This window comes from Stutzerimonas kunmingensis (genome assembly GCF_032106285.1).
GTDB lineage: Bacteria > Pseudomonadota > Gammaproteobacteria > Pseudomonadales > Pseudomonadaceae > Stutzerimonas > Stutzerimonas kunmingensis_B.
Genome location: NZ_DAMCPO010000006.1, coordinates 115,344 through 173,014 on the forward strand (window position 1 = coordinate 115,344; position 57,671 = coordinate 173,014).

A 57,671-nucleotide genomic window follows, 5' to 3' on the forward strand; every position below is an offset into this window, starting at 1 on the left:
TGGCGTTGCAGTGCGTCGAGCAGCGCAAGCGGCGGCCGCTCGTTGATGCCCATGGTGCGGTCGCCCTGTACGTTGCTGTGGCCGCGCACTGGGCAGGCGCCGGTACCGGGCTTGCCGATGTTGCCGCGCAACAGCAGCAGGTTGGCGATCTCCTGGATGGTCGCCACCGAGTGACGGTGCTGGGTGATACCCATCGCCCAGCAGACGATGGCCCTTTCGGCGTTGCGGTAGATCGCGGCGGCGTGGCGAATGGTTTCGCGGCCGAGCCCCGACTGCTGCTCGATCAGCGCCCAGGGCGTGGCTTCGACCTCGGCCAGATAGGCGTCCAGTCCGTGGCTGTGCTCAGCCAGAAACGCGTGATCGAACACCGCCGGCGCGCCGCTGCCCTGGGCTTCCTGCTCCCATTGCAGCAGGTACTTGGCGATGCCGCGCAGCACCGCGAGATCGCCACCGAGATTGGGCCGCAAGTAGGCGCTGTGAGTCGGCGCGTCCTGGTTGGCGAGCATCTCGATGGGCTTCTGCGGGTGCTGGAAGCGTTCCAGCCCGCGCTCGCGCAATGGATTGAAGCAGACCACCTGAGCGCCGCGCTCCACAGCCTGACGCAATGGTTCGAGCATGCGCGGATGGTTGGTGCCGGGGTTCTGGCCGAGGACGAAGATCGCATCGGCGTGATCGAAATCCTCCAGCGTCACCGTGCCCTTGCCGACGCCGATGGATTCGGTCAGGGCGACGCCGCTGGCCTCGTGGCACATGTTCGAGCAGTCGGGAAAATTGTTGGTGCCGAAGCTGCGACCGAACAGCTGGTAGAGATAGGCCGCTTCGTTGCTGGCCCGACCGGAAGTGTAGAAGGCTGCCTGGTGCGGGCTGTCCAGGCCGTTCAGGTGATGGGCGATCAGCGCAAAGGCATCGTCCCAGCTGATCGGCAGGTAGCGGTCGCTGGCGGCGTCGTAACGGACCGGTTCGCTCAGGCGGCCCTGGTATTCGAGCCAGTAATCACTCTGCTCGCGTAACTGGCTGACGCTGTGGCGGGCGAAGAAGGCGGCATCCACCAGACGCCGCGTCGCTTCCCAGTTCACTGCCTTGGCGCCGTTTTCGCAGAACTTCACCGCACCGGCCTCCGGCGAATCACCCCAGGCGCAGCCGGGGCAGTCGAAGCCGCCGTTCTGGTTGGTGCGCAGCATCGCGCGGATGTTCTTCAGCGCGTTGCCGCTGCCGAGCCAGGCGCTGGCCACGCTGCGCAGCGCGCCCCAGCCGCCTGCCGGGCCGGCGTAGGGCTGGAAACGGGTGGCGGGATGGAAGCGGGACGTGCGGCTCATGGTTGGCATCCGTTCTGTTCGGGCAGCGCAGGTGCCGGGCTGTAGACCCGTGGCGCGCTGTGGTGGGGCAGGTGAATGAGGTTGAGGTGATGCCGACGCGCCCACTCGACGGTCAGGTGGGTCGGCGCGGACAGACTGACCAGCGTGCCGATGCCGGCGCGCACGGCCTTGTGGATCAGCTCCAGGCTGCAGCGGCTGGTGACCACGACGAAGCCTTCGCTCGCGGTACGGCGCTGCAGCGTCAGCGCACCGATCAGCTTGTCCAGGGCGTTGTGCCGGCCGATGTCCTCGCGGCACAGGGCGATCTCTCCGTTGCCGTCGACATACAGTGCCGCGTGCAGTGCACCGCTGTCGCGAGCCAGCAGCTGGGCGTTGGCGATGCGCTGGCGCAGATCGTGGAAATGCCCTTCGGGCGGCAGATCGATTGGCGAAAGTGGTGCGAGCTGCGGCAATGCCTGCTCCAGCGCCTGCACACCGCACAGACCACAACCGCTGTGGCCGGCCAACTGCCGCCGTTGCTGCTTGATGTGCCAGAACGCCCGCGGGCTTACCTGCACTTCGGCATGCTGCGCACTGCCATCGCCCCGCAAACGCAAGTCGCGTAGATCATCGATGCGCTCGATCAAGCCGGCGCTCAGGCTGAAGCCGATAACGAAGTCTTCCAGATCCAGCGGCGTCACCATCATCACGGCCTGATTGAGGCCGTTGTAGCTGATGGCCAGGGCGCATTCGTCAGCCAAGGGCGCCGCGCCGAGATCCGGAGCGTTGGCGCTTGGGGCATTGAGGGTGGCGTATTGCATGGCGATGGCCTGTGACAGGTCGACGCAGGGAGCCTAGGAGCGCAGGGATGGATCGTCCAATCGCTATGTTCGATAGGGTGATCGAGCGTATCGATCGCCCGTCAGGTGATGTCGTTTTTTTGCCGCTGCAACAGTTCGCGGGCCTCGTTGAAACAGGCCTCGCCCAGTGCGGATCGCGGCGAGTCGCGCCGCAGGATCAGCCCCAGCGGCGCCAGAGTGCTGGCATTGTCGATAGGCGTCAGCGTCAGCCGGCTATCCAGTGCTTCGAGGCCGCTATCCAGCGGCATGATTGCGCAACACAGTCCGGCCCCTACGGCCTGCAGCAGATGGTGCACGGCATCCGTCTGCAGCCGCGGTGCCAGGCTCAGGCCACGGCTACGCAGTGCGTGGTCGATGGACTGGCGAAAGTGCATGCCGCCGGTCAAAAGACCTAGCGGAAGATCGGCGAGCGCTTCCCAGCGCAGCGATGGCGCGTCGAAGCGAAAATGGCGCTCGTCATGCAACAGCCCCATGCGGGTTCCGCCGAGCGGCAGGCTGGTGAAGTGCGCGTCATCCAGCCGCTCCAGATAGGACAGGCCCAGGTCCAGCAGATTGCGATTGAGCCGTTCGAGAATCTGATCGCTGCTCAACGCGAACAACTCGAAGCGCAGATTCGGGTGGCGCTCGCCGAAGGCCTGCACCAATTGCATCGGGTCGAAACCGGCCAGCGGCACCACGCCCAGGCGCAAGGTGCCGACCAGCTGGCCACGGCAGGAGGCGGCTTCGGCCAGCAGACCGTCCTGTGCGGCGAGCAGGCTGCGCGCCCAGGCCAGGATGCGTTCGCCTTCGGCGGTGAAGCCTTCGAAGCGCTGGCTGCGGATTACCAGTTGCAGGCCGAGTTCGTCTTCCAGGCCGCGCAGGCGCATCGACAGCGTCGGCTGGGTGACATGGCAGCGCGCCGCCGCCTGACCAAAATGACGTGTTTCATCCAGCGCCACGAGAAACTTCAGCTGCTTGATATCCATGCCCGCTCGCCTCGAAGGTAATGCGGACGGCACCTTAGCACGCCGTCAGGGGGCGTCGAACAGCGGCTGCAGCCCGCTGGGCACCACGCCGGTCCAGCGTTTGAAGGCGCGGCGGAAGTTGGTGGTGTCGTTGAAGCCGAGGTGCCGCGCCACGGCCTCATTGCCGAGGCCGCGGGCCTGATAGAGGTAGAGCGCGACGTGCGTGCGCACCAGATCGAGCTGTTCCTGAAAGTGCGTGCCGTGCTTGGCCAGCTTGCGCTTGAGCGTCGCCGGGCTCATGGCGAACGCCAGCGCGACGCGCTCCAGGTTCAGCGGCTCGCGGATGTTGTCATGCAGGTATTGGTAGAACGCATCGAGAAACGCACAGGGGCCTTCCAGCGCATCGATCTGCTGCTGGCTGGCCTGCTGCGCGACCTGGCCTACCGTGGCCGAAGCATCCGGCCAGGGCTGATGCAGGTACTCGCGAGGCAGGCTGAGCAGGGTCAGGTGGCGGTCGAACTGCAGCGCGTCACCCAGGTGCACCCAGTACTGCTCGACATGGCGCGGCTGCGGGTAGGCGAACTGGAAGCGCCACGGCAGGCGCAGACCGCTGCCGCGCTTGCACAGCGCGACGATGGCGGTCAGATGCGCCTCGATGAGAAACCGTTGGTGGCGGCCGGCGCTGCCGTTGTCCAGCCAGTAGATGTGCAGCTGCTGTTCATCCAGCAGCAGCCTTGGCGCCAGCAGCGGGCAGAGCAGGGCGCGGAACTGGCAAAGCCGCTCCAGCGCCTGTTCGAGGTTGCCGGCGTTGGCCAAGGCAAGGCTGGCATCGCCGTAGTGCCCGGGCAGCAAGCGCTGGCCGAACAGAAAGCTGCTGTCCGCAGCACCTAACAAGCGTTCGGTGTTGCCGATGAGCGTCAGCAGCTGCTCCGGGCTGACGCGGGCGCGGCCGCTGGCGACGTCCTCGTAGAACAGCCCGCTGCCGCGCAGCAGCGCATGGCTGTCGATACCGCGCGAGAGCGCCAGATCGAGCAACACCGCCGGCTGGTGGTGCGCGGCGATGAAGCGGGTGTCCCATTCGTACCAGCGTAGCGGGCTTTCCATGGTCGCCTCAGGCGCAGCGTGGCAGTGACTGCTTGGCCTTGGCCAAACCGAGGTTGAGGCGTTTGAGCAACTGCTCGGCATCGTCGTCGAAGGCCATTACCACTGCGGTACTGGCGCGCAGATGCAGGCGTTCGCCGTGCTGGCGCGTCTTGTGCGCGAGGCTGGCGACGGCGGTCTGCAACTCCTCGGCGAGCGGCCGCGCCTGTTGCTCGGCGGTATCGGGCAGCAGCACGACGAAGCGATCCCCGGCGAGGCGGCAGAGCAGGTCCTGATGGCGCAGGTTGAGCACCAGCAACTGCGCCACGGCCTGCAACACGAGGTCGCCTTCTTCCTGGCCGTAGCGCTGGTTGACCCGACTGAACTCGTCGAGATCCACCGCCAGCAGCGACAGCGGCCTTTGCCCGTCGGCGGCCTGGCGCAGGGCCGAGTCCAATTGCCGACGCAGGTACTCGGCAGTGCCAAGCGGGGTCAGGTTGTCGAACAGGCGATGCTCGCGAAACAGTCGCTCGCGCTTGTGCATCTGCGCGTTGATGGCGCGCTGTTCCTGGTTCAGGTGGTAGATGCCGAAGGTCAGCAGGATCAGGCCGACCGGCATGGGCGCGGTTTCCAGCCAATTGTCCCAGGCGATGTTGGCGGGGATCTGGATGAACTCATCGAGCAGGTCCATCCACCAGGAAAAGCAGATGCAGGCCAGCCCCAGCGCCAGCAACCGCGTCACCCGGCCGGCCGGGCGGCTGTGCAGCAGCATGATCAGCCAGGCGAGGGCGAGGGCGGCGCAACCGCCTTCGCCGACCACGTCCATCCAGTCGATCTCGCCCCAGGATTTGAGCTGGCCGACGGCGAGGAGCAGCTGCAGGCCGACGTTGGCGGCCAGGGCGAGGCCGAGGAGGGTGAGGGTGTGGAGTTTGAGGAGGGATTTCATCGGGTCTCCGTGGCGAGGATTCGCGCCAGTGCGTGAGGGCACGGAAACAGATGGATGTGACGGTTGGATGAATGGGGTGGGGGTTGAATTGGCTCAGGGGGTTTTTAATCTTTTGGGGCGTCAGACGAATTAGGGAGTTGCTTGATAGCTGGGTTTCGCCCTGCTGGGCGACCTACTTTTTCCAGTCGCGGAAAAAGTAGGCAAAAACGCTTGCCCCTGCATCCGGCCCCGGCTGCGCCGGGGTTCGTTCTCTACGCCGCCGTTCCGAGGGTCGCCGTACAAGGGCCATCCATGGCCCTTTACGGCTCTCGCGGCATCCATGCCGCTCGCCCTCTGCACGACGGCTCCGTTCACCCTTCTGAAGGGGCGATTGGATGTCGCCTGGGAGGCAGTGCAAGCAGAACAATGAGCGGTCCTACGAGCATAAGAGCCGTGCTTTGGAGCTCTGCGTTACGTAGGTGAAGCATTTCTAGGCGCTGTCCACCCCAAAGGGGGTAGCTCTGCATGTACTTGCACAGACCACCAGGCAATACCGAATGCCCCTTTCAGGAGGCCGAATGGAATCGTTGCGTAGGGGAGCGAGCGGCATGGATGCCGCGAGAGAACTAGGCGTCCCCCCGTAAAGGGCCATGGATGGCCCTTGCACGGTGACCCTCGGAGAAGCGGTGGAATGAGGGAAGTCTCGCGTAGCGAGACCCGGATGTAGGGGCAAGACTTTTTGGTTCCTTTTGGCGGGGCCGGCCATCCGGGCGACTGCCAAAAGGAACTCGCGCAGCAGCGCGAAACAGATGGATCGGACCTCCCGAAAAATGGGTTGGTCCCCACAACTTGATCCCAGCGTGTCTGAGATAGGCAACTCGTATCCATACCGCTAAAAACAGGTCATATCAGCTCAATCCCGCTCGCAAAATCCCCGAAAACCCCCTGTTCCAAGCCCTCCCCGAACCTCCTGTCACAGAACCGCCATATCCCCCACCTACCGTCCGCTGCAGTTCCGGGATGGACCCGGTAAACACCGTTCGGGGGATTGTTCATGAGCACATACCGCAGCGGCATCCGCCATGCAGGATTCCGCATCAGCCTGCTGGCCCTGGCCGTCAGCGCCGGTTCGGCGTGGGCCGAGGGGCCGCTTGTCATGGAGCACGTCGAAGTCATCGGCCAGGCGGTCAGCATCGACGAAGCACTGAAGGACCAGCGCAATTCCGACAGCGTGAAGAGCGTGGTGCATGCAGACGGCATCGGCCAGCTGCCGGACGACAACGCCGCCGAGGCGCTGCAGCGCATTCCGGGCATCTCGGTCGAGCGCGACCAAGGCGAAGGGCGTTTCGTCAGCGTGCGCGGCATCGCGCCGGATCTGAATAGCGTCACCATCAACGGCACCCTGGTCCCATCGCCGGAGAGCGATCGCCGTGCCGTGGCGCTCGACGTGCTGCCATCGGAGCTTGTGCAGTCGCTGTCGGTGGTCAAGACGCTGACGCCGGACATGGATGCCAATTCCCTGGGCGGCACCATCGAGGTACAGAGCCTGTCGGCCTTCGACCATGACGGGCTGTTCTACAGCCTCAGCGGCGAGGGCAGCTATGACGACAACGTCGACAAGACCAGCCCGAAATTCTCCGGCGCCATCAGCGACCGCTTCAGCCTGGGCGATGGCGTCGACAACTTCGGTGTCGCCGCAGCCGTCAGCTGGCAGGAGCGCGACTTCGGCTCGGACAACGTCGAGACCGGCGGCAAGTGGGACTTCGCCGACGACGGCGCGCGGCTGGAAGAACTCGAGCAGCGCGACTACGAGATCACCCGCGAGCGCACCGGCTTCGGGCTGAACTTCGACTACAAGCCGGACGATGTCAGCAGCTACTACCTGCGCACGCTATACAGCCGCTTCAAGGACACTGAAACGCGTAACGCCGCCGGTGTCGCCTTCGAGGATTCGCAGCTGCCGGGCGAGACCGGTGACGCCGAGGGCTGGCGCGAGCTGAAGTCCCGCGAGGACACCCAGACCGTGCAGTCCTACGTGTTCGGTGGTGAACGCATGATGGGCCTGTGGACCCTGAGCGGGCAGGCCGGTTACAGCCAGTCGCGCGAGCGCAATCCGGGCGGTATCGCCAGCGCGACCTTCGAGGGCGATTTCGCCGATGCCGGCTTTTCCAGCAGCCGCAAGCCGCGCCTGACGATCGATTCGTCCTTCTACGACCCGGCGTCCTTCGAGCTGGATGAAGTGGAGTGGGAGAAAAGCGACACCCGCGACCGCGAGAAGAACATCCGCGTGGACCTGGCGCGCGAGTACGACATCCAGGGTTACGCCGCGCAGGCCAAGTTCGGCGGCAAGCTCAGCCGCCGGCACAAGGACAACGATAACGAGGTCTGGAAATACGACGATTTCGACGACCTGACCCTGGCCGACTTCCAGGGCGGGAACGTCGACTATGCGCTCGGCCGCTTCGGCCCGGGCATCAGCGCCTCGGCCATCGAGGGCGCGATTGGCGGTCTGGATGCCAGCGAGTTCTACGATGAGGAGGAGTCGCGCATCAATGACTTCGACATGCACGAGGACATCAACGCCGCCTACCTGATGAACACCGTGGATATCGACCGCTGGCGCGTCATCGCCGGCCTGCGCTACGAGGACACGCGCTTCCGCGCCAAGGGCACCGGCCTGCGCGACGACCAATTCGAGTCCATCTCCAGCAGCAACGACTACCACCACTGGCTGCCCGGCCTGCACCTGCGCTACCAGCTGACCGACGACACGCTGATCCGCGCCGCCTGGACCAACAGCGTGGTGCGCCCGACCTTCGGCCAGCTGGCGCCCGGTTTCGTCATCGACGGCAACGACGCCGAGTTCGGCAACCCCGATCTCAAGCCGCTGGAATCGATCAACTACGACCTCGGCATCGAGCACTACATGGGCCGCGCCGGCGTGGTGTCCGCCTACCTGTTCTACAAGGACATCGACAACTTCATCTATAACACCGACCTGGCCGGCACCGGTCAGTGGGCAGGGTTCGACGAAGCGCTGAGCTTCCAGAACGGCAGCAGCGCGAAACTCTACGGCCTGGAGCTGGCCTACTCGCAGAAGCTCGACTGGCTGCCGGCGCCGTGGAACGGTCTGTTGCTGGGCGCCAACGCCACCTTCAGCCAGTCCGACGCGGACATCGAAGGGCAGGGCATGCAGCGCAGCATTGACCTGCCAAACCACTCCGACACGGTCGGCAACCTGATGCTCGGCTGGGAAAACGACCGGCTCAACCTGCGGCTGGCTGCGAACTACAAGTCGGACTACCTCTACGAGGTGGCCGGCATCGACGACGAGGCGCACGACCTGTACGTCGACGATCAGCTGTTCGTCGATTTCAAGGCGGGCTACTTCATCACGCCGAGCCTGCAGCTGACCTTCGAGGCGCTGAACCTGACGGACGAGTCCTACTACGTCTACAGCGGCCGCCGCGCCTACAACGCCCAGTACGAAGAGTACGGCCCGACCTACAAGCTCGGCCTGACCCTCACCCACTTCTGACCCCATGCCGCTCCGGTGCCCGCCGTTCCCCTTTACGGTCGGGCGCCGGCAGGCGGCAGCCTGAATGGATACACCATGAACGCATTACCCAAAACCATGCTGCTCGGCCTGTGCATCGCATTGGCGGCCTGCCAGTCCACGCAACCAGATACACCGGCGAAGTCGGCCCAGCTGAACATCAGCGAACCGCTGCTGGCCGGCCTCGAGTACGCCCAGCTGGTAAGCGGCGACACCCCCTGGGGCGGTGCCGACCGTGTGCAGGTCGATGACCAGGGCCTGCAGCTGCTGGATGCCGCCGGTAACAGCCTGGCGCGCCACGCCGGGCGCTTCGAAGGACTGGACCATCGCGTCGACCGCCAGGGCCTGCTGCTCGCCACGGTCGAGCGCAAGCGCCAGCAGGCGATGCTGATCGGCCTGAATGCCGCGCGTGCCTGGAGCCAGCCGCTGTACCTGCCACGCACCGCATTCGCCATCGAGGGGCTGTGCCTGTACCGCGACAGCGCGCACAACGACTTCGTGTTTCTGCTCGGTGAGGAGGGCGTCGGCGAGCAATGGCTGGTCGGCAGTCAGGGCCGCCTGCTCGGTGAGGCGCGGCGGGTGCGCGGGCTCAGCCTGCCGCCGCAAAGCGCCTTCTGCCAGACGGACGATGCCAGTGGGCAGCTCTATGTCAACGAGGAGTCCGTCGGCTTTTGGCGTTACCCGGCCGACGCCGAGGCGCCGTTGCAGCGCGAGCCGGTCGATTTGCGCCAGCCTTTCGGCAGCCTGGCCCATGCCGCAGCGGGCATGACGTTGGTGCCGGGCGGACTGCTGGCGCTCGATCCCGAAGCCTCGGTGCTGCATCTGTACCGGCAGAACGAAGCCGGCTGGCAAGCCGATGAGGTCATCGCACTGGACGGTTTCGACGAACCGGAACGCATCAGCGCGCGCCGCGGTGCCGAGGGCGTCGAGCTGCTGCTGGCGGACGAACGTGGCCTGCAGTCGGCCCGTCTGGACTGGCAGCCGACCGCGCTGTCGCAGCCCGAGCCGATCGTCAGCCTGCCGGCCGCAGTTGAGACCGGCCCGGTGCCGAGTCTGGGTGATGCCGCCGATGATCCGGCGATCTGGGTCCATCCGCGCGATCCGGCGCAGAGCCGCGTGCTTGGCACCGACAAGAAGGGCGGGCTGGTGGTGTACGACCTGGACGGCCGTCAGGTGCAGGACCTGCGCGCCGGCCGGCTGAACAACGTCGATGTGCGCAGCGGCTTCCGCCTCGGCAGCAAGCGCGTGGACCTGGCCGTGGCCAGCAATCGCGATCACAACAGCCTGCACCTGTTCGCCATCGACCGGGCGAGCGGGGTGCTCCGCGATGTCGGTGAGGTCGCCACGCCGCTGAGCGAAATCTATGGCCTGTGCATGTTTCAGGATCGCCAGGGCACTACCTACGCCATCGCCAACGACAAGGACGGCACCTTCCTGCAGTACCGCCTCGATGGAAGCTCCGGCCAGCCGCGTGGCGAGCTGGTGCGGCGCTTCAAGCTGGACAGTCAGCCCGAGGGCTGCGTGGCCGACGACCGCAGCGAGCGGCTGTTCGTCGGTGAGGAAGACGTCGCGGTGTGGGCGGTCGATGCCCGCGCCGAAGTGCCGGGAATGCCGGAACAGGTCATCGGTGTCGGCGGGCCGGTCTACGACGACATCGAAGGTCTGGCCATCTACCACGGCGAGCGCGGTGACTACCTGGTGATTTCCAGCCAGGGCAACGACAGCTACGTGGTGCTCGATGCCCAGGCCCCCTACGCCGTGCGCGGCGCCTTCCGCATCGGCCTGAACGCCGAGCGCGGCATCGACGGAGCGTCCGAGACCGATGGGCTGGAAGTCACCTCGGCCAACCTCGGCGGCATCTGGAACCGCGGAATGCTGGTGGTGCAGGACGGCCGCAAGCGCATGCCCGAGGGCACGCAGAACTACAAGTACCTGCCCTGGTCGGCGATCGCCGATGCGCTGGGGCTGGACTGACGTCATCGCCCGCTAACCGACCCGCCATCCAATAGCAGCTGCCCCAGTCGGGGCAGGAGGAAACGATTCATGCAAACGACTCTCGAGCACATGTCCATCTGGGGTTTGATCAGCGAAGCCAGCCTCGTGGTCCAGGCGGTGATGATGATTCTGGTCCTGGCCTCGGTTTCGAGCTGGTACCTGATCATCCGTCGCAGTGTGGCGTTGCGCAGCGCCGAACGCCTGCAGCGCGGCTTCCTGCAGCGCTTCCGGCAGGGCGGCGATCTTGCCCAGCTCTATCGCGAAGGCCAGGCGCAGCCGTTGCCGGACGAGGCCGCGCTGCAGCGCATCTTCCTCGCCGGTTACGGCGAGTTCGCCCAGCTGCAACGCCAGCCGGGGATCGCGCCGGATGTGGTGGCGCAGGGTGTCGAGCGCAGCCTGTACGTGGCTGTCGCCGAACAGGAGGAGCGTCTGGAGAAGGGCCTGCAGTTTCTCGCTACGGTCGGCTCGGTCAGCCCTTACATCGGCCTGTTCGGCACCGTGTGGGGAATCATGAATTCCTTCCTCGGCCTGTCGCAGGTGCAACAGGCGACGCTCTCGACCGTCGCGCCGGGCATCGCCGAAGCGCTGATCGCCACGGCCATCGGCCTGTTCGCGGCGATTCCCGCGGTGATGGCCTACAACCGCTTCGCTGCCCGTGGGCAGACGTTGGTCGGCCGTTACTACGCCTTCGGCAACGAGCTACGGGCGCGTCTGCATCGGCGCCTGCATGCGGCTTCGCCTAACGTCGCCGCAGCCGCCTGAGGAGGACAGCCATGCTAGTCAGGCCACAGCACAAACACGGGCCCAAGGCGGAAATGAACGTGGTGCCCTACATCGACGTGATGCTGGTGCTGCTGGTGATCTTCATGGTCACAGCGCCGATGCTGGTGCAGGGCGTCAAGATCGAGCTGCCGAAGGTCGCGGCCGAAGCGCTGCCGGTGGAGAACGAGCGGCAGATCCTTACGCTCTCGGTAAAGGCCGATGGCGGCTTCTACTGGAACCTGGGCAGCGAGCTGGACATCGACAACCAGACCGACAGCGCCGTCGACCTGGCCGAGCTGCAGGCCAAGGTCGGCGCGATCATCGCCGAGCGCGGTGACACCCAGGTCTATGTCCGTGCCGACGAGGCGGCGGACTACGGTCGCGTGGTCGCCGGTATCGCCGAGCTGCAGCGCGGCGGGGTGGTCAACCTGGGGCTGATCACCGAGGCGCCGGCCGGAGCCGGGCAGCCGTGATGATGACCTTCAGCACGCCCGCCGCGTATGGCAGCGAAGTTGTCCCGCGACAGTGGATCGGTCCGGCCGGGGCTGCATTGCTGACCCTCGGGATGCACGCCGGACTGTTCGCGCTGTTGCTCGGCAGCTGGTCGCCAGCGCTGGAAATGCCGGTCGCCACCCAGGTGATGCAGACCCAGTTGATCAGCCTGCCGCCGCCGGCGCCAACCGAGAGCGCAGTGCCGGTCGAACCGCCCGTCGAGCCCGCGGTCGAACCGCCGCCGCGCGAGCCACAGGTCGATACCCACGCCCAGCAGCGACTCGAGCAGGCCGAGCTGGCCTTCAAGCGCGCCGAAGAGGAGCGCAAGGCCGAGCAGCTGAAGCAGCAGCGCGAGCAGTTGGAACGCCAGCGCGAACAGCAGCGTCAGCGCGACGAGCAACGCCGCCAGGAACAGGCACAGGAGCGGGAACGGATGGCTCAGGAAGAGGCACGGTTGCAGGCGGCGCGCGAAGCCGAGGCAACGGCACGCGCGGAAGCGGCTGAGCGCGCGCGACAGGCTGCTGCGGCCGAAGCGGCCAGCCGGCAGTACCTGCCGATTGCCAAGAAGCCGCCGGTCTACCCGCAACGGGCGCTGGACTCCGGGCTTCAGGGTTCCTGCACGGTCAGCTACACGGTTGATGTGCAGGGTCGCGTGCGCTCGCCCGAAGTGGTCGGCGACTGCCATCCGCTGTTCATCCGCCCATCACTCACCGCCGCCAAGAGCTTTCGCTACCAGCCGCGCATCGTCGAAGGCCGCGCGGTTGCCGTGCCCGACGTAAAGAACACCTTCCATTACCGCATCGAATGATGCCGTTACGACTCAGGAACCGTTTTCGATGAAACAGGATTTCACCGATTTTCACGCGAGCGTGGGCGCTCATGACGACCAACCGGTCAATCCGAGCGGCAACGTGCCGCTGCAGCAGGCGATCGATCAGCGCCGGCGCGGGCTGCTCAAGGGTGGGCTCGGCCTGGCCGGCATCGCCTTTCTCGGCGGCGGGATGGCCGGCGCGCGAGCCGCAACCCGGGGCGATTCGCTGCTCGGCTTCGAAGGTATCCCGACCCAGCTCGACCCGCATTTCGACCGTGTCGAGGTGGCGCCGGGCTACAGCGCCCGGGTGTTCTTCTCCTGGGGCGATCCGGTGCATGCCGACGCACCCGAGTGGCAGTCGGATGCCAGCGACGATTGGCAAGCCCAGCTCAGGCAGGCCGGCGACAACCATGACGGCATGCATTTCTTCCCGTTCCCCGACGCGCCCGACAGCCGCGGCCTGCTGGCCATCAACCACGAGTACGTCAACCCGACGCTGCATCCAGAAGGCATCGCAGTGGTCGATGGCCGCCGCCCGCTGGAACAGGTGCGCAAGGAGCAGGCGGCCCATGGCCTGAGTGTCATCGAGGTGCGCAAGGATGCGCAGGGTGAATGGCAGCGGGTGATGGATTCACCCTACAACCGCCGCATTTCCGGCATGACGCCGATGGCCATTGCCGGGCCGCTGGCCGGCCATGCAGCGATGCAGACCATGGACGACCCGGAAGGAAACACGGTGCTCGGCACGCTGAACAACTGCTCCAGCGGCTTCACGCCCTGGGGCACCTATCTGGTCTGCGAGGAGAACTGGCACAACTACTTCGTCAACCACGACGCCGACGACCTTGCCGCGCGCGTCTCGCACAACCGCTACGGCATCGCCGGCAGCGGCATGAGCAAGCTCTACGGCTGGGGCACGGTCGATCCGCGTTTCGATGCCACGCCGCAGGCAGGCCAACCCCATGGCGGCTTCGTCAACGAGCCGCACCGGTTCGGCTGGGTGGTGGAGGTCGATCCGTTCGACCCGCAGAGCGCGCCGGTCAAGCGCACCGCCTTCGGCCGCTACTGCCGCGAGTGCTCGGTGCTGTCGCTGGGCGAGGACGGGCGCATGGCGTTCTACTCGGGCGACGACACCAAGGGCGAGTACGTCTACAAGTTCGTTCCCAGCGGCCGTTTCGTGCCCGGTGCGGACGCGGCCAACCGCCGCTTGCTGGATGAGGGCACCTTGTATGTCGCGCGTTTCGATGCCGACGGCAGTGGCCAGTGGCTGGCGCTGGTGCACGGCGAGCATGGCCTGACCGCGGAAAACGGCTTCCCCAGCCAGGCCGAGGTGCTGCTCAACGCCCGCGCCGCCGCCGACCGCGCCGGCGCGACGCCGATGGACCGGCCGGAGTGGGTCGCGGTGCATCCCGATACCCGCGAGGTCTACGTCACCCTGACCAACAATGACGCGCGCGGCACCAAGCAGCCGCTGGACAAGGCCAATCCGCGACCGAACAACCTGCACGGGCAGATCCTGCGCTGGCAGGAGGAGGGCGGCGACCCGACGGCGACCCGTTTCCTGTGGGAAGTCTTCCTGCTCGCCGGCGAGCGTCGCGGAGCGCGCGATGCCCAGGGCCAGCCGGTTGCCGCCAACCTGATCGGCACGATCGACGGCGACTGCTTTTCCTCGCCGGACGGGCTGGCCTTCGATCGTGACGGGCGCTTGTGGATCGAAACCGATTTCGACGATGACGAATCGGTGATGCAGGCCATGGGCACCAATCAGCTGCTCTGCGCCGACCCGAAAACGCGCGAGGTGCGGCGTTTCCTGGTCGGGCCACGGGGCTGCGAGATCACCGGTATCACCTGGAGCCCGGACTACCGTGCCATGTGGATCAACGTGCAGCACCCGGGGCTGAGCTTTCCGGCCAGCGACGGCCAGTCACGCCCGCGCTCGTCCACGGTGCTGATCACCAAGGACGACGGCGGTGTGATCGGCAGCTGACGATCGTGCCGGCGCCGTCTGGTCAGGGCGCCATCTGTTCAGGAGGTGCCACGCAGCTGCTCGATGGAATCGAGCAGTTGGTCCTGGGTGAAGGGCTTGGCCAGTCGCTGCAGCGGCAGGGCCGGAGTGGCCGATGGCAGTTCGGCATAGCCGGACACCAGCAGGATCGGCAGCTCCGGCCGGCTTGCCCGTACCTCGGCAGCCAGTTGCGCGCCGCTCATCAGCGGCATGGCGTGGTCGGTGACGAGCATGTCGATCTGTGCCACCTGCAGCAGCTCCAGCGCCTGCGCAGCGGAGCGGGCCGTCAAGACGTGGTGGCCGGCGGCTTCCAGCATGCCGGCGGTGCCGAACAGCACCAGCTCGTCATCATCCACGGCCAGCACGGACAGCGGACGCGTGGTCCTGCGCGGGAGGTCATGCGGTGACGGGCTGCGAGTCGGTTCCACGGCTGGCTCGTCCTCCAGTGCCGGCAGCCAGATCTGCGCGGTGGTGCCGGCGCCCGGGCTGCTGCGCAGCACCAGCCGCCCGCCGGACTGCTCGGCCAGGCCATGCACCATCGACAGACCGAGACCGGTGCCCTTGCCGACGCCCTTGGTGGTGAAGAACGGCTCGACCGCGCGCTTGAGCGTCGTTTCGTCCATGCCGGTGCCGCTGTCGCTGACATTCAGGCGAACGTAGCGCCCGGCTGCGAGGCCGTGCTGCTCGCCGTGCAGCGTCACCTGTTCGGCGACGATGAGGATGCGGCCCTCGCCAGCCATGGCGTCGCGCGCGTTGGCGGCAAGGTTGAGCAGGGCGGTTTCCAGCTGGTTGGGATCGGTCTTGACCCGCGCCAGTCGCTGCGGCAGCTCCACCTCCAGCTGGATGGTCGGACCGAGCGAGCTGAGCAGCAGTGCCTGCATACCTTCGATCAACTGGCGCAGATCGATCGGCGTCTTGTGCAGTTCCTGCTTGCGCGCGAACGAGAGCATGCGTGCCGTGAGCGAGGCGCCGCGTTCGGCACCAGCGCGAGCGTTGTCCACCAGGCGCAGCAGGACCGGATCGGCCGGCATGCGCCGACGCAGCAGCTCCAGGCTGCCGAGCACGGCCATGAGCAGATTGTTGAAGTCGTGGGCGATGCCGCCGGTGAGGTTGCCCAGCGCTTCCATCTTGTGCAGCTGTTGCAGCGTCTGCTCGGCGGCGACGCGCTCGCTGATATCCAGCGCCTCCGGGACCAGGGCGACGACAGTACCGTCGTCACCCAGCACCGGGCGCATGGAGAAGTCGAACGTGCGCGTGCCGCCCGGCATGTTCAGTGTCATGGTGCCGTGCTCGGTGGCGCCGGCAGCGACGCGCAGGGTCATTGCCTTCATCGCTTCCTGCATGCCGGGGGTGGCACTGAACCAGGGCGAGTCCCAGAACGGCGTGCCCGCCAGCTGATGGAAGCGTGCGTCGATGCCGGCCAGTGCCGTGGCGTTGACGTAGAGAATCGAGCCGTCCGGTGCGAGCATCGCCTTGTACAGGTGCGAGGTTTCCAGCACCGCACGGATGTTCGCCTCGCTGCGTGCCAGCGCCGCCGTGCGCTCGGCGACCTTGGCTTCGAGCTGTTCCAGGAAGCACTGCTCGCGCTGCCGGACCGCCGCAGCGGAGCGCACACGCTCGATGTGCGCCCAGGAGCGATCGGTGACTTCTCTGAGCAGGGCCAGCTCGCAGGCGCTCCATACGCGGGGCACGCGGTCGTGAATGGCCATCAGCGCGGTCAACCGGCCTTCCTTGACCAGTGGCAAACAGATGGTGGCGGCAATATCGAGCTGCTGAAAGGTGGCAGCCTCGTCCGGTGGCAGCTGCGCACAGTGATCGTCGACGATGAAGGCTTCACCGCCACGCAGTCTGGTTACTGCCAGTTTGCCGAATGCCTCCAACCGATAGCGTCCGACGATGCTGGTGCAGCCGGGCGCGGCCCAGTCGCCGCGGATGGTGAAGCCGTCCTGGTCCGGGTCCATGTCGGCGTAGGCGCAGCTGGACAGGCCCAGATGCTCGCCGAGCATGCGTGTAGTGGTGGTCAGGATGGCGTCGGCGTCGACGCTGCGGGCGGTTTCCTTGGCCAGGGCATCGAGAAAGCGCAGGCGCTGTTCGTTCTCGCGCAGGGCCTGTTCGGCCTCGGCGCGCTCGGTCACGTCATAGCCTTCGACGAAGGTCCCGGCAACATTGCCATTCGCATCGGTCACCGGCTGGAAGACGAAATCCAGCAGGCGCTCTTCCTCGGCCTCTCCCTGGATGCGCTGCAGCCCGACGCGAATACCGGTGCCGACAAAGGCCGTGCCGCTGCGATAGACCCGGTCGAGAATATCGATGAAGCCCTGGCGCTCGACTTCCGGCAGCGCTTCGCGAACCGGCTTGCCGATGACGTCACGTTCGCCCACCACGCGCAGATAGGCAGGGTTGGCCATCTCGAAGACATGTTCCGGGCCGCGCAACATCGCCATCAGCCCGGGTGCCTGTTCGAACATCTGTTGCAGGCGCGCCTGCTGGCCCTGCAGCTCTCGTTCGGCCATTACCCGTTCGGTGGTTTCCACCACCATGGCGATGACGCCGGCCGGCTGCGCCTGATCATCGAACACCGGCGAGTAGTCCAGATTCATCCAGGCACGTTCAGGCCGGCCGTTGCGGTACAGCACCAGCTCCTGGTCCTTGTACGAAAGCGTGCCGCCCGCCAAGCCGACCTTCATCACGTTGTCGTTGAACTCGGCGACCTCCGGCCAGCCTTCGCGCACTTCCGAGCCCAGCAATTGCGGGTGCCGGCTGCCGGCGAACCCGGAGTAGGCGTCGTTATAGATCATGATGCCGCGCTCGCCCCAGAGCAGCACGATGGGCGTTGGCGAAAGCAGCAGCATGGCCGTGACGGTCTTCAGGTTCGACGGCCACTCAGCCAGAGGCCCCAGCGTGGTTTGCGACCAGTCGAAGCGGCGAATCAGCGCGCCGAGCTCGCCGCCGGCGGGGAGGAATGCGTGGTTCGAGTCGTCAGGCGAGAGGTGTGCTGCTGGGTCCATCAGTAGCGATCCGTATCCGGTGTGAAGGCAGGGCAGGGTGGTTCATACGAGAGCTGGTTCAGCTCGGACAACCGATTGCCCGGGAAGTCGTGCCGGCGAGGCAGGAGGTTGATGGTGCCATTCGCTGCAGTTCGTCCTTGCAGCGGCCAGGGTACAGGGAAAAACCCGTACCATATCAACGATATGCAATGCTCACGGTGATTTCCGATGTTTTCTGCCGTCAAGCGCTACAGGGCCCTGGTTGCCGGGGTGCTGCAGCGCTGTTTTCCACGTACTTCGGCCCATCTGCGCGAAGAGGACGAGTTGTTGTTTCGTCGCTGGGGCAGTGCGCCCGGCAAGACGAACACGGCTGCGGCCGCCAAGCGCAAGGGCAAACCTGCAGCCAAGGCCAAGCCGAAGAGCAAGTCGGAGGGGCCGGCTCGCGCTGCCGGCAAGCCGCGCAGGACGGCAGCGCAGGGGATCTACGCAGCGGCACAACTGAAGGTGGATGACGCCAAGGTTCAGGCGATGCGCGACCGCGTCGAGCAGGCGGTGGCTGCCGGGATCATCAGCGCGCCGTCGGAGGAGCAGTGGGCGATGATCCTCAGCCGCAGCCCGGTGACGCGCGTCTTTGCCGGTGCCGGTTCCGGCAAATCCACCACCTTGCTGCTGCGGGTGGTGTTCATGCTCTGTCACATGGGCGTCGAACCCGGGCGGCTGACCGTGATTTCCTTTACCAATGCCTCCTGCACGCAGCTGCGCGAACAGCTGGTGCGGGTGCTGGGCTTCTGGCAGGTGCCATTCGATGCGCAGCAGGCGCGCCAGTGCGTGCGCACCTTCCACTCGGCCATGGCGCAGCTGGCGCGTGAGGTGCTGGAGCGGCCGGTGTGGTTCGAGCAGCTGGACGACAAGACCGCCGCGGCCGACGAACCGGACAACCTGCTGGCCGCCGCGCGCCTGCGCCCGGCGCAAACGCGTTTGCTCAAACAGGCCTATCAGCAGTGCTACGCCGAACAGGCGACATTCCGCGAACAGGTGCACCGCCTGCTCGATCTGCCCGTGCCGCCGGCCGAAACCGAGCAGGGCAAGCGCGCCGCGCCGAAAGCGCCAGGCGATACCTTCACCCTGGCCGGCGAGTTCACGCCGCTGCCGCTGTACGAGGCCTTCCATGCCCAGGCGGGCTTTATCGAGAGCATCGGCATTCGCATTGATCAGCTGCAGCCAGGCAAGCTGCAGTGCGCGGCGCGCGAACGGGATTTCGTCGAAGCGCTGGTGAGCTTCCATGGCTACTTCAGGGCCGCGCTGCGTGAGCAGGGGCTGATGACCTTCAATGAGGCCTTTCAACAGCTCACCGAGCGTTTGGGCTCGGGCACGGATGTGCCCCAGGCCAGCCTTGCGCCGTTCGAGCACCTGCTGATCGATGAATTCCAGGACATTTCCCCGCAGATCGTCCAATGGCTGCAGGCCTTGCACCGCCAGCTGGCGCGCCAGAAGGCCGGCCCGAGCCTGATGGCCATCGGTGACGACTGGCAGTCGATCTACGGCTGGCGCGGCAGTTCGCCGGAGTTGTTCATGGAATTCGACAAGTACTTTCCGCGGCGCGGCGCCAAGGGCAGCGAGACGCTGCTGCTGGAAACCAACTACCGCTCCATCGAACCGGTGATTCGCGATGGCGAGGCGGTGCTGGCCGGCGTGCAGTTCAAGCAGGCCAAGACCAGCCGGCCATGCAAACCGACGCAGCCCGGCGACCACGGGGTAAAGCTGATCACCGGTTTCGAGCTGAACAAGGGCCTGCCGAAGTTGATCGAGGCGATCACCTCGCAGTGCGCCCATGTGGCCGAACGGCAAAGCCGCGAACGCACCGCGGTGCTGCTGCTCAGCCGGCGCAACGAGCCGCTGCGCACCATTCAGGCGCAGCTGGACCGCAAGCTGCCGGTCAAGGCCTACACCATCCATCGCGCCAAGGGGTTGCAGGCCGAGGTGGCAATCATCGTCGACGACTGCGCTCCAGTGCAGCCACACCCGTTGCGTAACGCGCTGTATGCCTACTCGGGTTTCTTCCGCAACAGCTACGACCAGGCCATGGCCGATGAGAGTTTGCGCCTGGGCTATGTGGCAATCACCCGCGGCGTCAGCCGGGTGTTCTGGTATACGCGCAAGGCCCAGGGCGCCACCGAGCGCCTGGCACGGCGTGGCTAGGGCTCAGCGCAACAGCAACACGACGACTGTCACCGCCAGCAGCAGTGACAGGCCTTTCCAGAACAGCAGCGGGTTGCGCTCCAGCAGCGGCGGGCGGGCGCGGTTGAGAAACGCCGGGTTGGGCTGGCGCAGCTCGAAGACGAACTCCGACAGCTCGGCATAGCGCCGCGCCGGATCGGGATGCAGCGCCTTGCCCAGCACTTCGTCAATCCATGCCGGGATATCGCGCTGCGCATGGCGCAGCGGCTGATAGCAGAGGCGTTTCTGCGCTGCAGTGGTGCGTGCCCTGGCGACGTCGGCGCCGTAGGGCAAGCGACCGCTGAGCAGCTGATAGGCGATCACCGCCAGCGAATACTGATCCGAACGCGGCGTGCCGGCCTCGCCGAGGAAGTATTCCGGTGCGGTATAGGCCGCGGTGCCGAGCAGGTTGTCCTGCGTGCCCGGTGCGTTGCGTTCGGCGAGCCCGGCGACGCGGGTCGAGCCGAAATCGATGATCTTCAGCGTGCCGGTGGCGTCGATCATCAGGTTCTGCGGGCGCAAGTCCTGATGCAGCATCTCCAGGCGGTGGAAGGCGCGCACGCCGCGGGCGATCTGCTCGACGATGCCGCGCACGGTTTCCAGGTCCGGCTGTGGGTGGTCGAGCATCCATTGCGCCAGCGTCTGGCCGTCGATGAATTCGCTCACGGTGTACAGGTAGCGGCGCTGCCGCGGCGGCGGGCAGGCCTTGACCACGTGGGGATTGTCGAGGCGCCGGGCGATCCACTCTTCCAGCAGGAAGCGCTCCAGATAGGCGGGGTCGCCACGCAGATCGAGCGAGGGCGTCTTCAGCACCACGGTGGCGCCGCTGGCTTCGTCGACGGCCAGGTGCACATGGCTGCGGCTGCTGACGTGCAGCTCACGGACGATGCGATAGCCGTCGAACTGCATGCGCGGCTCCAGCAGTGGCGGCAGCGCCAGTTCGCCGAGCTGACGCTGCACGTCGTCGACGGCCTGCTCCGGCAGGCTGTCGATGCGCACTAGCTGCGCGGTGAGGTTGTCGTCGCTACCGTTGGCCAATGCCCGCTCGACGATCCGTCGCGCTGCCAGGTCGAGGTCGTTGCCATGCTCGGCAACGAGCTGCGCCACCTCCCGCGCGCCGATGTGCTCGTAGACGCCATCGGTGGCGAGCAGGAACAGATCGCCGACCGCCAGCGGCAGAGTGCGGTAGTCGATCTCCAGGTGCCGGTCGATGCCCAGCGCGCGGCCGAGGTAGCTGGTATCCGCCGACACGCGTACGCGGTGATCTTCGGTCAGCTGTTCAAGGCCGCCGTCGCGCAGTCGATAGATGCGCGCATCGCCGACGTGGAACAGGTGCGCGCTAGCGGACTTGAGCACCAGCGCGCTGAAGGTGCAGACATAGCCTCGGTCGCGGTCATAGCGGTGCGGGCTGTGGCGGGTCTGCGCATGCAGCCAGGAATTGATCGCCACCAGCACCCGATGCGCCGACTGCTTCACCGACCAGGCGTCGGAGGTGCAGAAGTAGTCGGAAAGAAAGCTCGCCACCGCGGTTTCGCTGGCGACATGGCTGACCTCACTGCTGCTGATGCCATCAGCCAGCGCGATAGCGATGCCCTTGCTTGCGAGCAGGGCGTTAGTGGGCACGCAGGCGCCGTGAAAGTCCTGGTTGGCCGGCTTGCACCCGCGGTCCGAGTGCTGGCCAAGGGAAATGGCGATTTGGCTGGGCATCTGCATCTGCGCGAAGGCCCCGGCACGCGTGCGCACCGGGGCCTTCCTTCGCTCCTGATCAGTAGGCGGCGCGCTTGGGGGCGGTGCGCACGTGGGTGGTGTAGAGCGTCAGGCCGGTGAAGGCCAGGCCGCCGACCAGGTTGCCCAGCGCGGTGGGGATCTCGTTCCAGAGCATGTAATCCATCACCGAGAAGTCGCCGCCCATGATCATCGCCGAGGGGAACAGAAACATGTTCACCACCGAATGCTCGAAGCCCATGAAGAAGAACAGCATGATCGGCATCCACATGGCGATGACCTTGCCGCTGACCGAGGTGGAGATCATCGCGCCGACTACGCCCATCGAGACCATCCAGTTGCAGAGCATGCCGCGCAGAAAGATGGTCGCCCAGCCCGCTGCACCGAACTCGGCGTAGCCCAGCGTGCGTGCCTCACCAATGTGCGAGATCTTCTCGCCGATCGGCCCCGGGTCGGTGGAAAAGCCCATGGTAAAGACGAAGGCCATCATGAAGGCGACCACCAGCGCACCGGCGAAGTTTCCGAGAAATACCCAGCCCCAGTTGCGCAGAATGCCATTCACGGTCACGCCAGGACGGCCGTCGAGCAGGGCCAGCGGGGTGAGCATGAATACCCCGGTGAGCAGGTCGAAGCCCATCAGGTAAAGCATGATGAAACCGACCGGAAACAGCATCGCGCCAACCAGCGGCGAGCCGGTCTGCACGGTCACGGCCACCGCGAACACCGCGGCGAGGGAAAGAATGGCGCCAGCCATGAAGGCGCGGATCAGTGTGTCGCGGGTGGACATGAAGATCTTCGATTCACCGGTGTCCACCATCTTGGTGACGAACTCGGAGGGGATGATGTAGGACATGGCGGGTTTCTCTCGAATAGTTGGCAGAAGCTTTTAAATTCGGTGTTTCCGGGCGCCGCCGACAGCACGCGCGGCGGCGCGGAACTCAGACGAGGCCGATCTCGACGGCATCGCCGTTGAGGCGTGCCGGCCAGACGCGCAGGCTTTGTTCGGGGTATTCCATGCAGGTGCCATCGGCGAGGCGGAAGTGCTGTTTGTACAGCGGCGAAGCGATCACCAGCTCACCCTTGACGTTGCCGACGATGCCGCGGCCGATGACGTTGGCGCCGGACTTGGGGTCGCGGTTGTCGATGGCGAACAGCTGCTCGCCTTCGGCGTTGTCGGGCAGGTGGAACAGCGCCACCTGGGCGCCTTCGTGCCAGGCCACTACACCGGAATTGGCGACCAGATCGGCACGGCTACACAGTGCCTGCCAGGCCGCCGGGGCTGCGGAACGGGAGTCGAGACGAACGACGTTGGACTGGCTCATCAGAGCACCTCCTGGGTAAGTGGGATCAGGTGAAGTTCGCTGGCGCGTACCGGCCGACGTTGGCCGCGCTCCTTGACGAAGTGGATGTCGGGGTCGCCGCGGCCGTCGTTGACGAAGGTGCGGAAGCGCTTGAGCTTTTCCGGGTCGCTGATGGCATTGGCCCATTCGCACTGGTAGCTGTCGACCACGTGCTGCATCTGGCTTTCCAGCTCGGCGGCAAGGCCCAGGCTGTCGTCGAGGATGACGTCCTTCAGGTAGTCCAGGCCGCCTTCCAGGCTCTCGCGCCAGACCGAAGTGCGCTGCAACTTGTCGGCGGTGCGCACGTAGAACATCAGCACGCGGTCGATGGTGCGGATCAGCGCTTCGTCGTCGAGGTCGGTGGCGAACAGTTCGGCATGCCGTGGGCGCATGCCGCCGTTACCGCAGACATAGAGGTTCCAGCCCTTGTCGGTGGCGATCACGCCGATGTCCTTGCTTTGCGCTTCGGCGCATTCACGGGTGCAACCGGATACGGCGAACTTGATCTTGTGCGGTGCACGCAGGCCCTTGTAGCGGTCCTCCAGGCGCAGCGCCATGCCGACGCTGTTCTGAACGCCGTAACGGCACCAGGTACTGCCGACGCAGGATTTCACCGTGCGCAGGCTCTTGCCGTAGGCGTGACCGGTTTCGAAGCCAGCGGCGATCAGCTCGCCCCAGATGTCCGGCAGCTCGTGCAGCTGGGCGCCAAACAGGTCGATGCGCTGGCCACCGGTGATCTTGGTGTAGAGGTCGTATTTCTTCGCCACCTGGCCGATGGCGATCAGCCCTTCGGGAGTGATCTCGCCGCCCGGGATGCGCGGCACCACCGAATAGGTGCCGTTCTTCTGCATGTTGGCCATGAAGGTGTCGTTGGTGTCCTGCAGCGGAATCAGCGCCGGATCGGTGATCGGCTGGTTCCAGCAGGAGGCGAGAATCGAGCCCACCGTCGGCTTGCAGATGTCGCAGCCGACATGGCCGCGGCCGTGCTTGGCCAGCAGTTCGGCGAAGGTTCTGATGCCCTCGACGCGGACGATGCCGTAGAGCTCCTGGCGGGTGTAGGCGAAGTGTTCGCACAGGCTTTTGTCCACCGCCACGCCGCGCGCCGCCAGTTCGGCATCGAACACCAGCTTGAGCAGGGCATTGCAACCACCACAGCCGGTGGCCGCCTTGGTCGCGGCCTTGAGTTCGCCGAGATCGGTGACGCCGGCATCGACCTGGCAGCACACTGCGCCTTTGCTGACGTTGTGGCAGGAACAGATGGTTGCGCTGGCCGGCAGGGCATCTGGGCCAAGGGTTGGAGCGCCTTCGGTCTGCGGCAGGATCAGCGCGGATGGGTCTGCCGGCAGCTTGATGCCGTTCTGCGCGTATTGCAGCAGAGTGTCGTAGTAGCTGTTGTCACCGACTAGCACCGCGCCGAGCACGGTCTTGCCGTCAGCGGATACCACCAGTCGACGGTAGCTGGCGCTAGCCTCATCAATGAAACGGTAACTGCGCGAGCCGGGTGTGGCGCCGTGGGCATCGCCGATGGAGCCTACATCCACGCCGAGCAGCTTGAGCTTGGTCGACATGTCGGCGCCGTAGAAGGGCTCGTGGGGTTCCTCGGCCAGCTGCGCGGCGACACTGCGCGCCATGCTGTAGCCCGGTGCAACCAGTCCGAACACGCTGCCGTTCCAGCTGGCGCACTCGCCGATGGCGAAGATCGCCGGGTCCGAGGTGCGGCATTCGCTGTCGATCACGATGCCGCCGCGCGGAGCGATCTCCAGCTCCGCGACATGGCCGAGGGCGTCTTGCGGGCGGATGCCGGCGGAAAACACGATCAGGTCGGTTTCGAGGAATTCGCCGTCGGTGAAGTTCATCCGCCAGGCGTAGTCCTCGCCGGCGACGATCTCCTGGGTGGCGCGCGACAGATGCACGCCAACGCCGAGGGCCTCGATGCGCGCCTTCAATGCCGCACCGCCTTCGCCGTCCAGTTGCACCGGCATCAGGCGCGGGGCGAATTCGACGACATGGGCTTCCAGTCCGAGCGACTTTAGCGCGTTGGCTGCTTCCAGCCCGAGCAGACCGCCGCCAACCACCACACCGCGACGGGCATTGGTCGCCGCGGCGCGAATGGCATCGAGATCATCAAGGGTGCGGTAGACCAGGCGCGCGCTGCCTTCGGCACCGGTGATCGGTGGCACGAAGGGGTAGGAGCCGGTGGCGAGGATCAGTTGGTCATAGGGCTGGCGGCCGGCACTGGTGACGACCTCCTTACGTTCGCGGTCGATACCCAGCACCTGAACGCCCAGGTGGGTGTAGACGCCGTGGCTGCTGTAGTAGTCGGCATCGCACATGGCCAGCGACTCGGCGTCGCGACCGCCGAAGTATTCGGACAGGTGCACGCGGTCATAGGCGCGCTGGCGCTCTTCGCCGAACACATGCAGCTCGTAGCGGGTGAGGGCGCCGCGCTCGATCAGCTGTTCGATGCAGTGGTGACCGACCATGCCGTTGCCGACGATGACCAGTTTTTCGTGCGTGAGCGGAGTGACGGTAGAACTCATGGCCTTTCCTCAGTCGAGCTGCTGCGGCACTGGGCCGGCAAAACGCAAAAAGGCGCCTGGAGCTGGTATCAGCTCCAGGCGCCTTTGCCTGGTAATTAGTGGAATGTGGGGTGGTCGGTCAGGCCTCGTTGCCTGCTACACCCGGTCCCGCGCCTGTTGGCTTGACGGTCGCCGCTGACCGTCTGGGACGTCCTGCCGCGAGGCGGCAGGTGTTGTAAGGGTGGTTGCAGGTTGTATGCCAGCTTGTCCGGTAGTTTGGATTCGCGGCTGTAAGGCGCGCGATTGCGCGGTGTTGCGCGGTGCTTGGTCGCTCGGATGCTGAGCGATCAGCCTCCGTCACTGCGGCCTGACCGCGGCAGGCTTGAACCAGAACAGTGCGGCGGTGCGCGCACGATCCCCGCTTTGGGGCGATCAGGACCCGAGGCAGGGCGCAGATTGTTTCTGCATCAGGCGCCAAACGCCTCGCGGAGCAATTCGGGCAGTGCCTTGCCAGCGGGGAGGGCAAGCAGGTGTTCGCGGTCGCTGCCGGTCGCCTCGCCTTGCGGGTTGACGTGCACCACGGCGGCTCCGGCGTCGCGCGCCCGGTGTGGTACCTCGGCCGCGGGGTAGACCACGCCGGAGGTGCCCACCGATAGCAGCAGGTCGCATTCGCCAGCCGCCTGGAACGCGGCACTGAGTGCAGCGACGGGCAGACTCTCCCCGAACCAGACGACGCCAGGGCGCAGTCGTCCGCCGCAGTGGCTGCATCGGGGCGGTTCGAGGCGCCTGCCACCTTCGGGCTCGTCGGCAGCCGGCAGTGGCTCGGCTGGCTCGCGGGCGCAGGCGAAACAGCGCGGTCGGTGCAGGCTGCCGTGCAGGTGAATGACATCCTCGCTGCCGGCACGCTCGTGCAGGTCGTCGACGTTCTGCGTGATCAGCGTCAGTTGCGGTACGTGGCGCGCGAGGTCGGCGATGGCCAGATGAGCAGGATTAGGCTGGGACTGGAGGACGCGCATGCGCCGCCATTCATACCAGCCCCAGACCAGCGCCGGATCGCGGCGAAACGCTTCGGGTGTGGCCAGCTCGCCCGGATCGAACGCTCCCATAAACCGGTCAGCGCGTCGCGGAAGGTCGGGATGCCGCTCTCGGCGGAAACGCCGGCACCGGTGAACACGACGACATGGCGCGCCGAGCGCAGGGCGGAAATCAGGGACGCTGGAATCACGTTCGGGCTCCGGGGTGCATGGATGGCGCACTATCAATAACATCGTGCTGTGGGCTTTTTCAAAACGTCGGCTGGTCGAACGGCGTTCGCGAGGGGCTGTTGCTCAAGCAGCACATCGTGTATCGCGTCGGAGTTCTGACCGTCCGGCTGCTCGCCGTGGCCATCTGTCACCTACTTGACGGACGTCAACGTCGCCCGCAGCGGCTCGCGCATGATTCCGCGTAAAGCAACAGACGCGATATTCGCAGCCGGGAGGCTCTCATGCTTGGCTCAGTGACCTGGGACGACGCGCTGGTACAACGCTACGGACAGATCGGGCAGAGGCACTGCACCTATCCGGCTGCGGCCGATTTCAGCGACCGGATCGCCCCGCTGGATCTGCTGCGCGCGTTGCGCGAGGGGCGTCGCGCCGGCCGCCCGCTGTCGATATCCATTCACCAGCCCGGTGGCGTCGAGCTGCAGCCTGGCGAGGCCGCGGCCTATCAGCTGCGGCTGCACCGCGAGATCGAACAGCTCGGTTGCCATGCCGGGCCGCTGCAGCAGGTCGAGCAATTGCGGCTGAGCACCGGCACGCTGGGCATCGCCGCGTTACGAGAACTGATGACGCTGCTCAGAAGCCGTTTCAGTTTCGTCGATTCCCGTGCCGGCAGCTTTCTCGCTGAAGTCGAGCTGGCTCATGTCGACTGGCCGCTGATTGGCGCGCTGCACGAGCTTGGCTTCAACCAGCTCAGCGTCGCGGTGCCCGATCTGCGCGCGGACGACGGCAGCACGGTCGAGTACTTCCGCAGCTCGGCGCGCATCCGCGCGGTGATCGAAGCCGCCCATGCGTTGCATTACCGCTCGGTGAATCTGGATCTTGGCTACGGCAGGTCCTGGCAGACGCCGGCCAGCTTCGCGCGCAAGTTGGCGTCGATCATCGAGCTGGCGCCCGATCAGGTGACGATGTTCGATTACCGCGACGCGCCTCTGGTCGCTTCCAATCCCGCGCGCCTCGGCCTGGCTTCGGTGGCCGATACGCTGGCGATGTACCGCCATGGTGTCGAGCAGCTCAGCGCCGCCGGCTACCGCTACATCGGGCTGGGCAAGTTCGTCCTGCCTCACGACGATCTGGCGATGGCTCAGGAGATCGGCGCGCTGCACCACGATATCCATGGCTACACCCTGCACGGCGAATGCGATCACCTGGGTTTCGGGGTGGGCGCGATAAGCCGGGTCGATGGCCTTTATTGTCAGAACGCCAGCACCGCGCAGGCCTATCAGCAGGCGCTCGACCAGGACCAGCTACCGAGCATTTGCGGTCTGCACGCCAGCCATGTCGATCCGCTGCACCAGTCGCTGCTCGAACACCTGCGCTGCACCTTCGCGCTGGATTTCGACGCGCTCAGCCAGCACTGCGGCGTGGATGTGCGGCAGCGCTACGCGCGGCATTGGCCCGCGCTGCAGCAGCTGCATGCCGATGGGGTGATCGTGCTGAACGACAGCGGGCTGGAAATCCCGCTCCATGCTCGGCTACTGGTGCCGGCGGTGTGTGCGGCCTTCGAACAGCCAAACGCAATGGTGATTGGTCATTCGGCCGGGCGCCGGCGGCGCTGACTGGCGCCGCCGCTTCACCGCATGGTGAAGCGGCTGCTGAGGCTGCCGAGGCGACCGGCCAGCTCGTGCAGCTGACGTCCATCGTTATCCAGCTCGCTGGCGTCCCCTGCGTTACGCTCGGCGACCTGCTGCACGCTCTGCAGATGACGCCCCATATCGGCTGAAACCGCGGTCTGTTCGTGGGTCGCGGCGGCAATCATTTCGTTCATCTGGCTGATGTCCTCGATCTCGCTGGCGATGGCGTCCAGCAGGGCGGTGGTGTCCTGGCTGCTGCTCACGCAACGGGCCACGCTGTCGCGGCTGTTCTGCATCGCTTCGGTGGCCTTGCGACTACCTTGCTGCAGGCGGCTGATGATGCCCTGGATCTCGGTGGTGGAAGCTGCGGTCTTCTGCGCCAGATTGCGCACCTCGTCGGCGACCACGGCGAACCCGCGACCCTGTTCCCCGGCTCGTGCGGCCTCGATGGCGGCATTGAGGGCGAGCAGGTTGGTCTGTTCGGCGATGGTACGGATCACCTCCAGCACGCGGTCGATCTGCTCCGATTGCGCAGCCAGGTCCTGAACCACGCGGTCGGTGCCTTCGATGTGTTCGGCAAGGGTGCCGATCTCGCTGCGCACGCCGCTGACCGCGCTGCGGCCCTGGCCGGCCTTCTGGCTGGCACCCTGGGCAGCCTGCGCCGCGCGATCGGCGTGGCCGGCGACGTCATCGATGGCTACGGTCATCTGCTGCATGGCTTCGACCATGTAGGCAGTCTCATCCAGTTGGCGGCTGGCACCGTCACGCAGCTGGCGGGTTGCCTCGCTGAGGTTGGCAGCGGTGCCGCCCAGCCCCGCGGTGTCGCGTACCACGGCGCCGACCAGATCGCCCAGCTGGTCGAGCAGTTGATTGAAGCGCTGGGTGACCGGCCCGCTGACCTGGCTGCGGTAGCTCAGATCGATGCGTTCGGGACGCGCGGTGATGGCGGCGGCAGCGCCGAGCAGCGCTTCGCCTTCGCGGGCCTCGGCGGCGGCACGGATTGCCAGATAGACCAGGATTGCGCTTTCCAGCACCACGTAGAACGCATGCAGGAATACCTCGCCCCAGTTGCCATCGGGCATCAGGAATACGTCGGTGCCCTGTTGTTGCAGGGCGAAAAAGCTCAGGTGGTGCACGGCGATGGTCAGTGCGGCGACCACGATGGGCAGCCAGTCGCGGTAATACACCAGGAACGCCAACAGGGCGAAGATGCCGAAATGCATCTCCAGCATGCCGTGTGCCTGGTTGATATGCAGCGCGGAGAACACCATGAATGCTGCGCCGATCAGGCAGCGCAGCAGACGTTGACCAGGGATCAGCATGTACAGCGCAGTTACGGCCACGCCGGTCAGCCCGCCGATGACCAGTGCTTGCGCCCAAGTGCCATGGAAAGCCGCCACGCCGAACGAATAGGCGACCAGAAACCAGATCACACCCAGCATGATGCGATCGGCCTTGAGGTAATGCGCTTGCAGCGTGACGCTTTCGCTGTTCATGGATGACTCCGGGTGAAAGTCCGCACTCCTGTTATCGGGCGCCTCATGTCGCGCTTGACCCGTCGTAGAGCGGTTTCCGACGAGCGCCCGGTTTGGCCAGCAGCAGCTGTGCGGTGCCGATGGCGCGCTCGATGAAGCCGCCCTCGCAGTAGCACAGGTAGAACTCCCAGAGCCGGTAGAAATAGTCGTCGTAACCGTGACGCTCCAGCTCGCCGCGGGCGCGGCGGAAGTTCTCGTGCCACAGGCGCAGGGTGCGCGCGTAGTGTTCGCCGAAGTCCTCCATGTGCAGCAGGTTCATGTCCGAGTCGCTGGTTACGACATTGAGCATGCGCTGCATGGAGGGCAGGGCACCGCCGGGGAAGATGTAGCGCTGGATGAAGTCGACGCTGCGGCGCGCCTGTTCGTAGCGCTGGTCGCGAATGGTGATGGCTTGCAGCAGCATCAGCCCGTCGTTCTTGAGCAGCCGCGAGCACTGTCGGAAGTAAGTCGGCAGGAAGTCGTGGCCGACCGCTTCGATCATTTCGATGGACACCAGCTTGTCGAACTGACCGTCGAGATCGCGATAGTCCTGCAGCAGCAGGGTGATGCGGTCCTGCAGGCCCTGTTCTTCGATGCGCCTCTGGGTGTAGGCGAACTGTTCGCGCGACAGCGTGGTGGTGGTCACCCGGCAGCCACGGTGGATGGCGGCATAGAGCGCCATGCTGCCCCAGCCGGTACCAATCTCCAGCAGATGGTCCTCGGGCTGCAGGTCGAGCTTTTCGCAGATGCGTTCGAGCTTGTGCAGCTGGGCCTGTTCCAGATCCTGTTCGGGGCTGGTGAACATTGCCGCCGAGTACATCATGGTCGGGTCGAGAAACTGCTCGAAGAGCTCGTTGCCAAGGTCGTAATGGGCGGCGATGTTGCGCTGTGAGCCGCTGCGGGTGTTGCGGTTGAACCAGTGCAACGCCTTGATCACCGGCTGGCCGAACAGCGCCAGGCTGCCCCGCTCGATGTTGTCGAGCACGTCCATGTTGGCGACGAACAGGCGGATCACCGCGGTCAGGTCCGGGCTGTGCCAGTAGCCGTGAATGTAGGCTTCGCCGGCGCCGATCGAGCCGCGCGCGGCGATCAGGCCCCAGGCGGCACTGTCGGTTATATGAATTTCTGCCTTGAGCGGGCTCGCCAGATCGCCGAACTGCTGGCAGACATCGCCGTGTTGCAGTCTCAGCAACCCGTGGCGCAGGTGTTCGAGCTGATTCAGCACGGTACGGCGCAGCAGGCTGCTGGCCAGTCCCATGCCCGCCAGCGGACAGACTTTGACGGTCAGGCTAGGGCTCTTCATGGCGGGCTCCGGTGGGTTGCGTGACGGCCAGCCCGTACGCCTTGGTAGCGGGCTGATGGGTGAAGATCGGTGTGCGCTTGAGCAGCAGGCGCAGCGCCTGCCAGTAGATGGCGAGCAGGGTCTTGGCGGTCATCCAGGGGAAGCCGAGCAGGTAGCGGTGCACCGCGCCGCAAGTCAGCGCCTGGCGTTGCAGACCGAGGGTGGCGTCGAACAGCTTGTGCTCGCCCTGCCAATCCTCCATGTGCACGCCGATGCGTCGTCCCGGCGGGTTGAAGCGCATGCGGTATTCCAGCTCGCCGGGCAGGAACGGCGAGACGTGGAAGGTCTTCGCCACCGTGCAGCGCAGGTTGCGATTGCCGGATGCCGGCAGCACGTAGTGATAACGCTCGCGCCAGGGGGTGTTGCTGACTTCGCAGAGCACCGCGGTCAGCTGTTCCTGTTCATCGAAGCAATAGAAGAAGCTGACCGGGTTGAAGCACAGCCCCCAGCTGCGCGGCTGGGTCAGCAGGCGCACGGCACCGGTGACCGGCCGCCCGAGGGCTTCGCTGACCCGCTGGCGGACCGCGTCGGCCAGCGCGATGCCCTGGCTGGTGTATTGCGGCAGGTAGTCGCGCTCGCGGAAGGAAAATGCGGCGAAGCGGGCACGCCCACTCAGGGGCGAAAGCCCGAGCACGGCGTCCTGTTCGGCCAGATCGAGGTACAGCAACCCCATGCGATAGCTGAACGCATGGGCCCGCGGCGCGAAGCGCCGATGCTGCACCCAGCCGCTGTACAGCGCGCTGTGCACGATGGCGCTGCTCACAGCGACTCTCCGAAGGCGGCGGCGACGCGCAACGCGCTGACCACACCGTCCTCGTGGAAGCCATTGCCCCAGTAGGCACCACAAAAGTAGCTGTGCCGGGCGCCGAGGAGTTCGTCGGCACGGGTCTGCGCGTCGATGCCGGCCAGGCTGTACTGCGGGTGGGCGTAGGAGAAGCGCGCGAGGATCAGGTCCGGATCGATCGCTTCGCTCTGGTTGAGGCTGACGCAGAAGGTTTCCGGCGACTCGATGCCCTGCAGGATGTTCATGTTGTAGGTCACCGCGGCCTGCTGCGTGGTCGGCCCACCGAGGCGGTAGTTCCAGCTGGCCCAGGCGCGGCGACGCTTGGGCAGCAGGCGCGTATCGGTGTGCAGCACCACGTCGTTTGCGGCGTAGCCGATGGCTCCGAGGATCTCTCGTTCGACCCGGCTCGGTTCGGCCAGCAGGCTCAGCGCCTGGTCGCTGTGACAGGCGAAGATCACCTTGTCGAAACGCTCGGCACCGGCCGGGCTCTGGATCGTTACGCCGTGCTCATCGCGCAGCACCTCGAACACCGGGCAGTTGAGACGGATGTGCTGGCTGAAACCCCGCGTCAGTGGCGATACATAGGCGCTGGAGCCGCCTTCGACGACGTACCACTGTGGGCGATCGCTCACCGACAGCAGCCCGTGGTTCTTGAAGAAGCGGATGAAGAATTCCACCGGGAATTCCAGCATGTCGGCCAGCGACATCGACCAGATCGCTGCGCCCATCGGCACGATGTAGTGATCGATAAAGCGCTGGCTGTAGCGGCCCAGCTCGAGATAGGTACCCAGGGTGACGTGGGCACCGAGGCGGCCGTGCTTGTAGTCGTCAAGCGCTTCGCGGTTGAAGCGCAGGATGTCGCGGATCATGCCCCAGAACGGTGGCGAGAACAGGTTGCTGCGCTGGGCGAACAACGTGTTGAGGTCGTGGCCGTTGTATTCCAGGTCGCTGAGCGGATCGCTCACCGAAAAGCTCATTTCGGTCGGCTTGTAGCGCACTCCGAGCTTGTCCAGCAACTTGATGAAGTTGGGGTAGGTCCAGTCATTGAAGACGATGAAGCCGGTGTCCACCGCGTAGTCCCGGCCGTGCAGGCGGAAGTCCACGGTATGGGTGTGGCCGCCGATCCAGCTGGCCGATTCGAACACCGCGACCTGGTGCTGACGGGACAGCAGATGCGCACAGGTAAGTCCGGCAATACCGCTGCCGATGATGGCGATTTTCATGGTTATCCTTCCTTGAGAGGCGTATGCGCCAGTCGCCGGCCGAGGGCGAATTGCAGGCGTGCGGGCAGCAGTGAGAGCAGGCGCAGCACAGAGATGAACGGTGCCGGAAACGCGATGTGCAGCGGGCGGCGTTCCAGCCGTCGGGCGATCTGCCGTGCGGCCTTGTCCGCCGGCCAGCTCATTGGCATGGGAAAGTCGTTGCGACGGGTCAGCGGTGTATCGACGAACCCCGGGCTGACGAGGGTGACGTCGATGCCGTCGTTGGCCAGATCCAGACGCAGCGATTCGAGCAGGTAGCGCAGCGCCGCCTTGGATGCGCCGTAAGCCCCGGCACGCGGCAGCGGCAGCCAGGTCACCGAGCTGCCGACGCCGACCAGATGCGGGCGCACCCCTTGGCGCAGCAGTGGTAGTGCCGCCTCGATGCAGTAGCCGACAGCGAGTACGTTGGCGCCCATCACGCGCTCCAGCAGCGCCGCGTCGAATCGGCCGGCGTCGATGTATTCGCAGGTGCCGGCGTTGAGGATCACGCTGTCCAACGCGCCCCATTGCGTCTGGATGGCGGCGCCGATGTCGCGCACCTGTTCGCTGTCGGTGAGATCGCCGGGCAACACCAGCACACGCCCCGGGTAGCGCCGGGCAAAGGCCTGCAGCGGCTCGGTGCGGCGTGCCGACAGCGCCAGGCAGTGCCCGTCGGCGAGCAGCTGACGCGCCAGTTCCAGGCCGATGCCGCTGCTGGCGCCGGTCAGCCAGATACGTCGCGAGAGGTTCACGCGAGCCTCCGCTGCAGCCAGCGAATTGCCGCACCGAGCAGGGGCACATGCTGATAGAGCAGGGCACCGGCATCGAAGTAGTCGCGGTGGCGGACGACCTTGCCGGCGCCGTTCCAGCGCAGCAGCGAGCAGCCTTCGAGGCTGATCAGCTTGCCGCCGTTCAGCCGCGGATGTCGGTAACTCATGATCCAGCGCAGATAGCCCTGGCCGTCGCATGTCTCATCGTGGCTGATGAACTCGAAATGCAGATGTTCGACGTTGGCATACAGCTCGCTGAAATAGCGCTCCAGCTCGACGAGCCCGCAGACCTCATGCAGCGGGTCGGTGAAGTGCACGTCGGCGCTGTAGAGGTCGCGCAGGCGGTCGAGATTGCTCGCGTCGAGGCGGGCGAACTCGCAGGCGAAGGACTGCAGGAAGCCGCTCATGCTTGCGCATCCGGCAGGTTGCGGAAGGCATCCAGCGCTCGCGCCCGGCTGGCGCCGAGGTCGACGATGGGGGCGGGGTACTCGGTTACGCCGAACAGGCTGCGGTGCGCCGACGGGTTATGCACGTCGCGCCTGCTCAGGTGCTGCAGCTCGGGAAGCCAGCGGCGCAGGAACTGCCCGTCCGGGTCGAAGCGTTGCGACTGGCTGATCGGATTGAACAGGCGGAAGTAGGGCACCGAATCCGTGCCGGTGGACGCGCTCCATTGCCAGCCGCCATTGTTGGCGGCCAGGTCGCCGTCGATCAGGTGACGCATGAACCAGCGCTCGCCCTCACGCCAGTCGATCAGTAGGTTCTTGCTGAGGAACATGGCGACGACCATGCGCAGGCGGTTGTGCATCCAGCCGGTTTCCTGCATCTGGCGCATGGCCGCATCGATGATCGGGAAGCCGGTGCGGCCCTGCTGCCATGCTTCCAGCTCGTACGGCGCGCGCCGCCAGGGCAGTGCCTCGGTTTCCGGGCGGAAGGCGCGGTACATGGACACCCGCGGATAGCCGACCAGGATGTGCTTGTAGAACTCGCGCCAGAGCAGTTCGTTGATCCAGGTGGTAACGCCGGTGCTGCCGCTGTCCAGCTCGCCCTGGTTGTAGCCAAGCGCCGCGTGCAGGCACTGGCGGATGGAAATGACACCGGCGGCGAGGTAAGCCGACAGCTGGCTGGTGCCGGGCTCGGCGGGCAGGTCGCGGCGCTGGTGGTATTCGTTCAGGTCGTCCTCGACGAACGCTGCCAGGCGCCGCTGGGCGAAGGCTTCGCCGGCTGGCCAGAGCGCGCGCAGATAGTCCGTGGGTCGCGGAAAGCCGGTGACCGTCGTGGGTATCGGGTCACTGGTGATACCCAGCGGCGCCTGGGCCGCAGGCACCGGCTCGCAGGCTGGCAGCGATACGCTCAGGCGGGCGAGGCAGGCCTTGCGGAACTGGCTGAACACTTTGAAGTAGCTGCCCGACTGCGTCCGTACGCTACCCGGAGTGAACAGCAGCTGGTCGAGATAGCCGCGCACGCTGATGCCGGCCGCTTCCAGATGCGTCGTAACTGCCAGATCGCGGCGCTGCTCGTTTACCCCGTACTCGTCGTTGTAATGCAGCCGCTGCACGCCCTGTTCGCGGCAGACCTTCAGCAGCGCGTCGGGTACCGCCTGCCAGTCATCGACCTCGCGAATCAGCAGCGGGACGTTGAGCGCGCCAAGCCGCGTCGACAGCTCGGTGAGGTTACGCAGCCAGAAGTCGACTTTGCAGGGGGCGTCATCGTGGGCGAGCCATTGCCCCGGAGTGACCAGATACAGCGCCACGGTAGGGCCGCAAGCCATCGCAGCCGCGAGGGCGGTGTTGTCGCTTGTGCGCAGATCGCTGCGCAGCCAGAGCAGCTGGGTCATGATGCACTCCCTTCGCTACCGGGCAGCAGGCCGGCGCCATGCAGCTCTTGCAGGGCGCCGAGGGGACCCTCAGCGAGCATCAGCCCGCGATGTCGGTGCAGCTCGGGTGCATGGATATGAACGGCCGGCCCGGCCACACAGAGCGGCGCGACGCTTTGCTCGATCAGACGCGGCAGGTCGCGTTGCAGGCAGTTGCACGGCAGGCTGTTGCTCGCATAGAGCAACAGGGCGCGCGGCAGGATGCGCTCCATCGCCAGGTTCAGCTCGTTTAGCGGTACCGGCCACTCGACGACTTCGACTGGGCAGTCGGTGCTGGAGACGAGCCAGGCGGTCAACCACAGACCGGGTGCGAAGGACTCGTTATCCAGATTGGCGAGCAACAGCGGACGCCCGACCTGCTGCCGGTTGTTGAAATAGATGCGGGTCGCCAGTTTGCTGCGCAGCCAGGAATGAACCAGCGCCCGCTCCACCGCTGCGCCGTACTGGCCCTGCCAGCGCTGTTCGAGTGCCTCGAGCAGTGGATGCAGCAGGTGCTGGCAGAGCGTGCGCGGCGGATACAGCGCCATGGCCCGGTTGAAGGCATCGTCCAGGCGTCGTTCGCTGAGGCGGTCGATGGCCTGCAGCAGCTCTTCGAGCAGCTCCGACCACTGGTTCTGCCTGGGCAGCTCCGGCGGCGTGGTGGTGTCCAGCAGCGGCTTGATCTGGCTGACCGAAACGCCGCGATTGAGCCAGGTGAGGATGTCGCGGATGCGCTGGATATGTGCTTCTTCGTACAGCCGATGACCCTTGGGCGTGCGCAGCGGGACGATCAGCCCGTAACGGCGCTCCCAGGCACGCAGGGTCACGGCGTTGACGCCGGTGATGCGCGCCACTTCGCGGATCGGTAGGAGGCCGTCGGCCGTCAGCTGCGTCAGGTCCGTTGATTCATTCATGTTCAGATTCCGTTGCGCAGGCTGAGGGTTTCGGGATGCGGCTGCATGTAGGCCTGGCGTGCGACGTAATGATCGGGATGCCGACGGAAGTGGTGCTTGAGCAGGGTCAGCGGCACCACCAGCGGAATGACGCCGGCGCGATACTGATCGATGAGGTGGCGCATCTCGCGGCGGTCCTCCGCGCCAAGCGCGTCCTTGAGGTAACCGCTCAGATGCAGCAGCACGTTGCAGTGCGTACCGCGGGTGGCCGGCTTCTTCAGCGCCTGCATCAGCTGGCTGAAGTACTGCGGTGCGAACTCCTCCAGCGAGTGTTCCGCCAGTTGCGCGACCAGCCGGCCGAGCACCTTGTACTGCAGCGGGTTGCTCGCCATCAGCTGGTACTTGTAGCGCGAGTGGAAATCGACGATGGCCCGGCGGCTGAGGCCGGCCTGGCGCAGGCGCTGCCAGTCGGCATGGGCATAGACGCGGGTGAGGAAGTTTTCGCGCAGCACGGCATCGTTCAGTCGACCGTCCTCTTCGACCGGCAGATCCGGACAGGCCTGCATCAGCGCCTGGGCGAACACGCCGCTACCACCTCCGGGCTGGGTATGGCCGTTGGCGGCATAGACCTTGACCCGCTCCATGCCGCAGGACGGCGATTTCTGCATAAGGATGTAGCCGTTGATGTCGTGCAACTGCTCGGCGATCTGTCGACCGTAGGCGGCGAGGGCTTCGGTGACGTCCAGCTCGGGACGTACGGTGCCGACGGCCTTTGGTGCGTCGGTGTCGCCGACCAGGCGGATCGGCTCGCGAGGTGTGCCAAGGCCGATGGCAACCTCCGGGCACACCGGCACGAACTCGAAGTGCTGCGCCAGGGTCTCGCTGCACAGGCGCGATTCCTTGTGGCCACCGTTGAAACGCACCGGATTACCAAGCAGGCAGGCGCTGATTCCAATCTTGGGCGTGGGGAGCTTGGTGTGCATGATGGCGACCTCGTCTTGTACAAGTTGGGTTTCTGTACAACTTGTGGCCATCATAATCGTGGTGTTGTACAAGTCAATACATGATGTACAACTAAGTGCATAATCCTGTACAAATATTGTCAACGAGTGGCTTTGGATAGTTGTCGCCGCGTACGGAGGGGGGGTTTTGGTGGCTGAGCGATCTACAGCGCTTGTCGGCCGGCCTGATGTGCGCCAGTGGCTCAGCCGAAGCGGTGGCGTGAAAATGCTGTACGGTTCATGTGCCTATGTATAGGTGTATGCTTTCAAGCAAGTCGTCAAACCCGCGCAATGGCTGCGCGCCAGGAGCTCACCATGAACATCTTGTTGACGGGCGGTACCGGGCTGATAGGCCGCGCGTTGTGTCGGCGCTGGCTGGCGGACGGGCATCGGCTGTGGGTATGGAGCCGCACGCCGCAACGCGTTGCCGCGTTGTGTGGTGCCGAGGTGCAGGGTGTAGGCAGCTTGCAGCAGCTGGATGCCGTGGCGTTGGACGCGGTGGTCAATCTGGCCGGCGCCCCCATCGCCGATCGGCCATGGACCAAGTCGCGCAAGGCGTTGCTATGGGACAGTCGGGTCAAGCTCACCGAACAGCTGGTCGAGTGGCTGGGCCGACGCGAGCAGAAACCGGCGCTGCTGATCTCCGGTTCCGCCGTGGGTTGGTATGGCGACGGCGGTGAGCACCGCCTGACCGAAGTCGATCAGCCGGTCTCCACCGATTTTGCCAGCCAGCTGTGCAATGCCTGGGAAGAGCGCGCGATGGAGGCGACAGTGCTGGGAATGCGTGTGGTGCTGGTGCGTACCGGGCTGGTGCTAGCGCGTGACGGCGGCTTTCTCCTGCGGTTGCTGCCGCCATTCAGGCTTGGTTTGGGCGGGCGCATCGGCGATGGTCGGCAATGGATGCCGTGGATTCATATCGAAGACCAAATCGCCCTGATTGATTTTCTTCTGCGCCAGCCGGCGGCAAGCGGGCCTTACAATGGCTGTGCGCCGGCCCCGGTGCGCAACGTCGAGTTCACGCACAGCCTTGGCCGCTGCCTGCATCGCCCGACGGTATTGCCAGTCCCGGCAGCGGTGCTCAAGTCCCTGCTCGGCGAGTTGGCCGGGCTGTTGCTCGGGGGGCAACATGCGTTGCCGCAGAGGGCCGAGGCGGAAGGTTTCCGCTTCCGTTTCAACGATCTGGATTCAGCCCTGGCCGACCTATTGACGCCCCCCTGAATGGTGCGCCCTGTGTGAAAATAGCGCGCCCCCCGCTTGGGGTACGGCGCAACCTTAAAAATAGTAGTCAGGAAAGTTGCATGACAGAGCAGGCGTTGTTGTTGGTCAATCTGGGTTCGCCGGCCTCCACGGAAGTCGCTGATGTACGCCGCTACCTCAACCAGTTTCTGATGGATCCGTACGTTATCGATCTGCCGTGGCCGTTGCGGCGCCTGCTGGTCTCGCTGATCCTGATCAAGCGCCCCGAGCAATCGGCGCATGCGTACGCCTCGATCTGGTGGCCGGAAGGTTCGCCGCTGGTGGTGCTGAGTCGCCGTCTGCACGAGGCGGTACGTCCGCACTGGACGCAGGGCCCGGTGGAGCTGGCGATGCGCTACGGCGAGCCCTCCATTGAGACCACGCTGACGCGTCTGGCCGGGCAGGGCATCACCCAGGTCACCCTGGCGCCGCTTTATCCGCAGTTCGCCGACAGCACCACGACGACGGTCATTCAGGAAGCGCGCCGGGTCATCCGCGAGCGCGGACTGTCTCTGCAGTTGTCGATCCTGCAGCCGTTCTACGACCAGCCGGAGTACCTCGACGCGCTGGTCGCCAGTGCCAGGTCGCATCTGCAACAGGATTTCGATCATCTGCTGCTGAGTTTCCACGGGCTGCCCGAGCGTCACCTGCACAAGACCGATCCAACCGGCGCGCACTGCCTGAAGGGCGATGATTGCTGCCAGCGTGCCGAGGGCGAGGTACTCGCCAGCTGCTACCGCGCGCAGTGCATGCGCACCGCCGCCGGCTTCGCGGCGCAGGCCGGGTTGCGTGACGATCAGTGGTCGGTGTCCTTCCAGTCGCGCCTCGGCCGCGCCAAGTGGATCGAGCCCTACACCGAGACGCGTCTCGACGAGCTGGCGCAGCAGGGCGTGAAGAAGCTGCTGGTGATGTGCCCGGCTTTCGTCGCCGACTGCATCGAAACCCTCGAGGAGATCGGCGATCGCGGTCGTGAACAGTTCATCGAGGCGGGTGGCGAGGAACTGGTGCTGGTGCCCTGTCTGAATACCCACGAGGATTGGGTAAAGGCGCTGGTGACACTCTGCGGTCGCGCGCCTCTGGCGCTCTGACCGCAGGCTCGGGGACGCATCGCGCGGCGATGCGTCCCACGTCAGGCTGTCACGCCGTCGTCCGCCTCGGTGGCACGAACCAGCTCCTCGAACGCATCCGCCGATAGCGGTCTGCCGAACAGATAACCCTGATAGCGATGGCAGCCATTGGCGAGCAGCATCCCCCGTTGTGGCTCGCTTTCGACGCCTTCGGCGATGACCTCCAGGCCCAACCCGGTCGCCAGTGCGCAGATGGCCCGGACGATGGTCAGGCTGCTGCTGTCGTCCGGCAGGCGGCGAATGAAGGTCTGATCGATCTTCAGCTGATCGAGCGGCAGCTGCTGGAGATAGCTCATCGAGGAATAGCCGGTACCGAAGTCGTCGATGGCGAAACGGATGCCGTGCTGCTTGAGCCGCGTCATGCGGGCGATCGCTTCGGGCATGTTGTCCAGCAGCAGCGTTTCGGTCAGCTCCAGCTTCAGCCGGGCCGGATCGGCACCGCTCCTTTCCAGCAGCTCGAGCACCCCCTCGACGAAATTGTCCTGGTACAGCAGGTGTGCACTGAGGTTGACCGAGAGACTGAGGTGGGCGAATTCCGGCGTTTCGGCCCAGCGCGCCAGTTTTGCGCAGGCTTGGGCCAGCACCTGTTGATCGAGGGTGTGGATCAGACCGGCGTGTTCGGCCTGCGCGATGAATGCCGCCGGAGTGAGCAGACCGCGCAGCGGGTGCTGCCAGCGCACCAGCGCCTCGGCGCCAATGATGCCTTCGGTCTGCTCCAGCTGCGGCTGGAAATTGAGTATGAATTCGCCGTTCTTCAAGCCCAGGCGAATCTCTTCCTCCAGACGCAACCGTTCCTGCACGGCCAGCTGCATGCGCGGGTCGAAGAAGCGCAGGGCGTTCTTGCCGGAAATCTTCGCTTCGTACATCGACATGTCGGCGCGCTTCATCAGCTCGTCGCTGCTGCTGGCTTCGGCACCGAACAGCACCACGCCGATACTGGCGCTGCTGTACAGCGCGAGATCGGCCAGGCGATACGGCCGATCCAGCGAGTTCAGCAGCTTCATGCCGATGTGCTCGGCCTGGCCCGCCGCGCGTAGCGGGTCATCGCCGAGGTTCTCCAGCATCACCACGAACTCGTCGCCACCCAGGCGCGCCACCGTGTCGCTGGCGCGCACCTCGGCATGCAGACGTTCGGCGGCGATGCGCAGCACCTGGTCGCCGGTCTGGTGCCCGTGCAGGTCGTTGATGTTCTTGAAGTTGTCCAGGTCGATGAACATCAGCGCGCCCAGCTGATTGCCGCGGCGGCTGGCGGCCATGGCCTGGTGCAGGCGGTCGAGCAGCAGCCGGCGGTTGGGCAGACCGGTCAGCGGATCGTAGAACGCCAGATTATGAATTCGCTCTTCGGCCGCCTTGCGATCGGTGATGTCGGTAAAGGCGGCGACATAGTGAGTCACTTCTCCGAGCGCGTTGCGCACCGCGCTGACGGTCAGCCATTCGGGAAAGATCTCGCCACTCTTGCGCCGGTTCCAGATTTCGCCTTCCCATACGCCGGTGGTTTCGATGCTCGACCACATGGCGCGATAGAACTCCGGGCCGTGCTTGCCGGATGCGAGCAGAGCGGTGGTCTGACCGATGGCCTCGGCGGGGCTGTAGCCGCTGATGCGGGTGAAGGCCCGGTTGACCCGCAGGATGCGGCTCTGCGCGTCGGTAATCAGCATGCCCTGTTGCGATTCGAAGGCAATGGAGGCGATCCTGCGCTCCAGCTCACTGTTCACCCTCTCCGTGATATCGCGGCTCAGCCAGACCACCGCACGCTTCTGTCCTTCCGGCTGCTCCAGCGGCAGCGCGCGGCCTTCGAACACCTTGAGGCCACCCTGTGTCGGCAGGCAGTACTCGATCAGCTGCGGTACATCGCTGTTCAGCGTCAGCTGGATGAAGTCGAGGAAGCGACGTTCTTCCTCTTCGGGCATGACGTCGTGCAGACGGCGACCGAGCAGCTTGCCCGGATCGTCATACAGCAGGCTCCGTTCGGCGCAGAGGATTTCCAGGTAGCGGCCATCCTCGTCGAGCACCATGAGCAGGTCGGGCATGGCTTGGGTGATGGCGCGCAGCCGGGCTTCGCTGAAGCGCAGGGCCTGCTCGATCTTGTTGCGCTCCAGCAGATCCTTGAGCAGGACGCCGAGGGTTGCGGTGGCGATGGGCAGCGCCAACAGCGCTGGCAAGGCAGCTTCCCGTACGGCGGCGGCGCCGAGCCCGTTGGGCAGCATCAGTGCAACCAGCGCCAGCGCGCCAAGGTGCAGCAACACGCCGAACGCGAGCAATTGCCAGAAGCCGATGCCGAGCAGTCGCTTGCGGTATGCACAGCCGTATGCGAGACCGAGCACGATGGGCAACAGCACGTTGGCCAGCCCCGGGATTACGCCGGGCCCGCCCAGCCAGAGGCGATAGGCGCCAGCCAGGGTGCCGGCGATCATTGCCACCAGCGGCCCGCCGAACAGCCCGGCCATGCTCAGCACCACGGTGCGCGCATCGAGGATGATTCCGGTCTGGCCGACGCTGGAGATCAGCATGCCGATGATGCAGGCGCTGCCGAACCAGAGTCCGGCGAGCAATTGAGCGGAGAGCTGACCGCTCCGGTTCCAGCTGCGGGTGGTAAAGGCCAGCAGCCAGCACAACGCGAGCAGCATGACCGCGTTCTGTACGACGGCATTGAGAGTCAAGACAGAATCCTAGGGCGCAACCGCCCACTGCAGGATGGTGAAATGGCGATTTGCCAGTATCCCATATCCACCGCTACCGAGTAACGGCCCTTAGGTAGGGTTGTCCGGGGTGCTTGAGGGCGCAGCGCTACCGCATCGTTGAGCCAACGGCCCGCCGGACGCGGGCCGGGCGGCGTGCTCAGTTCTGCGCGAGCTTCGCCTTCAGTTCGCGAATCTCGGCTTCCAGCGCTTCGACGCGTTGCAAGGCGTCGACCTCGGCGGTGACGTTCTTCTGGATGCCGATGAAGTAGGTCAGCTGATCGGCCTCGTTGAACACCGGCGTGATGGAAAGCTCGTTCCAGAACGGTGTGCCGTCCTTGCGGTAGTTGCGGATGATCTGGCGGCACGGCTGGTTGTTCTTCACCGCCTCGCGGATAGCCTGCAGGGCCGGCTGGTCGCGGTCCTCGCCCTGCAGGAAGCGGCAGTCGCGGTAGAGGATGTCGTCGACCGCATAGCCGGTCAGCCGCTCGAACGCCGGGTTGGCGTAGATCAGGATGTTGTCATCGCCTTCCTGTTCGGCGACCACGATTCCGTCGTTGGAGGCTTCGATAACCAGTTGCAACAGCTTGGCATTGATCATGTCACGACATCCTGAAAGGGCATGCCGCGCATTCTAGAACAACTTGGTCCGCTCGGTGCTTGCAAGTGCCATCAGTGGCCTGTTTGGCAAGTTCAGTTGGTCAATTTCGGCGCCCATGGCCCCGATACTGCGCTGCTGCTCCTCACCATAGCCCGCTATGACTCGTCGCAGCGCCTTATCTCGGAACCATGGTCATCCGAACGTGCCTCAACCAACTCACCGCACAGGCCACCCGCTCATTCGTTGCGTTTGCGGAAGAACAGGGTGACCTGTCCCACCTCTACGCCAAACTTGCTCATGAACGAACGGTTGGCCAGGGTGTTCTCGTCGATCAGGTACATCCAGTCGTCCAGGTGTACGTCGTAAACCTTGTCATCCACCGGCAGGCTGAGCACGTAGCGCCAGCGCAGGGCATTGCCGGCCACTTCGCCAACGGCCTCGCCGACCACGTCTGCAGTCGTGCCGCGCCAGTGCCCCGGGCGCTCCTCGGTCAGCGTCCAGACGCGTTGCTGGGTAGTGCCGTCGCTGTAGCGAAAGTGTTCGTCGAGGATCAGCTTGTCGCCATCGAGGCTGCCTTCGATCTCGACATGAAAGCGCTTGACGACCTCGCCGGAGCGCTTCTGGAACATGCCCCAGGCATCCACCGTGCCGACGAAATACTTGCGCAGATCAAGCTGCGGCTCCTCGTCTCGGTAATGCTCGACATCGACGGCGGTGCAGCTGAGCAGCAGCAGGCAGCAAGCCAGGATCAGTACCTTTTTCATGATTTCGTTTCTCCGCAGGGCAGGGAAGTGAGTAGCCGCGCTGCCAGTAGCTTCAGCAGGCAGGGCAGGCCGGCGTAGACCAGCGCAAGGTTCCAGCCGGCCGCGTTGCCCGGTTGGTAGTCGCTCAACGCCAGCAATGGCAAAGCCAGACCGGCGAGTGCGAGCGCCAGCTTGGCGAGAAAGCTCCACAAGCCGAAGTAGGCGGCAGTGGAATCACGCTCCTCGACTGGGATGATGTCGGCCAGCAGCGCTGGTGGCAGGGCCAGATCGGCTCCGAGGGCAAGGCCGGACATCATGCAGACGCCGGCATAGGCCCAGGCCGAGCCCGGCTCCAGCAGCACCGCCCAGATAAAGGCGGCGCAGGCGGTGAGCATGCCGATCCGCCAGCTGCGTCGTTTGCCGATGCGATCAGCCAGACGGGTCCAGAGCGGCAGACCCAATGCGCCGCTGATGAAGTAGAGCGCCAGGAACAGCCCGGTCAGTCGCGCCAGTTGCAGGCGGTCGGCGATGAAGAACAGCGCCAGGGTGGCCGGAATCGCCACCGCCACGGCATTGATGAAGTAGACGCCCGCCAGCCGCCGGAACGCAGGGTTGCGCAGGGGCAGTCGCCAGCTGCTGGCTTCGCTACGCACGGTGCGGTGGGGGCGTGGGGCGCCGAACAACAAGGTCGCCGTGCCGGCTAACAGCAGCACGGCGAAGGTGGCAGCAAAGGTTGCCAGCGCCGTCGCCATGCCGTATCGGGTCGCCAGCACGGTAGGCAGCACGCTGGCGAGCACCACGCCGAACAGTCCGGCACCTTCGCGCCAGGCGGCGACTCGGGTGCGGGTATCCGGCTGGTCGGAGAGGCGCGCGCCCCAGGCCAGATAGGTGATGTTGATCAGGCTGTGCAAGGTATAGGTGAGCGCCAGCAACGCGCCGAGCCACGCGGCTAAGCCGAAACTGCCTAAGTTGCCGGGTGGGATCAGCAGCGCCGCCATCGCCAGGCTAAGCAACACAGCCACGCCGCCGAGCAGAATGGTCCAGCCACGTGGCGAGCGGCGATCGATAAGGCGGCCAAGCCAGGGGTCTTGCACGGTGTCCAGCAGGCGGGCGAGGAACAGCACGGCGCCGGTCAGCGTCAGACCGAGGCCGAGATCGGCCGCATAGAAATTCGGCACCAGCACGTAGATCGGCAGCATCGCCATCGCCATCGCCAGCGGCAGGCCGAGCATTCCATAGGCTGCCAGCGCCGGGCTTTTCATCGCTGGCCCAGCAGGTTGCGCCGCAGCTTCTGGTCGCGGCTGCGCGGGTCGAGCCAGATGGCGAAGAAGGCGTCGGCGAACGCAGCGTCGGCGACCTCATGCTGCAGGCGATCATTCACGTAGAAGCGGCAACCGCGCCCGGGCAAGAAGACGCCAGTGATTCGGTCACCCGCCCCGACATCGACGAAGGCCTGCTGCATGTCTGCGCGCCAGCGGCGCAGTTGTTCGGCATCGAGCGGCTCGCCGGAGAGTCGCTGAATCTCTTCCAGGCTGCTGCGCACCAGGTCGTCGCGGCTGATGGAGCGGTGATAGGTCAGTTCCAGCGCGAACGGCGTACGGGCTTGCAGCGGCGCGGTTTCGCTCCACAGGCGCGCGTCATAGATGCGCAAGCCGAAGAAGCGCAACTGGCCTTCGCCAATCAGGCGCGCCTGTGGCACGGCTTCGCGCCAGCTCGCCGCTGCGATCAGCGAGATCAGCGACAGCAGGCTGGCGAGCACAACGCGGCGGATATTCACGACATCGTGCTCAGCGACTGCCAGCGAGGGTGATCGAGACCGAGTCGGCAAAGCGCAGCGCGTGGGGCTTGTCGACTTCCACCTCGGCGTAGCTCACCGCGGGATGTGCCATCACCAGGTCGAGGATTTCCTGGGTCATGCGCTCGAGCAGGGCGAAGCGGTTCAGCTCCACATGGCGAATGATCGCCTTGGTTATGGTTCGGTAGTTGAGTGCCTGCTCGATGTCGTTGTCGCGCACCGCCTCGACCGCCGGGTAGAGGATGCTCAGGTTGATCAGCACGTCCTGGCGGTTGAGGATCTCGTCCTCGTTGATGCCGATGTAGGTGCGCAGGCGCAGATCCTTCACCCGGATGCGCGCCATGCCAGGTTCCAGGCGCGGCATTACTGGCCCCTCCCGATCAACTGTAGAAATTCCATCCGTGTGTTGCAGGAGCTGCGGAAGGCCCCGAGCATCACCGAGGTGTTCATCACCGAGTTCTGCTTTTCCACGCCGCGCATCATCATGCACATGTGCTTGGCTTCGATGACCACCGCAACACCAGCGGCGCCGGTGACTTCCTGAATGGCTTCGGCGATCTGGCGGGTCAGGTTTTCCTGGATCTGCAGGCGGCGGGCGAACATGTCGACGATTCGCGCAATCTTCGACAAGCCCAGCACGCGCCCGGTGGGGATGTACGCCACATGGGCCTTGCCAATGAAGGGCAGCATGTGGTGCTCGCACAGGGAGTACAGCTCGATGTCCTTGACGATGACCATCTCGTCGTTGTCCGAGGCGAACAGCGCGCCGTTGACGATCTCTTCCAGGCTGCGGTTGTAACCGCCGCACAGGTATTGCATCGCCTTCGCCGCGCGTTGCGGTGTGTCGCGCAGACCTTCGCGCTCCGGGTTTTCACCCACCCCGGAGAGTATTTCGCGGTAATGACCAGGCAGATCGTTCATGACGGTTCCTTTTGTGCGTCGGGCGCTGTTGCGTGGAGGGGAATGCTGTTGCATCGATGGGGGATGCGATAAAGCTATACGGATATTTCTTATTATACAGGTAAATGTACAGGAATATTCTGCTGCATAAGAACTCCTTAGCCCGAGTCCGCCATTTGGCAGGCAGGTAGGCAATTGCGGGGCTATGCGGCTAACTGAATCTGTACAGGTATCCGAGTATGAAACAGAGCGTGTCGAGACTTGGGCTGCGTATTGCGCTATTTCGTGGCCGAATAGAGCGGGTCGAGCTGCATGGTCTGCGCTGCTGCGGGTACAGCGCCTGGGTGGTCGAGCGCAGCGGTCGTCGCCGGCAGTTCGCCGATGGCCAGCGCAATGTCTGGAGCGACCAGGGCAGCCTGAAGCGGGAGCTCAGGGCGTGCGGTGTGCGTGAGGTCTACTGGCGGCAGCCGGTCAGCCATGACGAAATGATCGGCCGCCCGGCTGCTGCGGAATCCGGGTTTGGCCTGCGCATGCCTCTGCTTGCCGACAACTAAAGGCGATCATCGGTTGCGGCGCTGGTCTTCGACGGCTTTTGCGGCACATTGCACCCGGTTGTGCAACGACTCGCACCGTCGGGATGCGGCAGCCAGTCAAGATGAGGGCGCAGCACGGCGAACAGCTGGTAACCGAGCAACAGCAGTGGCCGCAATGGACGCCAGCCGAGCGGTGCGGCCCAGCGACCGTGGCCTGCCAGTCGCCAGCTCCAGTAGGTGGCGTCCACGCCGGTCAGCCAGGCACCGCTGGCGCTGCGGGCGTGCAGACGGCGTCGGAGCTGCGCCAGATCCCGGTCGAGCCCTTTAGGATCGAAATCGGCAGCGCTGATATCCACCAGCCGCAGCCTTGCCGGATCGGCGCTGCGTTCCAGCCAACGAACTTCTCGGGCACACAGCGGACAAGCTCGATCGACATAGAGCGTCAGGGGCAAATCAGGCGTCATTTCATCGCACCTTGCATTTGTACAACGTTTGTAGAGGGTATGCTGCGAAACGCTGGGTTACAATCTCGGCATTCTTTTCCAGCGAGCCGCCCCATGACCGATTCTTCCGGCGCTTCGAACCTGGCCTCGAGCGCCTTCGAGCAGCAGGATCTATTCCCTATCCGTGAAGTTTCCCGCCTGACCGGGGTCAACCCGGTCACCTTGCGCGCGTGGGAGCGCCGCTACGGGCTGATCCGGCCGACGCGGACCGAGAGCGGCCATCGCCTGTACTCGATGGCCGACGTGGAGGCGGTTCGCAGCATTCTTTCCTGGACCGAGCGTGGCGTGGCGGTAAGCAAGGTCGGCAGCATACTGGCGCGCAGCGCAGCGACCCGCGAGGCAGAGGAACCGACCGCAACCCCCAGTAGCGAGTGGAACGAGTGGCAGGGGCAACTGCGTGATGCGGTGAATGGTTTCGACGAGGTGCGACTGGAGCAGCTATACGGCCAGATCTTCTCTACCTATCCGCTGGCTGTGGTGTTTCAGGATGTCCTGTTGCCGGTGTGGCAGGAGCTGCTGCTGCGTCAGGAGGAATTTGGCGGTACCAGCGAGTGGCTGTTTCTCGATGCCTTCCTTCGTGCCCGGGCGCTGCAGCGGCTGCAGCTGGCCCGTATGCCGGCTGGCGAGCGTGTACTGCTCGCCGCGATGCCGGGGCAGTGTCGCGAGCTTGAATTGCTCGTGGCAGGCCTGATGCTCAGTGGCGACAGTCTGGCCGTCAGCGTGTTGCCGATCGGGCAGCCGCTGGAAGAACTCGCGCTGGTCTGCGACAAGATGAAACCGCAGGGGCTGGTGCTGTTCTCCAACGTTCCCCATGGCGAGGCGCAGTTGCGCCAGCTCAACAAGCTGTCCCTCGCGCTTGATTGCTCCTTGGCTTTGGCCGGTGAGGCGGCCGAACTGGGGCGTGAAGCGCTGGCGGGTACGCCGATCGCCTGCCTCGGCAGTTCCGGCAAGCTGATGCAGCGCCGTCTGCGCCAGTTCCTGGCCGGCCAGCTGGATACCTGAGTCATGCGCACAGCTGTTCGGCAACAGGAGATCGATCCATGACGCCAGACAGCGTTCCGCCTGCCGTGTTGCCGCAGTGGCAGGTCCTGCCCAATGGCCTGCGGCTGGGCTTTATCCAGCTGCCAGCGGGCAACCAGGCAGCAGCCCTCGTTCGCGTGAACGCCGGCGCACACGATGCGCCGGGCGAATACCCAGGGCTTGCGCATTTTCTCGAGCACCTGCTGTTCCTGGGTAGCCAGGCCTATGCGCCAACTCAGAGCCTGATGCCGTTCGTGCAGGGTTGCGCTGGGCAATTGAACGCATCGACCCGTGAGCGTCATACCGACTTCTTCTTCCAGGTGCCTGCCGCTGCCTTCGGCGAAGCCCTCAAACGCCTGCTCGACATGCTCGCCCGGCCGCTGCTCGATCCTGCGGCGCAGTTGCGCGAACGCGAGGTGTTGCAGGCCGAATTCCTGGCACGGGGGCGGGACCGGGAGACTCTGTGCGACGCCGCGATCGGTACGACACTGAGCTGCGCGCATCCCTTTTCAGGGTTTCACGCGGGCAATCGCGAAACGCTGCCGGTAGAGGCGCCAGCGTTCCAGAAAGCGCTGACGGGATATCACCAGCGGTTCTATCAAACCGGGCAGATGGAACTGCTGGTCGCCGCACCCTGCAGCCTTGAGCAGGTGCTGGAACTGCTGCAGAGCGATGAATGCCAGCTACCGGTCGCACCGAACGTCGCGAGGCCGATACAGCCACTGCGCGCCGATGATGGCGGCACCTTGCGTCTGAGCGTCGATGGCGCGCGGCCGTATCTGGATATCGCTTTCGCCCTCGACGAGCTGCCGGATGAAGCCTGCGTGGCGCTGGATGTGCTCGGCTCATGGTTGAGCTCGCAAGCCGACCGGAGTCTTTTCCAAACCCTCAGCGACGCCCACTGGTGCGATGCCGTCTCGTTGCGGGTGCCGTACTGGCATGACGGGCAGGGTGTGGCCGTCTTCGAGGTGCAGTTGACCGAACGCGGCATGGCGGAACGCGCGCAGATTGTTGCCGCAGTGCGTGACTGGCTGCATTTCATGAGCACGCAGGCAGCCTGGTCAGAGCTCTGGGGCGAGTACGCGCAGGTCCGTCAGCGCGGGCTCATGGGCAAGGAGCCGCTGGCCCTGTTGCGCTACTGGATTGACCCGGCTGCCTGGACGCCGTCGATCGATACGAATCGTGTGCAGCAGGCGCTTGAGATGCTGGGTGCGCAGCTTCATGCGAGCAGGCCGATCGTATTGACGGTGGACGGCGAAGGTTGCGCTCGGACTAAGCGCATCGAGCCGGTAAAGGCTGGGTTCGAGCTGGACCTGGTCGCCGAGCAGTTGCCGCCGTCAGACAGGACTGGATGGCAATGGCACCTGCCGGAACGCAATCCTTGGCTCAGTGAGCGCATGCAACCGGGCGTGGTGCCGTTGCAGATGCCATCCCTGCGCTGGGTCGAACACACCGATGCTGCAGGGCAGGGCGCGCTCTACCTGCGTTGGCGGTTTGCCGCTGGCCAGCCACCGGCAGGGCTCTGGCATACGCTGCACGCGGCGCTACGCAGGCATACCATCGCTGCGGCGCAAGCCGGTGTCGAGCTGCATTTCGATGACCATGGGCACAGCTGGTGCCTGAGGCTGTGCGGTTATGCCGAAGCGTTGCCAGTAATTCTTCGTGACCTGACCGACATCCTCAAAGTGCCGTCGCCGGCTGCTTTCAATGAAGGATACCGCCTGTGCTACGAGTCCGTGACGTCAGGTGCCGACGAGATACTGATACGGCAACTGCTGCGCCGCCTGCCGCTCCTGCTCGCGGGAGCCGCACGAGACGGTGATGCATCGCTGGACCAGCACACGCTCGATCAAGCCTGGCATCAGTCCCATTGGGATGCATTGGCAGTGGGGCTGCCTCGGCATCTGAGTGGCCCGTTGCAGACGGTACTGGCTGAGCTGCCTGGGCTGGCCGGACCCGGTGCCGGTCAGTACCACGAAAGCACACCGCGTTATTGCTGGTCGCGCTTTGGCCAGCCTGGCGTGGAAACCGCGTTGGTGCTGTTCTGTCCGCTACCGCTTCGGACAGCCTTCATCGAGGCGAGCTGGCGGCGCCTGGCGCGATTGATGGAAGGCGCGTTCTTCCGTCGACTGCGCAGCGAACTGCAGCTCGGCTATGCGGTGTTCTGTGGCTATCGTCAGTTCGGCGAGTGCCCGGGCATCGTTTTCGCGGTGCAGTCTCCCAGCGCATCTGCCAGTGAGATCCTCGCCCATATCGAAACCTTCCTCGACGGCTTTGCCGGCACTCTGGTTGAAGTCGCTGCAGCGGATCCCTCGACCGGCAACCACGACGGCAACCTGCGCCGCCGCGCCGAGTCATTATGGCAGGCGCACCTGGCCGGCTTCGATGGCGACCACCCGGAGGCGGTGGCTGCGGCGTCGGCCAACCTCGATGCCCGAGCTATCCGTGCTCAGCTACAGGCGCTGCGCGATGCCGAAGGCGGCTGGCATGTGGTCGCCAATGCCGAAGCGCCCGACACGCGTTGGCATCGTTGCTGACGGCTACCTCAGCGTCCCACATCACCCGCCCATTCAACCCCGACAATGCAACTCGATGGCCAGCCGTTTACAGCGGGCTGCCATGGCTTGTGCCGGGGTATGGTGGCGCGCTGCTTTGGGTGTACGACCTAAGCCTCGTGCGTCTGGCGGTCGGATGAGATGCTTTACATGCAAGACGGCACCCCGGGCGAAAGTACTAGCCTTTCGCCGCCATCGCAGCGTATGTGCGCTCGGACGGCCTTTCGATAATCGCTCCCGTCACGACTGCTTGTCGTCAAAACCGCGGAGAGCGCCATGCACAACAACAAGAAAGCCGTATCAACCCTGTTGCCACTGGTCCTGGCCAGTGCCGTCGCCATGACCGTAAGCCAGTCGGCCGTCGCCGAAATCGTGCTTTACGATCAGGACGACACCACCTTTTCCACCGATGGTTACTTCAACACCTTCTACGTTCACAGCGACGTCGAGCGTGCCGGCGAGCAGTTCGATCGCAAGCAGTCGCGGGTGAAGATGGGCTTCCTGCCCAACTGGATCGGCTTCAACTTCGGCAAGCAGGTCGGCGATCTCAAACTGGGCGGTCGTTCCTCGTTCTGGGTGACCATCAACGACAGCGAAAGCAACAGCACCGAAACCGGTATCGACGTTCGTCAGTTCTACGCCACCGCAGCGAATGAGCAGTGGGGCGAAGTGCTGTTCGGTAAGGATTTCGGCCTGTTCGGCCGCTCCAACATCCTGCTCGACGAGATGCTCAGCGGTTACGGTCAGGTCAGCGATAATCTGGGTCTGGTCGATGGTGGCGGCGTCTCCTTCGGCAACATCGGTACCGGTTACCCCTATCCGTTCCCGACGTCGCAGATCACCTACCGTTCGCCGAAGATGAGCGGCCTGCGCATCGCTGCCGGCATCATGGACCCGGTGGACACCACCAGCGACACCAGCGTCGCTCTGGAGAAGGCTTACCAGGAAGCCCCGCGCTTCGAAACCGAGGTGACCTACGAGTTCGAGCTGGGTGGCACCCAGTTCTACACCTGGATCAACGGCATGCAGCAGAGCTCGGACAATACCAACAGCAGCATCGAGAAAGTTGACTCCAAGGGCCTGGGTTACGGCGTGCAGGCCAAGATGGGCAACCTGTCGCTGACCGCTTCGGGCTTCCAGGCCGAAGGTATCAACCCGTTCTTCACCAACAACGCCGGCGAAGCACTGCTGCGTGAAGTGGACAGCGACGGCTACCTGCTGCAGGGCTCCTACCGCTTCGGCAAGAACCGCGTTGCGCTGTCCTACGGTCAGACCAAGGATGATGGCAACGGTCTGGGCGGTGAGGCCGATTACGAGACCCGCGGTATCGCCCTGTTCCACAGCATCAACGACAACCTGACCCTGGTCGCCGAACTGAACCAGTTCGAGATCGAAGGCAAGGACAGCCCGGCACTGGACGAAGAAACCCGCACCTTCGCAGTGGGCGCGGCGCTGAGCTTCTAAGCGAGGCGATCAGCAGGGCGCGGATGGACGTCGAACCGTAGGTCGCTCCATTCGTTGCATCGGCAGTGGGACGTACGTTGAGCGTATCCCACGCCCTGTGCGCAGTGATGATCTCTGCGCAACCACGACAAAGGCCGGCACCCGTAAGGGGCCGGCCTTTCTGCATCTGCGCATCACTTGACATGGCCAGCGTGCGTTGAGGCCAGGCTTGATCGGGATGGACACCGTATGGTTCGCGGTGCAGAGGATGGCTGGTGGACGGGAACCGACGCTGCGGCCACTTCAGCTGAACTAGCATCGCAGCGCTGCGTTGTTTCGTCGCGATACTACCTAGGCAGGCCTTTACCGGTACTCAAGTAGCATTTTCGTCCCATATGCCCTGCCCAAGAATGGGGTCATCCGATTCAAGTGGTGCGGGGTATCGTGCGTGACCGATGAACAAGGCGAAGTGATCCGCACGGCGATGTCCGAGGCCCGGCTACCCGAAACGGTGGCGCAGGACCTGGCGCGCCAACTGATGCACCCGCATCTGGGCTTCGTGCTGTTCTTCTGTTCCGCTGAATACGACCTGCCGGCGCTGGGCGATGCGCTGCGCCAATACTTCGGTGGCGTGCGTCTGGTCGGTTGCACCTCGGCGGGCGAGATCACCTCTCAGGGCTATGGGCGCAGCTGCGTGACGGCAGTCGGCTTCGACCATCGAAGCTTTTCCATCGCCTGCGAGCTAATCGACGAGATGGATCGCTTCAGCCTGATCGAGGCACAGCAATTGGTCGAACGCCTGGGTAGCGACTGCCGCAGCAACTCGCTGGCGCCGATCAAGGACCACAGCTTTGCGCTGACGCTGCTCGACGGGCTGTCCAGCCGTGAGGAGATCGTGTTGTCTGCGCTTAGCGCCGCGTTCGGCAGCATTCCGCATTTCGGCGGTTCGGCTGGCGACGACAATCACCTCAGCGATACCTACGTCTATTACGACGGCCGGTTCTACAGCGGTGCGGCGATCGTGGTGCTGATCAACACCTGGCTGGATTTCGAGGTGTTCACCACCCATCACATCCTGCCACTCGAAGACAAACTGGTCGTGACCCGCGCCGACAGCAACAGCAGGCGGGTCTACGAGCTGAACGCTGAGCCGGCCGCCGAGGAATACGCCCGGCTGATCGGTGTGCCGGTCAGCGATCTCGATCACCGTCTGTTCGCCGCCCATCCCCTGGCGGTGCGGATCAACGAGCACTACTACGTGCGCTCGATCCAGAAGGTCAACGAGGACATGAGCCTGACCTTCTATTGCGCGGTGGAGAACGGCATCGTGCTCACCGCCATGGAACCCGGTCCGCTGATGCCGAATCTGGAAGCCCTGTTCGAGCGGCTGGAACAGCGCCTCGGGCCGCCGCTGTTGACCATTGGTTGCGACTGCTTTCTGCGCCGGCTGGAAATCGAGGGCAACGACACCAGCGAACAGACCTCGGCTTTTCTCCGACGCCAGCAGGTGATCGGCTTCAACACCTACGGAGAGCAGTTCAATGGCATGCACATCAACCAGACCTTCACCGGTGTCGCCATTGGCCGACCCGGAGGCCGGGCAGGTCGCTGAGCTGCTGGCGCGCCAGGCCGAACTCGAGCGCGAAAACCTCAAGCTCAAACGCATCAACGCTGCACTGATCGAGCGCGTCGAATCCAGTGGCGCCGGACGGGATGCATCCTATGCGGCGTTCCAGCATTCGGTGGAACTGGCCGAGCAGGTGCGCGAGCGCACCGACGCGTTGAACCAGGCGATGGCCGAGCTCAAGGGCAGCAACCAGTTGCTCAGCGATGCGCGGCTGCGTGCGGAAACCGCGCACCAGCACCTGGTAGACGCCATCGAAAGCATTTCCGACGCCTTCGTGCTGTTCGACCGGGATCAGCGCATCGTCCTGTTCAACCGTCGCTTCAAGTCGCTATGGACGCGCACGCGCGCGCGCATCAACGCCGGCACGCGGCTGGCCGAGGTCCGCCGGCTGGCGGAAAGCACCGGTCTGATCGTCGAGGAACACCGCGGCAAGGGCGATGAGCCCACGGTGTATCGACTGAACAACGGCCGTTGGGTGCAGGTCAGCGAGCGGCCGACCCGTGAAGGCGGGCTGGTGATTCTCTACACCGACATCACCGAGGTGAAAGTCAGCGAGACCATGCGTCGCGAGCAGGCGCTGGCGCAGAAGTCGAGGCTGTTGCAGCGCGCGGTGGACAACCTGTCCCAGGGCGTAGCGATGGTCAGCGCCGAGGGTGCGCTGGAGCTGTGGAACCGGCGCTTTCTCGAACTCTGCGGGCTGGCGCCGATCGAGGCACATCGACCGTTCGAGGAGGTCATGGCCGACAGCGAGCTGACCCTGCTCACACCCAACAGCCGTGACGCCCGCGGCCGGCCAATCCGCGAGCTGGAGCAGCGCCTGTTCGATGGCCGCGTGCTGGAAATTCGCACCCATGCGCTGCCCACCGGCGGCTTCGTCAATACCTTTACTGACATCACCGAGCGCTACCGCCATGCCGAGGCGCTGCGCGAGAGCGAGCGCTGGATTCGCCTGATCACCGACCATGTGCCGGCGCTGATCGCCTACGTCTCGGCCGATCTCACTTACGAGTTCACCAACAAGGTCTACGAGGAATGGTATCGCTGGCCCAGCGACGGCATGCTCGGCCAGTCGCTGCGCGAGGTCCACAGCGGCGAGCACTGGCGGCAACTGGAGCCCTACATCGATCGCGCACTGTCGGGCGAGAGCGTCAGCTTCGAGATGGCCGAGCGCAACCATGCCGGCCAGCAGCGCTACATGCTGCGCTCCTATGTGCCGAACCGGCAGGCCAATGGCGAAGTGGCCGGTATTTTCGTGCTGATTCAGGACATCACCGATCGCCGGCGCACCGCTGAGGCGCTGCACCAGGCCTATCAGAATCTCGAACAGCGGGTGCGTGAGCGCACTGCCGAGCTGACCAGCCTCAACGACCAGCTGCTGCGCGAGATCGACGAGCGCAGCCATGTCGAGGCGCGGCTGCGCGAAGCCAAGCGCGAGGCGGAAGTGGCCAACCTGTCCAAGACCAAATTCCTTGCCGCGGTCAGCCATGACCTGCTGCAGCCGCTCAACGCCGCGCGGCTGTTCACCAGCGCCTTGCTGGAACAACCGGGGGCGCCCAACGGCGGGCTGATCCGCAACATCAGCAACTCGCTGGAAGACGTGGAGAACCTGCTCGGCACGCTGGTCGATATTTCCAAGCTGGATGCCGGCGTGATCAAACCGGATATCGCCCCGTTCGCCGTCAGTGAGCTGTTGGAAAACCTGGCCATGGAGTTCCGCCAGATCGCCGGGGCCGAACAGTTGCAGCTGGACTTCATTCCCTGTTCGGCGCTGGTGCGCAGCGATATCCAGCTGCTCGCGCGCATCCTGCGCAATCTGCTGACCAACGCGATTCGCTACACACCCAAAGGACGCGTACTGCTCGGTTGTCGTCGCCACCGGCAGAGTCTGTCCATCGAAGTCTGGGATACCGGCGTGGGCATCGCGTCGGACAAGCTCGAGGAAATTTTCCAGGAATTCAAACGCGGGGAGGGCGTGCGTCCCAACCAGGATCGTGGTCTCGGCCTTGGCCTGGCCATCGTCGAGAAGATCGCCCGTATGCTGGGCCATCGTATCCGGGTCAGTTCGCACCCGGGACGCGGCTCGTGTTTCGCCATCGACGTACCCTTGGCCAAGCGCGCACCCAAGGCGCGGCCTGAGACGAGCACCACGGAGCTGGTGCTACAGCGGCTGCAGGGCGCCCGGGTCTGGGTGCTGGATAACGACACGGCGATCTGTGCGGGCATGCGCACGTTGCTGGAAGGCTGGGGCTGCAAGGTGATCACGGCGCTGTCCGAGGAGGACCTGGCGAGGCAGGTGGACAACTTCCATGCCGAGGCCGATCTGATGATCGCCGACTACCACCTGGACAATGGCCACACCGGCATCGATGTCGTCGCCACCGTCAATGCGCGCCGCGCCAGCCCGCTACCGGCGCTGATGATCACCGCCAACTACAGCAACGAACTCAAGCAGCAGGTCCGCGAGCTGGGCCATATGCTGATGCACAAGCCGGTGCGGCCGATGAAGCTGAAGACTGCCATGTGCCATATGCTCGAGCATGGTACAGCTGGATGACTGATCCGCTGGCCCCGGCAGCCGCCGGATGTGACCGCATCGCCGCGGGCGCGCTTCCCACAGGACCTGGAGTTTTGTAGAAGCACGACATCTGGGCGATGGTATGGCTTTCAGGCTAGCTGTGCTCCGATCTCACCCAGATGCCGTTGCCTCGCAGGCGCTCGCGATCATGTGGTCGATCCAGTCCAAGAAGCGGACCTTTCGGCACGATGCCATTTCCGTTGATCTGTCGATGGCTGGCGTAGTAGTGGTTCTTGATGTGTGTGAAATCCACCGTTTCGGCAATTCCCGGCCACTGGTACAGCTCGCGCAGCCAGTTCGACAGGTTCGGATAGTCCTCGATGCGGCGCAGGTTGCACTTGAAGTGGCCGTGGTAAACCGCGTCGAAGCGAATGGCTGTGGTGAACAGGCGCCAGTCGGCCTCTGTCAGGTACTCCCCGGTCAGGTAGCGCTGCTTGCCCAGGCGTCGCTCCAGCCAGTCGAGCTCACGAAACAACTCGTCGAAGGCCTCTTCGTAGGCCTCCTGGGTCGTGGCGAAACCTGCTCGGTAGACCCCGTTGTTGATCGCCGGATAGATCCGCGCGTTTAGCGCATCGATTTCGCCATGCAGCGC

44 protein-coding genes and 1 pseudogene (2 of these 45 cut by a window edge) are annotated in these 57,671 nt (G+C 65.1%); 16 read left to right on the top strand and 29 right to left on the bottom strand.

What is annotated here, in order from left to right:
- From RT582_RS06965 to RT582_RS06985, 5 genes are all read right to left on the bottom strand, one after another.
- Window positions 1–1,316, bottom strand: partial view of an FdhF/YdeP family oxidoreductase gene (locus tag RT582_RS06965; protein ID WP_313476998.1) — the 5' portion only. 1,033 nt of this gene lie to the left of the window's left edge; only the first 1,316 of its 2,349 coding nucleotides appear in the window; the start codon lies at window positions 1,314–1,316; its stop codon lies off the left edge, out of view.
- On the bottom strand, window positions 1,313–2,116 hold the full coding sequence (gene fdhD / locus RT582_RS06970; protein ID WP_313476999.1) for a formate dehydrogenase accessory sulfurtransferase FdhD: 804 nt from the start codon (window positions 2,114–2,116) through the stop codon (window positions 1,313–1,315). Before fdhD ends, RT582_RS06965 begins: the two co-directional genes overlap by 4 nt.
- Window positions 2,117–2,217: 101 nt before the next feature.
- A complete protein-coding gene (locus tag RT582_RS06975; protein WP_313477000.1) occupies window positions 2,218–3,120 on the bottom strand; it encodes a LysR family transcriptional regulator in 903 nt (300 codons plus the stop codon).
- 45 nt (window positions 3,121–3,165) lie between these two features.
- Window positions 3,166–4,203, bottom strand: a complete 1,038-nt coding sequence (locus tag RT582_RS06980) for an AraC family transcriptional regulator (protein WP_278412658.1) — start codon at window positions 4,201–4,203, stop codon at window positions 3,166–3,168.
- A gap of 7 nt (window positions 4,204–4,210) precedes the next feature.
- Window positions 4,211–5,125, bottom strand: a complete 915-nt coding sequence (locus RT582_RS06985) for a GGDEF domain-containing protein (RefSeq protein ID WP_313477001.1) — start codon at window positions 5,123–5,125, stop codon at window positions 4,211–4,213.
- A gap of 1,033 nt (window positions 5,126–6,158) precedes the next feature.
- Here RT582_RS06985 and RT582_RS06990 point away from each other — a divergent pair.
- The 6 genes from RT582_RS06990 to RT582_RS07015 all read left to right on the top strand — a co-directional run bounded on the left by RT582_RS06990 (window position 6,159) and on the right by RT582_RS07015 (window position 14,707).
- On the top strand, window positions 6,159–8,642 hold the full coding sequence (locus RT582_RS06990) for a TonB-dependent receptor (protein WP_313477002.1): 2,484 nt from the start codon (window positions 6,159–6,161) through the stop codon (window positions 8,640–8,642).
- A 75-nt stretch (window positions 8,643–8,717) separates the two neighbouring features.
- Complete coding sequence (locus RT582_RS06995; RefSeq protein WP_313477003.1) at window positions 8,718–10,634, top strand: phytase; 1,917 nt, start codon at window positions 8,718–8,720, stop codon at window positions 10,632–10,634.
- Window positions 10,635–10,703: 69 nt separating this feature from the next.
- Window positions 10,704–11,417, top strand: coding sequence for a protein TolQ (gene tolQ / locus RT582_RS07000; protein WP_313477004.1), 714 nt, complete (start codon window positions 10,704–10,706; stop codon window positions 11,415–11,417).
- Window positions 11,418–11,428: 11 nt separating this feature from the next.
- Window positions 11,429–11,890, top strand: a complete 462-nt coding sequence (gene tolR / locus RT582_RS07005; RefSeq protein ID WP_102841229.1) for a protein TolR — start codon at window positions 11,429–11,431, stop codon at window positions 11,888–11,890.
- Window positions 11,890–12,717 (top strand): energy transducer TonB, encoded by an 828-nt coding sequence (locus RT582_RS07010; protein WP_090519823.1) that lies wholly within the window; start codon window positions 11,890–11,892, stop codon window positions 12,715–12,717. The genes tolR and RT582_RS07010 overlap by 1 nt, the downstream gene beginning before the upstream one ends.
- Before the next feature lie 28 nt (window positions 12,718–12,745).
- The gene (locus RT582_RS07015) at window positions 12,746–14,707 is read left to right on the top strand and encodes a PhoX family protein (protein ID WP_313477005.1); all 1,962 of its coding nucleotides are present in this window, start codon (window positions 12,746–12,748) and stop codon (window positions 14,705–14,707) included.
- 38 nt (window positions 14,708–14,745) lie between these two features.
- Here the strand turns inward: RT582_RS07015 and RT582_RS07020 are convergent, their stop codons facing one another.
- Window positions 14,746–17,733: a PAS domain-containing protein gene (locus RT582_RS07020; protein ID WP_313477006.1), complete on the bottom strand. Its 2,988-nt coding sequence runs from the start codon at window positions 17,731–17,733 to the stop codon at window positions 14,746–14,748.
- Window positions 17,734–17,940: 207 nt separating this feature from the next.
- Between RT582_RS07020 and RT582_RS07025 the strand changes: the two genes are divergently transcribed.
- Window positions 17,941–19,911 (top strand): DEAD/DEAH box helicase, encoded by a 1,971-nt coding sequence (locus RT582_RS07025; protein WP_312169486.1) that lies wholly within the window; start codon window positions 17,941–17,943, stop codon window positions 19,909–19,911.
- A 3-nt stretch (window positions 19,912–19,914) separates the two neighbouring features.
- Here RT582_RS07025 and RT582_RS07030 read toward each other — a convergent pair whose 3' ends face one another.
- The 5 genes and pseudogenes from RT582_RS07030 to RT582_RS07050 form a co-directional block, all read right to left on the bottom strand.
- Window positions 19,915–21,636 carry a bifunctional protein-serine/threonine kinase/phosphatase gene (locus RT582_RS07030; protein WP_312169720.1) on the bottom strand — a complete coding sequence of 574 codons (1,722 nt, stop codon included), beginning with the start codon at window positions 21,634–21,636 and terminating at the stop codon, window positions 19,915–19,917.
- Window positions 21,637–21,694: 58 nt separating this feature from the next.
- Window positions 21,695–22,507, bottom strand: coding sequence for a formate/nitrite transporter family protein (locus RT582_RS07035; protein ID WP_312169488.1), 813 nt, complete (start codon window positions 22,505–22,507; stop codon window positions 21,695–21,697).
- Window positions 22,508–22,592: 85 nt separating this feature from the next.
- The gene (gene nirD, locus RT582_RS07040; RefSeq protein WP_179484268.1) at window positions 22,593–22,976 is read right to left on the bottom strand and encodes a nitrite reductase small subunit NirD; all 384 of its coding nucleotides are present in this window, start codon (window positions 22,974–22,976) and stop codon (window positions 22,593–22,595) included.
- Window positions 22,976–25,534, bottom strand: a complete 2,559-nt coding sequence (gene nirB, locus RT582_RS07045; protein WP_313477007.1) for a nitrite reductase large subunit NirB — start codon at window positions 25,532–25,534, stop codon at window positions 22,976–22,978. Before nirB ends, nirD begins: the two co-directional genes overlap by 1 nt.
- A gap of 446 nt (window positions 25,535–25,980) precedes the next feature.
- Window positions 25,981–26,651: pseudogene (locus tag RT582_RS07050) on the bottom strand (Sir2 family NAD-dependent protein deacetylase).
- A gap of 348 nt (window positions 26,652–26,999) precedes the next feature.
- Between RT582_RS07050 and RT582_RS07055 the strand changes: the two are divergent.
- On the top strand, window positions 27,000–28,331 hold the full coding sequence (locus RT582_RS07055) for a coproporphyrinogen III oxidase (RefSeq protein WP_312169494.1): 1,332 nt from the start codon (window positions 27,000–27,002) through the stop codon (window positions 28,329–28,331).
- 14 nt (window positions 28,332–28,345) lie between these two features.
- Here the strand turns inward: RT582_RS07055 and RT582_RS07060 are convergent, their stop codons facing one another.
- From RT582_RS07060 to RT582_RS07100, 9 genes are read right to left on the bottom strand one after another with little or no spacing between them, the layout of a single operon-like run.
- Entirely contained in the window at window positions 28,346–29,842 is a 1,497-nt protein-coding gene (locus RT582_RS07060; protein ID WP_179484264.1) for a methyl-accepting chemotaxis protein, read from the bottom strand.
- Window positions 29,843–29,885: 43 nt separating this feature from the next.
- Window positions 29,886–31,163, bottom strand: a complete 1,278-nt coding sequence (locus RT582_RS07065; RefSeq protein WP_313477008.1) for an SAM-dependent methyltransferase — start codon at window positions 31,161–31,163, stop codon at window positions 29,886–29,888.
- On the bottom strand, window positions 31,150–31,965 hold the full coding sequence (locus tag RT582_RS07070; protein WP_313477009.1) for a DUF1365 domain-containing protein: 816 nt from the start codon (window positions 31,963–31,965) through the stop codon (window positions 31,150–31,152). Before RT582_RS07070 ends, RT582_RS07065 begins: the two co-directional genes overlap by 14 nt.
- Window positions 31,962–33,209: an NAD(P)/FAD-dependent oxidoreductase gene (locus RT582_RS07075; RefSeq protein ID WP_046619453.1), complete on the bottom strand. Its 1,248-nt coding sequence runs from the start codon at window positions 33,207–33,209 to the stop codon at window positions 31,962–31,964. The genes RT582_RS07070 and RT582_RS07075 overlap by 4 nt, the downstream gene beginning before the upstream one ends.
- 2 nt (window positions 33,210–33,211) lie before the next feature.
- Window positions 33,212–33,979, bottom strand: a complete 768-nt coding sequence (locus tag RT582_RS07080) for an SDR family NAD(P)-dependent oxidoreductase (RefSeq protein WP_313477010.1) — start codon at window positions 33,977–33,979, stop codon at window positions 33,212–33,214.
- Window positions 33,976–34,404: a nuclear transport factor 2 family protein gene (locus RT582_RS07085; protein ID WP_046619451.1), complete on the bottom strand. Its 429-nt coding sequence runs from the start codon at window positions 34,402–34,404 to the stop codon at window positions 33,976–33,978. Before RT582_RS07085 ends, RT582_RS07080 begins: the two co-directional genes overlap by 4 nt.
- Entirely contained in the window at window positions 34,401–35,831 is a 1,431-nt protein-coding gene (phrB, locus tag RT582_RS07090; protein WP_313477011.1) for a deoxyribodipyrimidine photo-lyase, read from the bottom strand. Before phrB ends, RT582_RS07085 begins: the two co-directional genes overlap by 4 nt.
- The gene (locus RT582_RS07095; protein ID WP_313477012.1) at window positions 35,828–36,763 is read right to left on the bottom strand and encodes a MerR family transcriptional regulator; all 936 of its coding nucleotides are present in this window, start codon (window positions 36,761–36,763) and stop codon (window positions 35,828–35,830) included. The genes phrB and RT582_RS07095 overlap by 4 nt, the downstream gene beginning before the upstream one ends.
- 2 nt (window positions 36,764–36,765) lie before the next feature.
- Window positions 36,766–37,725, bottom strand: a complete 960-nt coding sequence (locus RT582_RS07100; RefSeq protein ID WP_023443726.1) for a YbgA family protein — start codon at window positions 37,723–37,725, stop codon at window positions 36,766–36,768.
- Between the two features lie 333 nt (window positions 37,726–38,058).
- On the opposite strand from RT582_RS07100, the gene RT582_RS07105 reads away from it, so the two are divergent.
- Window positions 38,059–38,961 (top strand): TIGR01777 family oxidoreductase, encoded by a 903-nt coding sequence (locus RT582_RS07105; RefSeq protein ID WP_313477013.1) that lies wholly within the window; start codon window positions 38,059–38,061, stop codon window positions 38,959–38,961.
- Window positions 38,962–39,041: 80 nt separating this feature from the next.
- Entirely contained in the window at window positions 39,042–40,067 is a 1,026-nt protein-coding gene (hemH, locus tag RT582_RS07110; RefSeq protein ID WP_125877533.1) for a ferrochelatase, read from the top strand.
- 41 nt (window positions 40,068–40,108) lie between these two features.
- Here hemH and RT582_RS07115 read toward each other — a convergent pair whose 3' ends face one another.
- From RT582_RS07115 to folE, 7 genes are all read right to left on the bottom strand, one after another.
- A complete protein-coding gene (locus RT582_RS07115) occupies window positions 40,109–42,766 on the bottom strand; it encodes an EAL domain-containing protein (protein WP_313477014.1) in 2,658 nt (885 codons plus the stop codon).
- Between the two features lie 178 nt (window positions 42,767–42,944).
- The gene (locus RT582_RS07120; RefSeq protein WP_014820379.1) at window positions 42,945–43,385 is read right to left on the bottom strand and encodes a PAS sensor domain-containing protein; all 441 of its coding nucleotides are present in this window, start codon (window positions 43,383–43,385) and stop codon (window positions 42,945–42,947) included.
- A gap of 236 nt (window positions 43,386–43,621) precedes the next feature.
- Window positions 43,622–44,149, bottom strand: a complete 528-nt coding sequence (locus RT582_RS07125) for a DUF3833 domain-containing protein (RefSeq protein WP_313477015.1) — start codon at window positions 44,147–44,149, stop codon at window positions 43,622–43,624.
- Entirely contained in the window at window positions 44,146–45,390 is a 1,245-nt protein-coding gene (locus tag RT582_RS07130; RefSeq protein ID WP_313477016.1) for an MFS transporter, read from the bottom strand. Before RT582_RS07130 ends, RT582_RS07125 begins: the two co-directional genes overlap by 4 nt.
- Window positions 45,387–45,905, bottom strand: a complete 519-nt coding sequence (locus RT582_RS07135) for a chalcone isomerase family protein (RefSeq protein WP_313477017.1) — start codon at window positions 45,903–45,905, stop codon at window positions 45,387–45,389. The genes RT582_RS07130 and RT582_RS07135 overlap by 4 nt, the downstream gene beginning before the upstream one ends.
- A gap of 10 nt (window positions 45,906–45,915) precedes the next feature.
- Window positions 45,916–46,287: a dihydroneopterin triphosphate 2'-epimerase gene (gene folX, locus RT582_RS07140; protein WP_014820375.1), complete on the bottom strand. Its 372-nt coding sequence runs from the start codon at window positions 46,285–46,287 to the stop codon at window positions 45,916–45,918.
- Window positions 46,287–46,844: a GTP cyclohydrolase I FolE gene (gene folE, locus RT582_RS07145; RefSeq protein WP_014820374.1), complete on the bottom strand. Its 558-nt coding sequence runs from the start codon at window positions 46,842–46,844 to the stop codon at window positions 46,287–46,289. The genes folX and folE overlap by 1 nt, the downstream gene beginning before the upstream one ends.
- Window positions 46,845–47,062: 218 nt before the next feature.
- Between folE and RT582_RS07150 the strand changes: the two genes are divergently transcribed.
- On the top strand, window positions 47,063–47,377 hold the full coding sequence (locus RT582_RS07150; protein ID WP_255849129.1) for a DUF6482 family protein: 315 nt from the start codon (window positions 47,063–47,065) through the stop codon (window positions 47,375–47,377).
- On the opposite strand, the gene RT582_RS07155 is transcribed toward RT582_RS07150, so the two are convergent.
- Entirely contained in the window at window positions 47,374–47,820 is a 447-nt protein-coding gene (locus RT582_RS07155; protein WP_125861920.1) for a thiol-disulfide oxidoreductase DCC family protein, read from the bottom strand. The two genes, RT582_RS07150 and RT582_RS07155, sit on opposite strands and share 4 nt — an antisense overlap.
- Window positions 47,821–47,913: 93 nt before the next feature.
- On the opposite strand from RT582_RS07155, the gene RT582_RS07160 reads away from it, so the two are divergent.
- The 5 genes from RT582_RS07160 (at window position 47,914) to nahK (ending at window position 57,058) form a co-directional block, all read left to right on the top strand.
- Window positions 47,914–48,861 carry a MerR family transcriptional regulator gene (locus RT582_RS07160; RefSeq protein WP_045666586.1) on the top strand — a complete coding sequence of 316 codons (948 nt, stop codon included), beginning with the start codon at window positions 47,914–47,916 and terminating at the stop codon, window positions 48,859–48,861.
- A 38-nt stretch (window positions 48,862–48,899) separates the two neighbouring features.
- Window positions 48,900–51,416 (top strand): pyrroloquinoline quinone biosynthesis protein PqqF, encoded by a 2,517-nt coding sequence (gene pqqF / locus RT582_RS07165; protein ID WP_313477018.1) that lies wholly within the window; start codon window positions 48,900–48,902, stop codon window positions 51,414–51,416.
- 294 nt (window positions 51,417–51,710) lie between these two features.
- Window positions 51,711–52,898 carry a porin gene (locus tag RT582_RS07170; RefSeq protein ID WP_313477019.1) on the top strand — a complete coding sequence of 396 codons (1,188 nt, stop codon included), beginning with the start codon at window positions 51,711–51,713 and terminating at the stop codon, window positions 52,896–52,898.
- Window positions 52,899–53,325: 427 nt separating this feature from the next.
- Window positions 53,326–54,489, top strand: coding sequence for a nitric oxide-sensing protein NosP (gene nosP / locus RT582_RS07175; protein WP_003284516.1), 1,164 nt, complete (start codon window positions 53,326–53,328; stop codon window positions 54,487–54,489).
- The gene (gene nahK, locus RT582_RS07180; protein WP_020306320.1) at window positions 54,458–57,058 is read left to right on the top strand and encodes a hybrid sensor histidine kinase/response regulator NahK/ErcS'; all 2,601 of its coding nucleotides are present in this window, start codon (window positions 54,458–54,460) and stop codon (window positions 57,056–57,058) included. Before nosP ends, nahK begins: the two co-directional genes overlap by 32 nt.
- A 115-nt stretch (window positions 57,059–57,173) precedes the next feature.
- Here nahK and RT582_RS07185 read toward each other — a convergent pair whose 3' ends face one another.
- On the bottom strand, window positions 57,174–57,671 hold the final stretch of the coding sequence (locus RT582_RS07185) for a glutathione S-transferase family protein (RefSeq protein WP_313477020.1). The gene runs 510 nt beyond the window's last position; only the last 498 of its 1,008 coding nucleotides appear in the window; the start codon falls outside the window, past its right edge; the stop codon is at window positions 57,174–57,176.

What these genes read in the sequence shown, in the direction of transcription:
- RT582_RS07065 (WP_313477008.1), bottom strand. Translation starts at nt 31,163, where the DNA reads ATGAAGAGCCCTAGCCTGACCGTCAAAGTCTGTCCGCTGGCGGGCATG.
- folX (WP_014820375.1), bottom strand. Translation starts at nt 46,287, where the DNA reads ATGCCGCGCCTGGAACCTGGCATGGCGCGCATCCGGGTGAAGGATCTG.
- pqqF (WP_313477018.1), top strand. Translation starts at nt 48,900, where the DNA reads ATGACGCCAGACAGCGTTCCGCCTGCCGTGTTGCCGCAGTGGCAGGTC.
- tolR (WP_102841229.1), top strand. Translation starts at nt 11,429, where the DNA reads ATGCTAGTCAGGCCACAGCACAAACACGGGCCCAAGGCGGAAATGAAC.
- RT582_RS07105 (WP_313477013.1), top strand. Translation starts at nt 38,059, where the DNA reads ATGAACATCTTGTTGACGGGCGGTACCGGGCTGATAGGCCGCGCGTTG.
- RT582_RS07100 (WP_023443726.1), bottom strand. Translation starts at nt 37,725, where the DNA reads ATGCACACCAAGCTCCCCACGCCCAAGATTGGAATCAGCGCCTGCCTG.
- RT582_RS07125 (WP_313477015.1), bottom strand. Translation starts at nt 44,149, where the DNA reads ATGAAAAAGGTACTGATCCTGGCTTGCTGCCTGCTGCTGCTCAGCTGC.
- RT582_RS07170 (WP_313477019.1), top strand. Translation starts at nt 51,711, where the DNA reads ATGCACAACAACAAGAAAGCCGTATCAACCCTGTTGCCACTGGTCCTG.
- hemH (WP_125877533.1), top strand. Translation starts at nt 39,042, where the DNA reads ATGACAGAGCAGGCGTTGTTGTTGGTCAATCTGGGTTCGCCGGCCTCC.
- RT582_RS06975 (WP_313477000.1), bottom strand. Translation starts at nt 3,120, where the DNA reads ATGGATATCAAGCAGCTGAAGTTTCTCGTGGCGCTGGATGAAACACGT.
- RT582_RS07015 (WP_313477005.1), top strand. Translation starts at nt 12,746, where the DNA reads ATGAAACAGGATTTCACCGATTTTCACGCGAGCGTGGGCGCTCATGAC.
- RT582_RS07025 (WP_312169486.1), top strand. Translation starts at nt 17,941, where the DNA reads ATGTTTTCTGCCGTCAAGCGCTACAGGGCCCTGGTTGCCGGGGTGCTG.
- nirD (WP_179484268.1), bottom strand. Translation starts at nt 22,976, where the DNA reads ATGAGCCAGTCCAACGTCGTTCGTCTCGACTCCCGTTCCGCAGCCCCG.
- RT582_RS07060 (WP_179484264.1), bottom strand. Translation starts at nt 29,842, where the DNA reads ATGAACAGCGAAAGCGTCACGCTGCAAGCGCATTACCTCAAGGCCGAT.
- RT582_RS06980 (WP_278412658.1), bottom strand. Translation starts at nt 4,203, where the DNA reads ATGGAAAGCCCGCTACGCTGGTACGAATGGGACACCCGCTTCATCGCC.
- RT582_RS06995 (WP_313477003.1), top strand. Translation starts at nt 8,718, where the DNA reads ATGAACGCATTACCCAAAACCATGCTGCTCGGCCTGTGCATCGCATTG.
- RT582_RS07020 (WP_313477006.1), bottom strand. Translation starts at nt 17,733, where the DNA reads ATGGACCCAGCAGCACACCTCTCGCCTGACGACTCGAACCACGCATTC.
- RT582_RS07055 (WP_312169494.1), top strand. Translation starts at nt 27,000, where the DNA reads ATGCTTGGCTCAGTGACCTGGGACGACGCGCTGGTACAACGCTACGGA.
- fdhD (WP_313476999.1), bottom strand. Translation starts at nt 2,116, where the DNA reads ATGCAATACGCCACCCTCAATGCCCCAAGCGCCAACGCTCCGGATCTC.
- RT582_RS07120 (WP_014820379.1), bottom strand. Translation starts at nt 43,385, where the DNA reads ATGATCAATGCCAAGCTGTTGCAACTGGTTATCGAAGCCTCCAACGAC.
- RT582_RS07160 (WP_045666586.1), top strand. Translation starts at nt 47,914, where the DNA reads ATGACCGATTCTTCCGGCGCTTCGAACCTGGCCTCGAGCGCCTTCGAG.
- phrB (WP_313477011.1), bottom strand. Translation starts at nt 35,831, where the DNA reads ATGACCCAGCTGCTCTGGCTGCGCAGCGATCTGCGCACAAGCGACAAC.
- RT582_RS07150 (WP_255849129.1), top strand. Translation starts at nt 47,063, where the DNA reads ATGAAACAGAGCGTGTCGAGACTTGGGCTGCGTATTGCGCTATTTCGT.
- RT582_RS07085 (WP_046619451.1), bottom strand. Translation starts at nt 34,404, where the DNA reads ATGAGCGGCTTCCTGCAGTCCTTCGCCTGCGAGTTCGCCCGCCTCGAC.
- RT582_RS07010 (WP_090519823.1), top strand. Translation starts at nt 11,890, where the DNA reads ATGATGACCTTCAGCACGCCCGCCGCGTATGGCAGCGAAGTTGTCCCG.
- RT582_RS07075 (WP_046619453.1), bottom strand. Translation starts at nt 33,209, where the DNA reads ATGAAAATCGCCATCATCGGCAGCGGTATTGCCGGACTTACCTGTGCG.
- RT582_RS07095 (WP_313477012.1), bottom strand. Translation starts at nt 36,763, where the DNA reads ATGAATGAATCAACGGACCTGACGCAGCTGACGGCCGACGGCCTCCTA.
- folE (WP_014820374.1), bottom strand. Translation starts at nt 46,844, where the DNA reads ATGAACGATCTGCCTGGTCATTACCGCGAAATACTCTCCGGGGTGGGT.
- RT582_RS07030 (WP_312169720.1), bottom strand. Translation starts at nt 21,636, where the DNA reads ATGCCCAGCCAAATCGCCATTTCCCTTGGCCAGCACTCGGACCGCGGG.
- RT582_RS06990 (WP_313477002.1), top strand. Translation starts at nt 6,159, where the DNA reads ATGAGCACATACCGCAGCGGCATCCGCCATGCAGGATTCCGCATCAGC.
- RT582_RS07155 (WP_125861920.1), bottom strand. Translation starts at nt 47,820, where the DNA reads ATGACGCCTGATTTGCCCCTGACGCTCTATGTCGATCGAGCTTGTCCG.
- RT582_RS07035 (WP_312169488.1), bottom strand. Translation starts at nt 22,507, where the DNA reads ATGTCCTACATCATCCCCTCCGAGTTCGTCACCAAGATGGTGGACACC.
- nirB (WP_313477007.1), bottom strand. Translation starts at nt 25,534, where the DNA reads ATGAGTTCTACCGTCACTCCGCTCACGCACGAAAAACTGGTCATCGTC.
- tolQ (WP_313477004.1), top strand. Translation starts at nt 10,704, where the DNA reads ATGCAAACGACTCTCGAGCACATGTCCATCTGGGGTTTGATCAGCGAA.
- RT582_RS06985 (WP_313477001.1), bottom strand. Translation starts at nt 5,125, where the DNA reads ATGAAATCCCTCCTCAAACTCCACACCCTCACCCTCCTCGGCCTCGCC.
- RT582_RS07130 (WP_313477016.1), bottom strand. Translation starts at nt 45,390, where the DNA reads ATGAAAAGCCCGGCGCTGGCAGCCTATGGAATGCTCGGCCTGCCGCTG.